Here is a 57,671-nt window from a genome sequence, read left to right on the forward strand (position 1 = left end):
GCGTTCATGATGTTGGCATGCCCAGTCCCGAATAACTTCTAAGCCAGGTATTCCGGATAAAATATGCTCTGTGTATGTTGCATGCCGCTGAATGATAGAAAATTCTTCTTTGGTCAAGCGCCCGTTTTTTTCAAGCAGCGCTGCAGGAACAGCGAGTTTTCCAATATCATGCAAGCGCCCTGCGGTTTGAAAAAGAATTTGCTCAACATCATTAAACCCAAGCCACCTGCCAAGAACGCTCGAAGTAATCGCAACACCTTGAGAATGTGTTGCGGTAAAACGACTACGAAAGTCAATTACCTTCGCGAAAAGACCTGTAAAATCAAGAACGCCTTCTGCATCAAGAATATCGGAATCAAACTGGGTAGAAAGCGTCAGTGACTTTTCCGTGCGGGCAGAGTGCAATCTATGGTAATAGTTGCGTTTTGACTCAGACTCCCGCAAAGCTTCCACGTAGTCAGGATTAAACATTGTGCCGGCATGCTTGCGGCACAACTCAATTAGAATTGGAATTTGGTGTCTCGCGGGGCGGTCTCGACGGGTATGAACATCAATAAAATCAGCAAGATTAATAATATTGCTGATTTGATAAACTTTGTTTCGCCCTTCAAGCTCTTCCCATGGGGTATGGTGATACTCTACAAGCTTTGAAACATCCTGTAATTTTTTAGATGAGCTGATGATAACAGCACCTGCAATCGAGTGCTTGATGGTATCATCCTCAAACAGCAAAGAATCAACTGCAGGATACAGTGAAACTGCGCCAATGTCGTGCAACATGGCAGCAAGAACAACATTGCGCTGTTCAAAGCTGCTTAGTCCGTAACACTCAGCTATACGGGATGCAATAAAGCCGACATTTGTGTGATGTCCCGCAAGAGTATGCGAAACCATATCAAGCGAGCGCGCCAAAGCGCTAACAAGATCGAATAATCGAACGTTAAAGTCACTACCTTCTGTGAATGCTAGCCCCGGCCCCTGACATTCATGCTGAAATACCACAGCTTCTCCTACCTAGTTCCCGCAATCAGCCGGGTCGCCTTGCAGCTTGGCAATAGTATGTCCAAACGCCGGCAAAACCGCCTCTAAATTTTCCGCAACAGCCTTGGTGCTTCCCGGCATATTAACGATAAGAGAAGTACCCAAAGTCCCTGCAATAGCACGTGATATGACAGCATGAGGTGTTTTTTTCAAACTTGCAGCCATCATAGCCTGCTCTATCCCGCGAAGACGTCGGTCTATTACCTTACTTGTGGCTTCAGGAGTCACATCCCGCGGTGCCACACCGGTTCCACCGGTTGTAAGAATCAAATCAAATTTTTGCTGTAAGGCAAGGTTGGCCAGCAGCTGGCGTAATTGCAGTTCTTCATCTGGAATCATATACCCTTGAGCGTAGGCAAGGTCATATTTTTCACGAACGAGAGACTCAATCAACGGCCCGCTTCCATCTTCACGTTGTTTACGTGCACCTTTATCAGAAAGAGTCACCCACGCAAGGCTCAGTGCTTCTTTTACAGGAGTAACAGAGCACCGATCTCCTTCTTCTAAATCACAAAGCATTTTCACCCACATGCCTTCTACTGCGTGCACACCATCAGCTATCGGGGAATACCCGTTGCTTAGAACCTTACAGCAAACACTGTCAGTTTCTTTGCTTGTCACAAAAAAATCTGTTCCTACTGGGAAATATGCAGGAGAAAGTTCTGTATCAATGCTTGCACCCAACTCCGCTCCATCGGTAGGTCTTCCGACAAAGACGACATCATTGAGAGCGAGCTTTCGAAGCGCTGTAAAGGAAAAAATTTTCATATATTCACGGCTGCAATTTCTTGCATTTTTGTTTCATAGACAATTTTGCGATGCTCAATACCCGCCTGTACGAGTACGGTAAGGGAACAATGCAGAAACGCCGGAAACAACTGCATCCGACATTATCCTATTATTACAGACAATAACACTGTTTACCCTTTGTACAAGCAGATAACAATATCCGCCCCGAACCAGCATGCTATCCTAGTGAAAATTTTCAACAAAAACAATACACCTTTTTACGAGTTTCCAAGCAAAATCGTCAAAAAAAATGAATTCCCCTTGTTAATATCAACCTGAAAAAACATACAATTTTGTCAATATACATTCATGTTCATATATATTGAATAACTAACCAATCGCTTTTCACATAGCACCCTTCTGTTACGACAACGCCGCAACAAAAAAAGGAACGGACTCAAAAAGTCCGTTCCTTCCAAACAACAAACTGAGTGTCAAAATTACAAAATTTGACTCAAGAACAGCTTGGTACGATCATGCTCAGGCTTGGTGAAGAAGTGTTCAGGAGTACCCTGCTCAACAAGTTGTCCACCATCCATAAACACAACACGGTCTGCAACTTCACGGGCAAAGCCCATTTCGTGAGTAACAACAACCATGGTCATACCCTCTTTTGCAAGATTCTTCATAACATCAAGAACCTCACCAACCATTTCTGGATCAAGAGCAGAAGTCGGTTCGTCAAACAACAACACCTTAGGGTCCATTGCTAACGCACGCGCAATAGCAATACGCTGCTGCTGACCACCGGAGAGCTGGTCTGGATACACATTATATTTATGTGCAAGACCAACCTTTTCCAGCAGTTCCATACCTTTTTTCTCTGCGTCCTTTTTAGAGCGTTTGCGCACTGTCATCTGTGCCATTGTAATATTATCAAGCACGCTCATATGCGGGAACAGGTTAAAGGACTGGAAAACCATACCTACTTCAGCACGAATCTCGTTAATGTCACAATTAGGATCAAGAACTTCTGTGCCTTCAATGGTAATAGAGCCACTGTTTGCATATTCCAATCGGTTTAAACAACGCAGGAAGGTTGACTTACCGGAACCGGAAGGCCCGATAACAACAAGCACTTCCCCTGCTGCAACTTCCAGAGAAACATCTTTAAGAGCATGAAGCTCTTCTGGAATATAAAAATATTTATTAACGTTCTTCGCGCTAATCATCGTACTGCTCTCCTTTCAAGGTACTGAACCGCCACAGAAAGGGCAAAGGTAAGTACAAGGTACATAATAGTACAGGCAATCCAAAGTTCGTATGACATAAGGGACGAACTAATTACTTCACGAGTAGCTTTGGTCAACTCACGAACAGCAATAACACCGAGCAATGAGGAGTCCTTAATCAAGCTGATAAACTGCCCTGCAAGCGGAGGAAGAATGCGACGGAATGCCTGCGGAAGAATAACCTTACGCATAGCCTGAGGACCACTTAAGCCCAATGCGCGGGCAGCTTCACTCTGGCCACGGTGCACAGACTGAACGCCTGCACGAACGATTTCCGCAACGTAAGCACCAGTAAAAATAGCCAATGCAAATACGCCGTACCAAAGCGCAGGAATAGGGTCGAGTCCAATTTTATCAAGCATAGCGTTGATAAGAGAACCGGCTACAAAGTACCACAAGAAAATTTGAACAAGTAACGGAGAACCACGGATAAGCTCTACATATGTTACTGAAAGCCATCGCAGACACGGGTTCTCTGAAATACGCATCAAGCCGGTAAGAATACCCACAATGATACCGAGAACAATCGCGAGCATGGAGACTTTTAATGTAACATAGGTAGCTTCAAGCAAAATACCCGGCTTACTTACACGGTATTCTGCAATTGTATCACCCATGTAGACATAATCGCCTTCCATGAGAAAAATATTAGCATCTGGCGGTAACTTAACGATCTCTTCATGGCTGCCGTCCTGAATAATAATAGTGTATCCAGCAGCAGTCTTATCAATTTTTGTTAAATCACCTTCAGCTTCAGAACGAACTTCAAGATCTTTATCAAGCCAGAAGTATTGCGGCACCTGTTCCCAGCGCCAGTTGTAGTCTACAAAATCTGCAGCAGCGTAAATAAAGCCGATACCAAGCAGGCAAATTGCCACAAACATGGTTTTCCAAAACAGGAAATAACCCGGCTTCTTAGGACGGTCGAGTCCTGTGTAATTCATCATCTGCGTATCCTTATCTCAACACGTTACAAACAAGTTCTAAAAACAGTAAACCTTCCGGCTCCATATCACGCTGTGAATGCCACAGCGAGCCATGAAACCAGAAGGAAGCTTTGAATGCCTTATTCTGACACTGTCGCCTGAAAACGGGTGAGCGTGACAGTGTAATAAACAGGGTCGGCGAAATGCCGACCCTTTAGTAGACAAAAAAACCTATTTCTTCAACTGGGATTTCCAAGCTTCAGAACGGAACCATTTGTCGTAAAGACGCTGGTAACGACCATCGTTTTTGAACTGGAAGATAAAGTTGTTGAGGAAGTTTGCAAAGTCAGGATCACCCTGTTTGAAACCGATAGCCATTGGCTCAAAAGTAAATGGATCATTTAATACAAAAACTTTGCCTTTACCCTGAACAGAAGCGATGTTTTCAAGAGCAGGAATGTCGAAAACAAAAGCGTCAGCACGGCCGGAAATAACTTCCATACCGCAGTCTACTTCTTTTTCAAAAGATTTGTAGGTTGCTTTAGGAAGGTATTTTTTAACAGCTTCTTCACCGGTAGTACCAAGACGGGAAACAACAACGTACTTAGGATCATTTAACTCTTTGTAACGAGCAATTTTACCCTGAAGTTTGTTGGAAACCATAACGCCCTGACCCATGAGGAAGTAAGCATCGGAGAAACCGATCTGCAGGTTACGCTGCTGGGTAAGAGTCATACCGGAGATGATAACATCAAATTTGTTGGAAAGCAGGGAAGGAATAATGCCGTCAAAGTCAGTATTAACAGGCACAAACTTTACACCCATAGCTTTTGCGAGCTCTTTACCGAGGTCGATATCAAAGCCGATGTAACGACCGTTTTTGTCAGTAATTTCGAAAGGAGCGTAACTTGCGTCAAAACCTACGCGAAGTTCACCACTTTTAAGAATTTTGTTGATAGTAGACTGTTTTGCCAGCTCAATATCAGCAGCAGCAGCTGGTGCAGCGAGCATAAAAGTTAATGCGAGCACCATAAGTACTTTTACGAATTTCATCCCTATTCTCCCATAATAGATAATAAAACTATAACCACAAAGAGTTAGTATTTCCCTTCGGTCAAAACTTCCTTAATGACCATTTCCCGTTTGCACTTGTCGCATTTAGGCATTGGCTCTTCGGGTACAGCAATAATTTGAGTCTTGCGGCAGATAGGACATACAACCTCAACAAACTCTCGCTTATAACGATCTTTAAGTACTCGTTCCATACCTACTAACTCCTTACAAAGAAATGACCCTGAAGCATGGCGCTAAAGGCATCCCCTTCAACATGTTTAACATATATGTAAAACTTGCAGAAAATCAAGTTCTACACACCTGCCTTCTGTTTCAAGTCACTCTTCAATGGTTAACCAAAGATAAACTTGTCGGATTCCCTCCTAGCATACCGTAATTACAGAAAAATTGTAATAAAAATATGAAAGGCCCGACCCCATCGGTAAACGCTGTTTCCCGCAGCTTAATTACCGATTGATATGTGTAGTATATTCACTCCCTAACGTCTACTCTAAAACGCGCCATGCCCCATTATTCTTGCTTTACCGCAAAGCAACCACTGTAACTTTCACAAAAGTTGTCTCGCTGATTGTCTCAGGTAACGCTAAATTGACAGCCTCCCCGCTCAGGCATATTTCCCTCATGACTTTTCTGTACTGCCGAGGGCACGATGCCAGCAGGCACTACTCTTTTCTAACGATCTCTTTGCGGAGGACACATGTCGCAAGTACTTCTGAGCAATGCGCTCATCCTTTCTATGAATGAAAATCGAGAAATGTTCGTCAATGGCGACATACTCATAACAGATGACCGCATTACCGCTATCGGCGCAGTAGATCAAAGCACACTTTCGCCAAATGCAGAAGTAATAGACTGCACAGATTCTATCATTATTCCGGGTCTTGTTAACACACATGTGCATTTATGCCAGCAGCTTGGTCGCGGACTCGGAGATGACGTCAACCTGCTCACATGGCTTCATGACCGCACATGGCCATATGAACTTTCCATGACAGAAGATGATGTAGAGATTTCCGCACTTGCATGTTGTGCAGAACTTATCCGTTCCGGTGTTACATGTTTTGCAGAACCGGGTGGACAACATGTAGACGCAATGGGTCGCGCTGTGACTAAAGCAGGCATCCGCGGCATCCTTGCCCGCTCCACTATGGACTGCGGAGAAGGCATTCCTGAAGATCGTCAGGAAACAACAGACGAAACTCTCAATATTCAGCTCGACCTTATCAAACGTTGGAACGGCGCTGAAAACGACCGTATCCGTTGCTGGTTCGGACTCCGTACTATCTTCAACAACTCTGACGAACTCATCGTGCGCACGAAAAAACTGGCAGATGAATTAAACGTCGGCATCCACATGCACGTTGCGGAAATCAAAGAAGAGGTCGAATTCGTCCGCGAAACACGCGGAGAAACAACGGTCGAACACCTTGCTAAACTTGGTGCACTTGGACCAAACCTTCTTGCTGTGCATACGGTCTGGCTTACAGAAAATGAAGTTGCTCTTTTTGCCAAACACGATGTTAAGGTTTCCCATAACCCGGGTGCAGCCATGCGCGTACTGGGCTTTGCTCCGGTTCCGGAGATGCTCAAACAGGGAATCTGTGTAAGCATCGCCACAGATGGTGCTCCATGCAACAACCGCATGGACATGCTTGATGAGCTGTACCTCACTGCTCTTATCCACAAAGGACGCACTCTCGATCCGACAACAGTTCCTGCGGAAACTATTTTGGAAATGGCGACAGTGAATGGCGCAAAAGCACTCCTCTGGGATGATCAGATCGGCTCACTCAGTGTCGGTAAAAAAGCAGACTTAGCTATCATTAAACCGTCACTTATGCCGGGTTCCGTACCCGTTCATGACCCAGTGTCCAGCCTTGTGTACTCAATGCACTCCACAAATGTGACACACACCATGTGCGACGGACAATGGCTTATGAAAGATAAAGAAATCACCACATTTGATGAAAAAGACATCCTGAAAAAAGCACAAAAACATGCGGATGAGATCAGAGAACGCGCTGGAATTACCCTTGCTCCTCGTTTCCCTGTAGTTCAGGTTCGATAATAAAAAAAGCCCATGTGAATCTTTCACATGGGCTCGGTTGCAGAAAAGGGCTCGAGGAGAGTGTAACAACTAAGGGGGAGCGTTACTGACCCTGTTTCTGCAGGGTGCATGGTTAGGAAACAAATTTTATACTGCTAGAAAGCTCTCGCCGCTTCATACTAGAATCAGGGCGTGCCAAACGGCACGCCCTTCATACATTATGCTGCCTGTTCACGGATCTTGAACAGAATTACGTAAAGCGTCGGTACTACTAACAACGTCAATACGGTTGCGAAGGTCAAACCTGCCATAATCGTCACCGCCATGGACACAAAGAACGCGTCTCCAAGCAGAGGGAGCATGCCGAGTACAGTCGTACTTGCAGCCATCATAACAGGACGAACACGACTTACAGAGGCATCAAGCACAGCTGTAAAAGGCTCTTTACCTTCGCGTATCTGCAGGTTGATTTCATCCAGCAATACAATTGCGTTTTTGATCAACATCCCCATCAGACTCAAGAAGCCGAGCAAAGCCATAAAGCCGAATGGCTGCCCTGCCGCAAGCAGTCCCCAGGCGACACCGATAATTGCCAGAGGTACTGTGAGCCAGATGATTAGCGGTTCACGCAAAGCGTTAAAAAGCGCAATGGTGATAATGATCATAAGCACAATGGTTGTCGGGATGGTTGCAAATAAACCAGCCTGCGCGTCTGTGGAGTCCTCATACTCACCGCCCCACTCCATTGTGTAGCCGGCAGGAAGTTTAATGGACTCAACCTGAGGACGCATCTCTTCAAAAAGCGCTGTCGGTTGCCCGACCTTAGCTTCACACGAAACAGTAATCGTCAACTTACGGTTACGTCTGTGCAAGGCGTTATTTTTAAATTCAGTATGATATTCAGAGACAAGCTGTCCCAATGGAATCATGCTGTTAGAGACTTTACTGAACACCTGCACGGCATCCACAGTTCCAATATCAGAACGTTCTTTCTCTGGCGGACGAAGTACAATCGGCAGCAGTGTATCGCCATCGCGGTAGATACCTACAGACTGTCCTACGTATGCAGACTTTAACGCAGTCGCAATATCCGGACGGTCAAGACCGGCTCGGCGTACTGCCTGTTCATTAAGAACCGGAACAACAACTTTTGCTTTCTGACGCCAGTTGTCACGAATACCGCGTGCATTGCTGTTTGAGGCAAAAACATGTTGTGCTTCAAGAGAAAGCGCACGCAATACTTCCGGATCAGGGCCTGAGAAACGAACCTCAATCGGATCATCACGTCCTGGACCAAGACGTACCTTTTTGAATTTGAAAAATGCTTCAGGGAATGTCTGAGCGGCATAATTTCTGTATTCATCAATCATGGCCGGAACATCGTGGTAATCCTTGATAGTCACAACAATCTGGCCATAGTTCGGGTAATTCTGTTCCGGACTGTATACCAGCATAAAACGGGGAGCACCGGCACCAACAAAAGTCGTGGTAAATGTTACTCGCTCGTCTTCTGCCAATTTCTTTTCAAAGATTTTTAAGTCATCGCTAACAGCACTGATGTCGGAACCTTCAGGTTTCCACACATCAATAAAGAACTGCGGCTGCGTTGATGCCGGGAAGAACATTTGGTCAACGTACTTCATTGCATAGCCTGATGCGAACATAAGGACGAGCAAAGCACCTACAGTTACCCAACGGAAGTTCAAACATGCACGCAAACAACGTCGGTACACACGGAACAACACGCTTCCGTATGGATCAGCATCAGCGTCTCCGTTCCCTTTATGCAGAAACATTTCACAGAACAGCGGTGTAATTGTTAGGGCTGTTACCCAACTGAGCATCAATGAAATCAACAACACCCAGAACAGAGATCCACAATATTCACCGGTGGAGTCAGAAGACAGACCGATAGCGGCGAAGGCTAGAACCGCAACAACGGTCGCACCGAGCAACGGCCACATATTTTGCGCAACTACAGCACGTGCAGCAGCAATCTTATCTTCACCCTGCTGTATTCGTATGAGCATACCTTCCGTGACAACAATGGCGTTATCCACCAGCATACCCAAAGCAATAATCAACGCACCCAGCGAAATTCGTTGCAGCTGAATATCCATCATCTTCATAAAGATGAAAGAACCACAAACCGTAATCAACAAGACAGTGCCGATAAGCAAACCGCTTCGCAGCCCCATGAATATCATCAGGATAACAACAACAATTGCTACAGCTTCCAGCAGACTAACAGCAAAACCGTCAACGGCTTTTGTTACATAGTCAGGTTGGAAGTACACCGGTTTAATCTGGAAACCGACAGGGGTTGATGCATCCAGCTCGGCCAGACGTTTTGTTACACGGTCTCCAAGATCAACAATGTTGCCGCCTGAGGCCAGCGAAATGCCGACAGCAAGAGCACGCGTGCCATCCTGTCGCATAATGTTTGTTGAAGGCTCAATATAACCACGGGTAATTTCAGCAAGGTCACGCAAGTAAACAAGTTTACCTGTACTTGTATCTGTAACGTAGATGTCGCCAAGCGCATCTACAGACGTAATCCCCCCAGACGGGTTGATGCGAATATATTCTGTTCCCACATGCACATTGCCTGCATCGGAAACAAGGTTACGTTGTTGCAGCGCCTCGATAATAGATTGTGTTGAAACACCAAGCTGACGTAGTCTCGCACGGGGGATCTCGACAAACACAGCCTCTTGCTGTTCACCCCAGACTGTAATCTTGGCAACATCAGGAATAAGCAGCAGCTCTTTACGCAAAAAGGTTACGTAATCCTGTAGTTCCTTATATGAGTAACCATCTGCTGTAATAGAATATAAGATTCCGTATACATCACCAAAATCGTCTACTACTACAGAAGGATTAGCCCCCGGTGGCAACTGCCCCTGAGCATCACCAACCTTTCTTCGCAATTCATCCCACACCTGCGGCAAGGTTTCTTTATCGAAGCTGTCTTTAATTTCTACAGTGATGATTGATTTGCCGGGAGTGGATACAGACGTTATCTTATCCAATTGTCCCAGCTGCTGAATAGCACTTTCCAGTCTATCCGTTACTTCTTCGGTTACTTCTTCTGCTGTAGCACCTGGGTACGTGGTGATGACCAAGGCTTCTTTAATGGTAAATTCAGGATCTTCTAAGCGTCCCATGGACTGATATGCGAACAGCCCGCCGACAATAAGTATCACGGTCATCGTAAGCGTTGTTACACGCCTACGGATCGCCCATTCTCCAAGACTCATTACAGCTACTCTCCAATCTCACCCTGCAACACACGCACAGGCTGTCCTTCTTTAAGGTAGTGCACACCTGCGGTAACAACCTGCATTCCGAAATCGAGTCCACTTTTAAGGATATACTGATCCTGAAGCATGTCGCCCAATTCAACTGGAACACGCTTTACGGTGCTGTCGCTCTGAACAATCCAAACAAACGGAACATTCTCTTCATCAACAGCCACTGCATTTACCGGAACACGAACCCCGTCCGATGCTGTTGAAGACTCACCCGGCAAAGAGGCTAACACCTCTGCTGTCATGCCGGAATAAATGCTCACACCTTCAGGCTGCGGTACTTTTACGGTTACAGTGTATGTTCTAGTCTGCTCATTGGCGGTTGTTTCAAACTCTTTCAATGTTCCTTCGTACAGCTTGTCGGGCATGGCTGCAAAACGAACAGAAGGATTTTTCAACATATGGGCATTTGCTTGAAGAATAGCAATTACGAGTTCAGGTACTTCAACCTCAACATCAAGGCTTTTTACGTCGTCAATACGGGCAATGTGCTGTTGTGCCTGTACGTTCTCAAAGTTCTTAACGTATGTTTTTGCCACGACACCATCAAAAGGTGCACGAAGTACTGTGTATGCTAAATTAAGACGAGCCTGCTCACGCTGTTGTTCAAGCTGTTTTACCTGTGCGCGAGCATTTTCAAATGTGCTGTGTGCGCTGTCGTATGTTGCTTTTGATACAATATCATCCTTAAGCAACACAGAGTTACGCTTGTGGTTCAAAGCTGCTTCCTGCAAGGAAGCACGTGCACCAAGAAGCTGTGAATCAAGGGCACGAAGTTGGGTTTGAAAATCGCTGGTATCCAATGTTGCAATAACCTGCCCGCGCTTAACATGTTCGCCTGCCTTTACAAGCAGCTCACTAAGCTGACCGGAAACACGGAAACCAATTTCCGCTTTTTCACCGGCAACAACGGTTCCAGGAAATGCACGGGCAACAAAATCTTGTCTTCCGCTTACAACAATTGCTTTTACAGGTTTAGCAACGACGACCTCTTTTGAAACCCCTTCGCCGTTACAGCCTTGAAGGACAAAAAGAAACAGTCCTGCAAGGACAAAAATCAAACTCTTTACACTAACTTTTTCCATGAAATGCTCCCCAGCAATCCCGAAACATGCTCCTCGAAAGCCATGCTTCGTCATCATGTATTTTATACGGTAAGGGTAAAACAATATGGATCTGGTCATTCCATAGTGATTCAACCCTGATTAATTAAAAACTGCCGAAAGGTCTTTGGTTGGTAGGTCTATCCCGAATTCAAGCGTCGCGCATCCACCAATTTCCATAAAATGCATACAAAAATTTCTGGATACCAATCTAACGCTGAACTGTAGGAAAATTAGCCCAAAACGATAATGTGCTGTTTTAGTTGTTTCGGCAGCTCTGAATAGTTAGCAATCAGCATGCCAAAGATAAAAGTTCCCTATTACAGACTGTTAAGGAAAATTGCATCTCACCACAGATAAAAACTGTTGTATTTGACAGCATAGCTGTTATATTTAACAGAACGATATTAATCTGTCATATACGACAGAGGGGAGCACGTATGCCGCCGCATAACTTTTTTAGAAACGTAACCAAGATTATTTGCTCAACACTTAATATTCAAAATGCAATTACGGATCTCTATAAGTATCTCTTGGAAAATCTCCCTGTTGATACCATCGCCTACTATATTTATGAGGATGAAAAACGCATTTTGCGGAACATCACCCTTTTGCGTGACGGAACACCCTCACCTATTGCAAACCTGACAATTACAGAAGAAATTCATGAACAAATCATGCTGGACTCTGCTGATGAAGATATCCATGTTGCCTACATAAAAGATTCTGATGAAGGTGAAATATCAAGAGAAATAAGCAAACGACTCGGCATAACAAAATTTTCCGGAGTCATCTGCTACTTACGAATAGATGGGGAACTACTGGGTGTTGCAACGTTTGCCCGTACACAGGCCGATGCATTCTCGGAAGAAGAAATTGCAACTCTGGCATCCTTGAATGATCCGCTTACCATTGGGCTGGTCAATGCCTTACGTTTTGATGAACTCAAGGCCGTAAAAGACCAACTCCAAGATGATAACAAATTCCTTCAACGGGAACTTGCAAAAAAAGCAGGTGAAACAATTATCGGTGCGCGTACTGGACTTAAATCAAGTCTTAATATGCTCACACAGGTAGCGAATACTGATGTTCCAGTCATGCTCCTTGGCGAAACAGGTGTCGGTAAGGAAGTTCTGGCAAACGCCCTGCACCGTATGTCACCAAGACGCGACAAACCGTTTATTACGGTAAACTGTGGTGCGATTCCGGAGTCACTTGTAGACAGCGTCCTTTTCGGACATGAAAAAGGAGCATTTACAGGTGCAGTCCAACAACGCAAAGGTCGTTTTGAACGAGCTAATGGCGGCACACTGCTTCTTGATGAAATTGGTGAACTCCCTCTAGACGCACAGGTACGGTTACTCCGAGTGCTCCAGGAGAAAACTATTGAACGAGTGGGCGGCGATACCGAAATTGCCATTGATGCACGAATTGTCGCCGCAACGCATCGTGATCTTAAAAAGCTTGTTGATGAAGGCAAGTTTCGCGAAGACCTATGGTTCCGTCTCAGTGCATTTCCTGTAGTTATCCCTCCATTGCGAGAACGGCAGCAGGATATCCCACTCCTTCTGGCTCACTTCTTAACAACATTCTCAGCAAAGCTTGGAGTTCAACAGCCGGCAGTTACCCCTGAAGGAATAGAGAATTTGACGAACTACCCTTGGCCGGGGAACGTGCGCGAAATGCACAACGTAGTAGAACGACAAATTATTATGAGCCAAGGCACCCCTCTTGATTTTTCTATATTGCGCTCACCGTCAAACTCAATAGAAAATGATTTGCATCAAGGCGATCTGCCACCCGCCGCAACGCCGGTCTTGCTTACAGAACAAAACGCATTTCCTACGCTAGATGAAGTCACTAAAATGTATATTGAAAAGGCACTTCATCATTGTAACGGAAAAATTGAAGGCACCGATGGAGCAGCTCAATTGCTGGGAGTTAATGCTTCAACTCTTCGGCACAGAATGCGAAAGCTGAACATCGCATTTGGTAAAAAACGATAAAAAAAGCCCCTCAAAAACTTGAGGGGCTTTTTACGATGTCATGAATGAAAAACACAGATTGTTACAGCAATCCGTTGTGCGAGAATTGCCGCTTTTTATCTGTCATACCTCATCCCAAAACTATACGGTTTCGAGCTGGCGTAATATTTCTTCCGGTTCCATTCTGACGGTGTAGTCAGTATCGAGGAACGAATACAAGATGGTTCCGTCAGTATTCACAATGTACACAGCAGGAACTGGTAATTCCCATTTATCATTGCCGTTTGCTTTTTCCAAATCAAGATTAAAACTCTTGTAAACGTCGCGAAGAGCTTCATCGAAAGCAAAAACAATCCCAAATTGACGAGCTACATTGTTATCCGGATCAGTCAGGACTTCAAACGGAATTTCCTTCTTTTCCTCATCAGAAAGTGAATTGTCCGGAACTTCAGGCGAAATAGCAATTAACCGTGCTCCACGAGCTTCAATATCTTTTTGAACTTCGCGCAATGCCTTCAACTGAAGGTTGCAGTACGGTCACCATCCACCGCGATAAAAACAAATCACAACTCGATGTTCTTTTCGCAATGCTTCAAAGCTGACAGCCTCTCCCTGCACATTTTTCAACACAAAATCAGGAGCAACATCACCCGCTTTTTTTGCTCCATCAAGAATATCAGAGGCTTTCAGGTTCTCCGCAGATCGACTCATTACATCCTGTGCTGCCTGCGGTGCCATTTTCTTAAACTCATTCCTGCGCGCATCCAGTTTATCAGCTAATCGTTCAACCATGTGTAATCCCTTTTTACTGTGTGTTTATATTGGGAGAATAACATTCCGACATCGCAACACGTCAAAAAGTTCTGTCAGTGTCTCGACCGTAAACGTCGGCTCAACGCCCCACGGATCAAAAATACTTGCTGAGGAACGACGAATCCAAACTGCTTGCAGTCCGGCTACACGCGCTCCTATTACATCAAATGGATTTGAAGAAATAAGCCATACAGTTTCAAGCTCCGGCTGTAGCAACAAACGATCGTCATCAGCATCATCCATTCCTGCTTCTACATAATGTAAACACTTCGATGGAGCAGACTCAAACAAAGCATCATGGGGTACTTCGCCACGTCCATCCGCATCACGATCTTTCGCACGCCAGCGCCCGATCTGCTCAACCATGTACATGTAGGCAATCCGTGACGGTTTAAACACCTTCACGGCGTCAACACTAATGACATCCTGCAAATACGGCCGAACACCTGCATATGTTAATACAGATTCAACATCATCCTTTACGCCGTTGCTAAAGGCAAAACATGCTGCATCGGTTTCAGCGAATTTAGGGAGAGCTTCTGCTGCATCTGCAAAAGCCGGTAAAGAAAGGTAACGAAGAAAAAGCGCCTCTTTTTCATTGTCCGAAAAAGAAACACCAAATTCTTCGCATGTATACTCAAAGGCATAACGAGTACATTGAGAAAACGGCTGATACCAACGCATCAACCCCATACGAAACGAGTACTCCAGCTGTTTATTCCGCCACTGCTTAGAAAACTGCGCAGTGCGTTCACCAAGTTTATGTTCAAGCAGTGTCTCAACGCCTGAAGTATCAACAAGGGTTCCGTATACATCAAAAACAAGTGTATGCATCTTTGCTCCTGCTTCCGCCTAGCTTATTACTCTTACTAAAAAGAGTATCACAGGAAATTCTAACGCGCGATCCCTTTATCTCCTTTCACGAAAGTTACGATGAACGTCGTAGAAGAATCTGGACAGTGCGGGCGAGCTCTTTCAATTCGAAAGGCTTAAGCAAAACGCTTCGTATACCGCCTTCACCTTCGCTTATAGAGTCAATAGCATCAGAATAACCGGAGCAAAGAATTATTGGAACGTCTGGACGCAATACATGGACAGCCGCGGCAAGTTTATCACCGGTAAGTTTAGGCATAGTCTGATCAGTTACCAGTAAGTCATACTGGTGCGGTGCATTTCGAAAAGCGTCCAATGCTTTTGAAGGGTCATCGAACGTCTCTACTTCATACCCTAAATCCCGCAATGCAGAAGAATAGACGGTTACAAGATCCTGCTCATCATCAACAAGCATAATCCGCCCTTCGCCGCGTGTAATCGGCGCAGTGTTAAAGGAAGTTCCTTCTTGTTCACCACTGCTGTAGGGAAGCAAAATAGTAAAGCGTGTGCCCATACCCTCACTGCTCTCCACCGCAATATGACCGCGCATACTCGTAACAATACCATGAACCATGGAAAGCCCCATGCCAGTGCCTTCCCCTTTTGGTTTTGTTGTAAAAAACGGATCAAAAATTCGCCGGACATTCTGTGCAGAAATTCCTTCCCCTGTATCTTCTACGGTAAGCGATATGTACTTGCCAGATGGCAACCCGGTGAGCTTCGCCTTTTCAACATCAAGCTGTGTACTGCGGGTTCGCAAGGTTAACATTCCGCCATTAGTGCGCATAGCATACCCAGCATTAGTACCGAGGTTCATAACAACCTGATGTAATTGGCTTGCATCAGCCATTACCGTACAGCCATCGGAAAGTTCACTTTTTATGGCAATAGTGGAAGGTAACGAAGACCGTAAAAGCTGCAACACCTCTTCTGCCATCGCAGAAACATCAACAAGCACTTTCTCCGGTTTTCTCCGTCGGGAGAACACAAGAATCTGATGCACCATAGCCCGAGCACGTTCCGCAACCTGCTGAATCCGCTCAAGGTTCACTTGAACACGGCTCCCCTTTTCTACAGCAGGGAGTGCAAGTTCTGCATATCCAGAAATTGCCGCAATAATATTATTGAAGTCGTGAGCAATCCCCCCTGCCAACGTGCCTAGTTCCTCCAGCTTCTGACTCTGCTTAAGATGCTCTTCCATCTTACGCTGCTCTGTCACATCACGAATAAGCTCCACTATGTTGATGAGCTTTCCGGTATCATCAAAAACCGGTGTTGCAGTAACTTCCGCCGAAATCTCTTCACCACTTTTCTTTACGTAAACAGTTTCTCCACGCCAAACACCTCCACTACGCAAAACTCTCCACAAATCTTCAAAAAATTCCTGCGGATGTGCCTTCCCCCGCAGCATGGAAATGTGCCTTCCCAACATTTCTTCTTCTGTATATTGGGTAAGATGCAGCAAAGAGGCATTCACATATTCAAGAATACCATCGGTATCTAAAATAAATATTCCATCTTCAGCTTGATCAAGAGCAGCCAGAAAGCGCGTTCTATCCTGCAATTCGCGTTTCAGCTCTCGAGTTCGCTCATTAACACGCTGCCTGAGCGTTCTGTTCCAAAAGATAATTGCGACAAATGCAAGCAGGGTAAAAGAAGCTACACTGACAACAATGTACCAAATGAACCTGCTGGAAAAGAGTGCAGAAAGATAATCCTGCTGCAAATGCACCCAGCGTTTTAGAATCCGTTCACGTTCCACAGGGGTAATGCTGTCCAATGCTTTCTGTAAAATATCTGCAAAGACGGGCATATCTGAGCGAACTCCCATCCTGTAATACAGGCGGTAATCTGTGTAACCGGCAACACGTAAATTCGTAATCCCTTTATCTTCAATAAAATAACTGGCCTGAGGTAAAGAGATAATTGTGGCATCAATTTCATTAAATGAAACATGTAAGAGTGCAGCTAAATAGTTATACGTAGTCTGAACATGGAGGTTGGGATAAAATTTTTCAACATACGAAAGAACGTCGTAGCCCTTGGGTAAAGCGAGATCCATTTCCTTTTCACTCATAACAGAGAGCGTCAGGGGTTCTTTTTCACTCCTGTTTGCTAAAATTGCAGTCGATAACTCAAGGTACGGGTTGGTAAAGAGCATGAAATCTGTATTAGCAGGGTTTCCGGCAAATGCGGCAATAACATCAACCTTTCGCTGTTCGGCCAGTCGGAGCAGCTCCTGCATATTTGCAGGCTCCACCACCTTAAATTCTATATTAAGATCATCAGCAACCCGATGCATATAGTCAGCAACCATGCCGTGGTACTCACCCTGAGCATCCACAAATTCAAGTGGGCGGGTATCCGGCGTTACAGCCAAAACAATTGGGCGATCCAGCTTTGCAAGCCATTCCCTCTCTGAGTCTGACAAAGGATCTGTCAAACGTGTATTCTCATAAAAATACAAATAGACAGGAAGTGTTGCGCACAAAACAAGCAACAAAAACAGTACAAGATACACCGGATTGGACTTCCGCAAAGAAGAAAATAGCTTACTGATCATAACAATATATTTTGTATAAAGGTTGGTAATACTGCATACTAAAGATCTACAGAGTGTTCTGAATCAAAACCTGTTTTTTTATATTCTTCATTTTTGTCCATTTACTACTAATACCGTATTATATTTGAATCGCTTGATTAATAGAGTCGCCTCGTTTACTAAAATCTGCCCTTGCGGGGTACATATGGTATTTGCAAACATACGTAGAGTATCTTCCACTTCCATATGTTTTTGCATCACCAAAGCGATGCACACCACTTGAGAACAGCTGGAGCCGTGATGTTTCGTATTCTGATAATAGATGATGACCCGAACATTTCCACCATCATATCACAACTGGCAGAAGACAACGGGTATATGCCTGCAACCGCCAGTAACCTTACTGATGGTCTTTCCATTTTGGAAACAGCATCCTTCGACCTTGTTTTTCTGGATGTTCGCCTTCCAGATGGCAGCGGCTTAACAGCACTTCCCCGTATCCGTTCTTCAAAAGGACAACCCGACGTCATCATAATAACCGGCGCGGGAGATCCGGACGGTGCAGAACTTGCGATTCAAAACGGCGCTTGGGACTACATTGAAAAAGGCAGCAGCCTCAAACAGATTACATTCTCCATGGAACGCGCCCTTAAGTTTAGAGAACGCAACAAAGAATGGTCTGAACGTATCATAAAACGAGACTCTCTTATCGGAGACAGTCCCGCTCTTCACTCTGTTCTTGAAAACCTTTCTGTAGCAGCAACAGGTGACGCAAGTGTCCTCATCACTGGTGAAACAGGAACAGGAAAAGAGGTTGTTGCCCGCACAGTTCATGAAAACAGCAACCGTGCTGAAGGGCCTTTTGTTGTGCTCGACTGTGCGTCTATTCCGGAAAACCTTGTAGAAGGTGAACTCTTCGGCCACATTAAAGGCTCTTTCACAGGTGCGACCACATCCCAAAAAGGTGTTATCGAACAAGCTGACGGCGGCACTCTTTTCCTCGACGAAGTCGGTGAACTCCCCCTTCCAACTCAATCTGCATTTTTACGTGTTTTGCAAGAAAAACGATACCGCCCGATCGGATCAACCTCTGAAAAAACAAGTAACTTTCGCCTCGTTGCAGCTACAAATAGAAATCTTGAAAAAATGTGTGAAGAAGGCACATTCCGCACCGACCTCTATTATCGACTGAAGTCATGCTCAATGGAAATTCCCCCGTTGCGTAACAGGCTTGAAGATGTTCCTGCATTAGCAGAATTCCATACAGCCCGTCTTTGCACAAAGTACAACACCTCTCCCAAACAACTCTCTAAAGAGCTTCTTGCCCCCCTCATGCATTATGAATGGCCGGGCAATGTTCGTGAGCTTGTACAGACACTTGAACGTACTATTATGCGTGCAAAAGGTGAACCAACACTTTATCCGGAACACCTGCCTGTAGACATTCGTGCCCGTGCAGCAGGCAAGATGCTGCGCCCTTCTGAGCACGCAGCACCTGAACTGAAAAAGGACGACTCAAGCATTCTTGAACCAGTTCCTGCCGATGTTATCAGTTCACTCTTCAGCGGTGAGTTCCCGTCATTCAAAACATTCCGCACAACCTGCATCGCACAAATCGAAAAAGTCTATCTAGAAAATCTTATTCGTCAGGCAAACGGTTCTATCAAAGAAGCCTGCAAACTTTCCGGTCTTTCACGCACCAGATTATATGTATTGATGAAAGAACACGACATATCCAGATAATGTCCTGTTCACTTTTTATGAACTGTTGTTGTTTCAATATGTTCACTTTTACGAAACATATTGTTTGATTACACAGTTCAGACTTATCCTTCAGCCTCTCCATTCCCTAAAAACTTCTTCTGCCTTTTATTGGCAGCACTCTCTGCATCTGTAGAAAAAATTTTGCAGAACAATTCTCTGAGTGCTCATTCCATTTTCTTTTTTCTCATCTCCCTCTCAACGAGAAGCCTTCATCTAAAACGATGACGAATATAAAAAATGTTTTCTGTTTAAAAACAAGCTGTTAACCAAAAAAACTTTGCATACACCATGTTGTGTCCCGTTTTTATGAACATAAAGCGCATTGTATCCCGCTTTTGTGAACACTTTTTTTATCCTTTTGTTCATTTTTTCAGAGCAAAAAACATCAAAGATGCAGCATCATGCTGGAAAAAAACATTTTTTTTCACATGGCACACTCTACGCAATAAGAGAGCCGTGAGCAGCGATGCTCGCAAGGGAGGAGGGCTCTGAAGCTACTCAGAGTCAGATCAACAAATCTTAGGAGTTACTGTAATGAAACGTTTTGCTGCACTTATGCTTTGTTTTGCAGCTGCACTTGGTCTTACCGCATGTACCGGCGGAGACGATCAGGCAGCAACAAAGAAAAATGAAAAAGTTGTTCTCAAACTTGCTACCCAGCATCCAACCGAGCACATGGCTCAAAAGTCTGCTGAACGCATTAAAGCCCGTGTTGAGAAAGAAACCAACGGCCGTATCGAAGTTAAAATTTACCCTGCCAACCAGCTTGGTGATGCAAGCCAGCTTTACGAAGAAGTTATCCGCGGTTCTATTGATATCGCACACATCACCGTACCGGATCAGTTTGATGCACGTCTCGGTGTAGGCTTCCTTCCATTTATTGCACGCGACTACGAACAGGCTCGTAAAGTATACGATAAAGACGCATTCCTGCCGAAAGAAATGGCTAAAATGCATGACGCTCTCGGCGTTAAATTCCTTGGCTACTACGGTGAAGGTTTCATCGGTGTAGGCACAGTTAAACCTCTTCAGAATGCAAACAAAGCCGGCGTGGAAAAAGGTTTCATGATCCGCGTACCAGGTCTTGATGTATTCAAATTCGGTGCAGAAGAACTCGGTTTCCGTACTTCTTCCCTTCCATACACCGATACCTACTCCGCATTGCAGACCGGCGTTGTTGACGGCTGGCTCGGCGGTCCTCCAAACCTTAACTACCTCGGCTTCCGCGATGTAATTAAGCACTACTACCAGTACAACGTAAACTTTGAGTCTACTCAGTACGTAATGAACAAAAAACTCTTCGCAGGCATGTCTGCAGAAGATCAGAAAATTATCGAATCCGCATTTAGTGACGAATCTCAGAACTCTTTCCTCATGGCTGAAAGCGAAGACGAAATGTACCGCAAAAAGCTTGCTGAAGAAGGTATTGAAGTAATTATGTTCACTACTCAGGAACTTGAGCAGATGGCTGACTATGTTCGCGCAAAAGCATGGCCTCGCCTTGAGAAAAACCTCACTCCTGAGCTGCTCGACGGTATTAAAGCCTCTTACAACAACTAAGACATACCGACTAAGTTCTAACCTTACCCGGCGGTGCGGCGTGCCGCACCGCCGACTTTTTTCTGAGTAGTTCAAGGGATAATTACGATGAATACATCTTTGAAAAATGCACTAAGCATTCCATGGAAAGGACTTGGACTTTTCCAAAAAACCATTATGGCATCTACCAGCATCATTATTGTTGGGATGATCTGCTACACCATCGTCGTCCGATATGTTTTCGGCTCTGACTTCTACGGTTCAGAAGAACTTATTTCCATGCTGGCTTTCTGGCTCTACTTTATGGGCGCTGCACAGGGAAGCCGCGAAAAAAGCCAAATTTCTGCCGACCTGCTCTCTTGCTACATAAAAAATGATCGCACTCGTGGCGCAGTTCTGCTGTTCAAAGACGCCATAACCTGCGGCATCTGTCTTCTGTTCACGTTCTGGGCACTGCAGTTTGTTTCATGGGCTCTGGTCATGAATCCAAAGTCTCCGGTTTTCCGTCTGCCAATGCTTATTCCTCAAGCTGCTGTCGGGCTGGGTTTTGTTCTCATGTCTTTGTACCACGTTACATACTTTGTACAGGATCTTATCGCCTACGTTAAAGGTGAACGATTCGGCTGCACGGGGGATTTTTAAATGTCTATCACAATTGCAATTGCAATCGGCATTCTGGTTTTCACCCTTTTCATCGGTGTACCAATTCCGTTTGCGTTCTTCAGTTCTGCTGCATATCTAATTTTTCAAGGCGGCTATGACCCTAGCTTCTTGCTGCCTTACGGTTTCGCTAAAATGAACTCCGTTGTTCTGCTCACTATTCCGCTCTTTATTATGGCGGGCGGAGTTATGGACAAAGGAGGAATCGGTGACAAACTTATCGACGTTGTAGACGTTATTGCCGGTCGCATCCGCGGCGGTCTCGGCGTTGTATGCGTTATCACCTGTGCAATTTTCGGTGCAGTATCCGGTTCTTCATCCGCAACAGTTTCCTGCATCGGCTCCATCATGATGCCTAAGCTTAAACGCGCCGGCTATCCTACCGGACATGCTGCGGCGCTCCTCGCAAGTTCAGGTGTACTCGGTATCCTCATTCCGCCTTCCATGCTGATGATTCTTTACGCATGGATGGGAAACCAGTCCGTCCTTGCCTGCTTCCTCGCAGCATTTGTTCCGGGTGTGATTCTTACTACGCTTCTTAGTCTCGTTAACCTGTACATGTTGCGTAACAACAAAAATATTCAAGTTGCAGACCATGGCGACTTTGTTACCACAAGTAAGCTTTTCGTAAAAAAAGGCGCTAAAGCTTCTCCTGCTCTGATGATGCCTGTAATTATCCTCGGCGGTATTTACGGCGGTATTATGACACCAACTGAAGCGGCTGCGGCTGCGGTTCTTTATGCTATTCCAGTAGCACTTTTCGTATACCGCGGACTGAAAGCACGTGACCTTATGAAGACACTTATTGAATCTGCCACAACCACCGGTGTTATTATGGCAATGACATTTGCGGTTATGATTCTTTCCCGTCTGTACATTATGGAAGACCTGCCGTCTCAGGTAATGGCTGTGTTAACCTCTGTCTCCGAAAACAAGTACGTCATTCTTATGATGATCAACGTCTTCATGCTTATCATGGGTATGCTTATGGACGACGTTTCCGGCGTACTTCTTGGCACACCGTTGTTATTGCCTCTGGTAACTCAGCTGGGTGTTGATCCAATTCACTTTGCAGCCATCATGGGTGTTAACCTCGGGATGGGTAACGTAACCCCGCCGACAGCGCCTCTGCTTTACCTTTCCGGACGTATCTCCGGCGCACGGGTAAACACCATGCTGAAGCCGACCATCATACTTATTCTGTTTGCATGGCTGCCGACCCTGCTCATTACAACATACATTCCTGAAGTTTCCCTCTGGCTTGTAAACCTTGCTATGGGATAAGGAGAACTTCATATGCAGAGTATCAAAGAACTTTACCGTATAGGTCTTGGTCCTTCCTCTTCGCACACAATGGGACCCAAATTTGCCGCAGAGCGTTTTCTTGCTGCACATCCCAATGCTGCAAGCTTCAGAGTCCACCTGTTTGAAAGTATGGGTGCCACTGGCAAAGGGCACCTCACAGACTGGGCTATTCTGCAAGTTCTCGGTGATGAAAAGACAGAGATCGTATGGCGCCCGGAGGACAAGCTTCCTGACCATCCGAACGGAATGCTCTTTGAGGCTCTGGACGCTGATGGAAATGTTATCGCGGATTACACCGTCTACTCAGTCGGTGGCGGTGCATTACGCGAACCCGGTACACAAGGTGAAGCAACAGCACCTGTCTATGGTTTGACAACAATGGCTTCTATTATGAAGCACTGTTCAGACTCAGGGCTCACCTACTGGGAATACGTTGAACATTGTGAAGGCCCCGAGATATGGGATTTCCTTAAAGAAGTGTGGACAGTTATGTCCGCATCTATTGAAAACGGACTCTCAAATCAAGGTGTCCTTCCGGGCTCCATCGGTCTTCGTCGTCAAGCATGGAACTATTTGAAAAAAAGTAAACTTGCCGGAAAAGTTCTTCAACAGACCGGACTGGTAACAGCCTATGCGCTGGCAGTTTCAGAAGAAAATGCAGGTGGTGGAACAATTGTAACGGCACCTACATGTGGATCATGCGGAATTGTTCCGGCCGTACTTCGCTACCTTCAAGAGCAACATGACGCGACAGAAACAGACATCCTTCGTGCCCTTGCAACAGCAGCACTCTTTGGAAACGTCATCAAACACAATGGTTCCATTTCCGGTGCTGAGGTTGGATGTCAGGGGGAAGTGGGTTCTGCCTGCTCCATGGCAGCTGCAGCTGCAACGCAGCTTCTGGGGGGATCAATCAAACAGATTGAGTACGCTGCAGAAATGGGGTTGGAACATCACTTAGGACTCACATGTGACCCTGTTGACGGCCTTGTTCAAATTCCTTGCATTGAACGAAACGCATGCGCAGCAACACGCGCAATCTCTCTTGCGGAAATGACGCTCTTCTCAGACGGCTCCCATCATATTCCGTTTGATGAAGTGGTGGCAGTTATGACCAAAACGGGTCATGACCTCCCGAGTCTCTACCGTGAAACATCAACCGGAGGCCTTGCGGTCGCATATGCAGACAGAAAGTCATGCGGCGGCTGTACAGCCTGCGGATCATAAGGGACCCCTCTTACGCTTACAGAGTCCTGTGAGGCGTGCAGTACGTTTCAATTGTTCATCCCTATTGAAGCAACACCACCCACAAGGTTGCTGCACCAAAGAGACTCTGTCAGCCTAAGACATATAGAGCACGTGAAGGCGCCATCGGAATCATCCGTCCGATGGCGCCTTCACACTTTTAACAAAAATGAATGAGACCGGTGATGGTTCACCGGTCTCCCCCATTGGCTCACTCTACGTTGCGAGAAGAGTTAGCTTTCAGCCCCTTGCATGGGCATGATTTACCATCAGTACAAACATGCACCGATAAAATTTTTGACTGCCTGAATAACTAGGCTGCTCCTCTAAAACGCAATGTTAGAAGAGTTCAACTTTTGATTTGGTACCACCCACAAAAGTTAATAAAATCCAGACAGACAAATTTGTTCAAATAAACAAAATGAAAATTTAATAGAAATCAATTTTTATTCAAAAATGTCATTTCTTCTGTAGATTTTGTTTAGCCTTATCCTTTTAGGTTAGTCAACACCTTCGAATACTAGTTTTTAATGGAAAAACACCTTTCATTTTTCTCAAACAAAAACAAATAGATCTTAATGCTTTGTTTTTAATAAGAAAACAAAGAGCAAAGACCCTCTCTTTGTAAATTAACTTTTTTGTAATTTATTTTCTAACACGCAAAAAAGCCCACAGAATGTGGGCTTTTTCTTTTTGGCAACCTACTGACAGAGCATTTCAGAAAATGAATTGCCTATCATACTTTGTGTTGTATTTATCTACTGTCGAAGCTGAATTACACCCTGTAAAAAAGTCTAACTCAACGCTGGAGAATCCAATAGCTGTGTGAACAAATGAGTTCGTTGATTCTCTACAAACGACACTGGCTATTTTTTGTTATTGTCCAACTCACTCTGAACATTTGCAAAGACCTGAGTAACATTCTTCTCATCAAGCCAATGCACGGAACCAGTATGCAAGTCGTAAACACCGCCGGCAATTTTAACATCACCATTGACGAATTTGTCACGAATAAGTTTGCTTTGCATAAATAAGTCATGCAGTCCCTGCCAAATATTCTGTTCAACAGAAGCCTCAAGAACCGTTTGTCCTTTTAAGTCTTCTTCGCGATTCAAAACATTAACAACAGCAGGCTTAATCTTTGCAATAATAGCATTAATACTTGGAGTGAGCTCGTCTTTGCAACCATACAATTTATCAATAGTTGTTTGTACAGCGCCACAATTCGTATGCCCGAGAATAACTAATAAAGGAGTTTCTACAACCCCTACGCCGTATTCTACAGAACCTGTTTGCTCAACGCCGATGACGTTACCGGCAGCACGGACAACAAACGTGTCCATTATTCCGACATCGAAGATACGTTCAACAGGTACTCGGGAGTCAGAACAGGCAACAACTGTTGCAATCGCATGGTAGTTCTGATCAAGCTCCTTAGCCATAATAGTTTGCTCATAGCTCGAGCGCGGGTGTGCAGATTCGTTAGTAACGAACCGTTTGTTCCCCTCTTGCAAGGCCTTGAGCGCGCTTTCTGGAGTTCTATCGCGCATATTCGCCCTCGCTTCATTTATTGTGAGACACATCAAACAACAAATTGCCAATATATAACACACTGTCTTTTGCATACATCCCTCACGCTTCATTATTGATGATATCAAAAGCTACCCTTCGTGCAAAAGAGAAGCAAAAGATTCAACGTAACCAAGCTGTAGTATGCAAAACTTTGAAGTGATACCCTCATGATTAACAGTACGCAACTGCTAACTACTCATTTGGCTAATTTGTTGTATGCCTATGGACACAAAAAAAGCGTCCTTCAGTTGAAGGACGCTTTGCTAAGTTTCTATACACTTAGAAAGTGAGCCCCGGTAATTCCAGATACACCTTGTAGCTGTCATCAAACGGTGTAAACTTTGCTTTGAAAATCAATCTAAAACATTGATGGTTATAAATCAAAGAATAACTTTGCTCATAAGCTTCTTTTTTCTCAAAATCGTATTCGTAGTATGCTTCAAAATTAATAGGATCAAAGAATTCAACAGTTAAGCGGTTTTTCCAAACATTCAGATCTGTAAGACCTGTCCCTGCGTATTCTTTGTTTTTATCAAGATTACTTCTGAAATCAACACCAGTACTAAACGCACCGTATGTCGGAGCAGTTAACTTCAACGTATGGTCATGACGGTTAATCTGGCTATCATAGTATGAGTAAAACGTACGAGAGGTAAATGTAATATTGGTCCAAGGGTAGAAACGAAGCTCACCTTCAAGATCTTTCCACGGACGACGCTCAAAACGTTCACCTTCAATAAGCTTGTCTTCATCACGTTTGTTTTCTTCGAAGTCATAAGACTGAAGAATTCTAAACCAAAGCAATTCTCCGTAAGTAGTAGCAATTGAAGGATCGATACCCTTTTCTTCATTGCCAGCAATTACTGCTGCACGCTTTCTTGTAAGAAGATTTACAAGAGAAACGGTAAGCTCATCTTCATTGCCCAATCTATCAACATAATCATAGTACGGAGTATCACTTAAGCTACTACCGGAGACATGACGATACTCAAACCGTGGCTGAATAGCATGTTTAATTCCAAGCGTTTCTACTTCACCTACATTTTCTTCTGTAGCTGCAAGTGTCTGCTCGTATGAATAGACTCTTGCCAGTTCAGTATAGCCGGACACACCAAATTTAAAGAGAGTTCGAGAAGTACGGCTGTCATCGCCATTAGCAGAGGTTAACGGCTCTTTTTCAGCAGTATTATACCAAATCTGCTGCATACCCACTTCTGGAGTGATTGTTCCGTAAGAACTCACCAAAGGCAGTCCAAGAACCGGTGTAATATCTGTTCGGTTCCCATCTGTACCTTTGCGACGAGCAAACTGTACAGACTGAAAATCTGCATTCAACGTAAATGGTACCTGTTCAAGTCCCGGAATTCTATTCTTAAAGTAGTACGCGTTAAATTCAGGTAAACGCTGTAAAGTTTCATCTTCAGAGTGCTTTTCATTACCATGACCAAGGGCTGAGTTTTGGTTGTATTCACCAAGCAAAGCAATACCAAGACGGTTCCAGTCACGGGTTACAAGCAAGCGAGAAGTTCTAAGGGGATCACTACGATCATTTAAAGAACGGCCAAACCGTTCTTCCAACGCATCCTGAGAATCATCGAAACCAGCGATAGTAGAGTTAAACTCCCTAAGCATATCCTGATCAGAAACGTAATCAATATCGGCTTTAAATTTCCAACGTGGATCCGGTAGCTCACCGTTAATCATACCACGAGCCCAGTACCGGTTCTCGTTAGTACGGAAAAGGTTGTCATAGCCAAAATCGCTGGCTTGTTGCTCTGTAGTTACAGTCTTCGCATCATGCAACCAGTCTGCACGCATCCAAACCTGATTTTCAGCAGAAGTGCGAGAACGGAATTCCACCCCCGGCATGAAACCACGTTTACTCATATATTGAGCATAGAAGGTCATGTCCCGTTCTTGGTCTATTGCCCAAAAGTAAGGCTGTGCAAACCAGAAGCCAAGACGGGAGGTGCTACCAAAGTCGGGACGAAGGAAACCTGATTCACGGCGAGTTTTAATCGGAAGAACAAAATAAGGTACGCCAAAAACAGGAACATCTTTAATTTGAACATCAGCACCTTTAATGACTGCATACCCTTCAAGCTCAAGGGTAGCCTCTGATGTATCCAAAGACCACGCAGGTCTGTCACCGTCACATACGGTAATTTTTGCATTATTAAATGTGTACGAGTCGCCCCAGTTTTTTTCAATCCGTTCACCCGTAAAGTAAACGTGAGGACCGGCAACAAACACCTTTCCGTTTTTCATCCAACCAATTTTTTTACCAAGATCAAACTCGGCAGTTTCGGCAGATAAATTATCATTATTCATGAACACTTCAACATTACCGGACAAATAGACCCAGTTTGTCGCCGCGTAATACCGGGCAAAATCGGCTTTAAGGTAGTCCTTCCCTTGTTTCAGGACGACATCCCCTTCTGCTTCAATGACTTCTGCGTCATTAAGCGTTGATACTTTCTGTGCGGACAACTGCCATTCAACAGCTTCCTGATCTTCATTTGTCGCTGTAAGCGTTGCACTCTCGGCCGTGACAGCCAACATAGTGAAGACACATACAAAAAAGACTACAACTGCTTTGCGAAGCGATAATAACATACATTTTTCCCAACGATTTCAGATAGAAAACTAGAACTTTTTAACAACGTAAAATGAGACTACGTACAACAGCATTAACGCTATACCACAGCTTAACATGCAGGGAAAGCATATAAAATAAGCGATATACCCACCAAAGTCGCGCGTCCCAACGCAAATACGTCTCTTTAGATTTCTTTATGCAATGCTGTAGTTTGTAAGACTTTTTTAAAAACACGATTTTCAAAAAAGCTAGCAACACAAATTCTCACACACATCGGGTGACAAATATACTCCTGTCTGCTATCTTCCATGCACAGTTTTATATTGACAGAAGCATTCTACTGCTTTATTAACCCTCGTTCTGCCTTGCTCACCCTTTTGTAGATGGGCGGGCCAACAGTCCATAAGGAGATTGGAATGAGAAAATTCGAAACACTTTTGCTTCTCTCCCCAGAGTTAGCAAGTGATGCTCGCGAAGAATTGCTGAGCACTCTTACTGGTGTTATCGAGCGCGTTGAAGGCAACGTACTCGAAGCTGACCACTGGGGCATGCGTGACCTCGCATACCCAGTACAGAAATTTATGCGCGGCTACTACGTTCGTCTTGAGTTTGAAGCTCCTGGCACCGCTGTTGCCGAACTTGAGCGTATCATCCGTATTACAGATGGTATCTTCAAGTACGTAACTGTTAAGCTTGAGGAGGCAAAATAAGATGGCTTTTAAAAGACGTTTTACTCCACGCCGTAAATTCTGCCGCTTCTGTGCAGATAAAGATCTTCCATTGAACTACAAGCGTCCGGACATCCTCCGTGATTTTATCACCGAACGTGGTAAAATTATCGCTCGTCGTATCACTGGCACATGTGCTTTCCACCAGCGTGCTCTCACTCGTGAGATCAAACGCTCCCGTCAGATGGCACTTCTCGTGTTCACTTCCACTCACGCAAGTGAAGTGAAAAAGAAAAGTACTTTATAGGAGATTGGTCATGAAACTTATTCTCCGTGCTGACGTAGAGAACCTTGGCGTTCTTGGCGATATTGTAGAAGTTAAAGCTGGCTACGGTCGTAACTACCTCGTACCTCAGGGTCTTGCTATGGTTGCAACTGCATCTAACATGAAAGTTTTTGAGCTCGAGCGTAAAAAACTTACTGACAAGATGGAAAAAGTTCGTAGCGAAGCTCAGTCTCTGGCAGAAAAACTGGAAGCAGCTGAAGTTATCATCGAAGTTCGTGTTGGTGAAAACGACAAGCTCTACGGTTCTGTTACCGCAAGCAACATCGCTGATGCTCTTGCAGCTCTCGATCTCGAAGTAGATCGTCGTCGCATCCTCCTCGACGCTCCTATCCGCGTTCTTGGCGAATACACTGTACGTGTACGCCTCCACGCTGGTGTTGTAGCTGAAGTTAAGGTTGCAGTTAATGCTGAAGGCCGCATCATCGAAGAAGAAGCTCCTGTAGAAGAAAATGACGCAGAATCCACCGTGGAATCCGCAGAAGAATCCGCAGAATAGCTTTAATGCCGATACCTTCGCCCATCAGGGCGAAGGTTCGGTTTCCGATGCATTTGAAAATGTATCGGACGAATTGCTGCGCAATGTTCCCCCCCACAGCATCGAAGCAGAGCAGGCTGTGCTTGGGGGTATTTTTTTGCGTGCGGATGCGCTCAATACTCTTGTAGACATCGTTACAGAAGACGATTTCTATGCCCCTGCCCATAAAATACTTTTCGGCGCCATGATGGAGCTGCACAGACAAAGTATTGCCGTTGACCCTGTTACCATCGGTCAGTACCTGCGCGATAAAAGCCTTCTGGAACAAGTAGGTGGCGCGGTTTACATCGGCGAACTTGTAAACTCCATCATCAGTGCAGCAAACGCTGAACACTACGCCAAAATTGTTCGAGATAAATCCCTCCAGCGAAGCCTTATTGAGTCCTGTTCAGACATAATCGGCAAATGCTACGATCAGGGAACAGAGGTAGACAAGCTTCTGGATGAATCCGAACAATCTATTTTCGCAATTTCTGAGCGAACCTCCGGTCAAACTTTTATTGATTCAAAAACACTCATTAACCGAGTGTTTGACCAGCTTTCTATCCGTATCGATAGTAAAGATCTCGTAACCGGTGTTACGACTGGTTTTTATAACCTCGACAAAATGACCGCAGGCTTGCAGCCTACCGACCTTATTATTATCGCGGCCCGCCCTTCCATGGGTAAAACGGCGTTTACGCTGAACCTTGCTGTTAACGCAGCACTGGAAGGTAACACCCCTGTTGTATTCTATTCTCTTGAAATGGGTATGGAACAGCTCATGGTGCGTATGCTGGCAACCGTTGCCGGTGTAGACATGAACAAACTGAGAACAGGTCGCGGAATCGATAATGACGACTGGGGTCGACTGCATTACGCAGCTGACGTTCTGGGCAAGGCTCCAATTTACATTGACGATACACCATCGCTCTCTACCTTGGATCTACGAGCTCGTACTCGTCGTCTGAAAGCAGAAAAAAATATCGGAATGGTTGTTGTAGACTACTTGCAGCTCATGCGCTCAAGCCGCAAAACCGATTCCCGTGAACTTGAAATTTCTGATATTTCTCGAAACCTCAAAGCATTGGCGAAAGAGCTTAACATACCTGTTGTTGCACTTTCACAGCTCAACCGTAAGGTTGAAGAGCGTGCCGACAAACGCCCAATGCTTTCTGACCTTCGTGAATCCGGTGCGATTGAGCAGGATGCTGACGTCATCATGTTTATTTACCGTGATGCCGTATACAATAAAAAAGAAGACCGAGCAGAAATACACTCTGCAGAAATCATTATCGGCAAACAGCGTAACGGCTCTGTCGGTACAGCTCAGCTTCAGTACAACGGCCAATTTACACGTTTTGAAAACCCTACAGACTTATATCCTTCTGAGGAAATCCCAGAAGATGCAGGAATGTAGTAATAATTTTCTCCTCCTTTAAAAAACTAAAAGATACAGACCAAACGGTCAGCACAACAATGTGCTGACCGTTTTCTTTTCATTAAATAAGTAAATAGTTATTTTATGTGTTGTTGTCACACGCTATATTCTGAACTATTACAACATATGCACTGTCTATTTTAAAAACCAAGTAGGCTTATCAATAAGAGCCACACACTTAACAAAGCAATTACATCATGTATGCCATAAAAGAACTCTACGCATTATTAACAATATCCACCCTCATATCTTCATGCGTGCTGTTTCATTTTATTTCAACCAAATTCTCTTCTCGAAGCTTACAACTCTGGACAGTCGGAATGTTTGTGCTTTTTACAGGACAAATGCTTATGACACTTCGAGGATATGTTCCCTTTTATATCTCAATAATTGCAGGCAACACGCTTTCTTTATTTGGACTTATGCTTTTCTGGCTCGGAATCCGTCTTTATTCCAATGCTCAAATACATTGGAAAAATTACGCACTTATGCTTGCCTGCATTCTCTGTGCAATCTACTTCCTCTACTGGTTTTCCGCAGTAAAATTCAATGTTGCAGCTAGAATCGTTACTATGAACCTTTTGGTTCTTCCTTTCAGTACGATGATTGGCTACACACTGATTTACTCTAGCGCCCCAAGTCGGCCTGCCCTCGTTTTTGGAATAGTAAATATAGGGACAACTCTCTCCTCAATCATTCGAATCCTGACAGTACTCATCTCCCCGCAACACCAATCTTTCTTCATGTCAGGATGGCAAACAGGGATTCACACCCTCTGGATGATAGGATATATCATTACTGCAGCGATCACTTTTCCACTTTTGGCTCTCCACAAACAAAAAAAGGCTGTACTTACGAAGAGTTACTCGCACACATTATAAATTTATACCGAATATAATTCAAAATTATAGTTCACCTGTGTTCATATAACCAAGCTTGATGATTAGTTATCCCAACCTTACGGATCGTCTATGCTTGGAATACGTGAACTTTATGCATCCCTTTCTGTTATAGCAGCAATATCTACACTTGCGGTCTATTGCCTATACTTCAGCCGATTTAACACCCGCGGCGTACTCTGGTGGGCGGCTGCTATGTCCTCGTACCTATTGTGTTTAATTCTTATGACATTCAGGGGCTACATCCCCCCATTCTTCTCTTCTTTTATAGCTAATATCGCTGCCACGGCTGGATATGTTTTCTTCTGGTTCGGCATACGAATTTTCTTCAAACGTCAGCTCACTTCTTCTGTCTTGTGCTGCGGTCTATTTCTTTTTGCATTGGTTACAATATCGTCAGCTATAACCCTAGATCATCCAACACTTGCTGCGGGTAAGGTCTTAATAATCGGCATTAACTATTCAACAATCAACTTTTTAACCGCATATGAACTGCTTAAAAACGCCCGCCATTCCGATACTGCCAAAGTGCTTGCCGCAATAAATATCATTAACGCAGTCATCATAAATTTCCGTGGAATTAACATTCTACTCACGCAAAGTTATAACATGTACTATACAACAGGGTGGACAACCAGCGCCTATGTTCTTTGGACAAGTGCATCTCTGTTAATCACAACATTAGGCTTGTTAATGCTGATAGTAGAAGAGCTCCATTCAAAGCTTGCCCGTCAGGCAATAGAAGATCCTCTCACCGGAATTTTCAACCGCAGAGCACTGCACACAATCACACCTAACGAGTTTTTAGATCTCAAAAACAGCAACCCGTCATTAGGACTTCTGATGTTGGACATAGACCACTTCAAGGCAGTGAATGACACATACGGGCACACAACAGGTGACGCCTTATTAAAACATTTTGCAGAGCAAGTTTCCGGCTGTCTAAGGTCTACTGACTCTTTTTATCGTATTGGCGGAGAAGAGTTTTTGATCATGGTACTAGATGCAACACCGGAAACTCTACTGAGGCTGGGTGAACGTATACGAAAACATATTGAACAGACTCCCCTTCTGACGAATCTGGCTCCTATTTACCACACAGTGAGCATCGGCTGTTCGCTTTCCAATGGACATGACACCTCTATTGAATCGTTACTGGAACGAGCAGACTTAGCTTTATACAGCGCAAAATCTCATGGAAGAAATTATGTCCAATTACCGGACGTAGCATAACCTTTTTTGACCACACAAAAAAAACGCTCTGAATCTCTTCAGAGCGTTTCTAATTAGCTTCAACTATCTATTTACATAACATAAAAAGATTATTGAGTTGGAGTTTCTTCATCCAACAACAATGCGAGCGGCACAAACGGTCCCACGGGGATCAATTCATAATCAATCAAACCAGCCTGCACCATCGGCATTTTATTAATAAGGCCACGAGCCTCTTCCAAAGAAGGTGCTTCCAGCATCAAGATTGTACCGGAACGATCCTGACGAAAATACATTTCGCGAACCACGTCAGCAAGATACATCTTTACTGTATAATTCACCTCATCCATAAAGGTTTCTTTAACTTTATCCGGTGTGGCATCCGGCATTACTTTATCAATTGCAAGAATTTTCATTTCCTTCTCCTTTCTAGCATGCTGTGCAGCAGGGCAAACGGAGTAATGTGATCATTCTGCCAATGAGCACCTCAACTTACTCCTGCTGTATGCAAAGTCGGACACGATACATCATCTGTCCCCAATTGCGCTACTTTGCAAGTACAACACGCTGTTAGAAGTACGAAATTTTCCATCGTACCTCAATCTATTTATGATGAAGACTTCTTGTCATCAGCCTGCTGCTGTGCAACAGGGCAAAAATATCCCTCATTTTTAATCAAAACCGTAAAACATTTATTGCAGCTTATACACTCTGCCTTTCGCAAATCACCTGCTGCCCAGCGGTAAAGAAGAGCAGGCTCTCGTAATAATGGTCTGCTCATAGAAACAAAATCGATAAGCCCCTCAGCCAGCAATCCTTCACCGACACTAAAGCTCCGAAGCCCGCCAACAAGCATTACAGGAATCTTGGTATGCTCTCGAACTGCTTTTGCAGCCTCACGATACCACGCCTCCTTTGCCGGAGTGTCAAAACGCCCGACACGGACAGAAGACGTTGCCGGACCGCTTGTAAGCAATCCGCCGCTAATTTCAACAGCATCAAGCCCCAGCAAAGAAAGTCCCTTAATAATACTTACACTATCTTCCAGCTGAAGCCCGCCATCGACATAGTCCTCACAGTTAATTTTCATCGTAACAGGATAATGATCACCTACTGCGCGACGAATACCTTCATACACCCTGACAAGCGGACGGATACGGTTTTCAAAAGAGCCACCGTACATATCAGTCCGTTTATTAACGTGAGGAGATAAAAACTGGCTCAAGCCATATCCGTGTGCAGCATGGATTTGAACACCATCAAACCCCGCCGCAACTGCTCTGGAAGCAGCCTGCTCGAAAGCATACACCATCCCATCAATATCTTCTTCCGTCATTTCCTGACAAAGCTCACCATCCCTGCGCACAAAAGGGCTTGGCCCCACTGCCGGCATTCCTGTCATCCCCTGTGCGGCATGTCCACCGGCATGAGCCAACTGTGCAACTATAACCCCGCCTTTTTCGTGAACTCTCTTTACCATGCTGCGCAAACCGTTGATATATTCATCACTGCAAATTGCCAGCTGACGCTCACTTGCTCGCCCCTGCTCTGCAACAAACATGTGGCCTGTGATAATAAGCCCGACACCACCGTCTACAAGGTCGAGCATGGCCTTTTCAAGAGCCGGAGTCACAAAGCCCTCTGCTGAGGCAAGACCTTCCCAAGTTGCAGAACGGACAAGACGGTTCGGAACAGTCATCCCGTTTATGGTCATCTTATCGTAAAACATACTATCCCCAAGTTTCATTCTACTAACCTCCACCTATACACTTCACTCTATAGCCGAACATCTCATTGAGAATCAACTGCCGACTGTTGATATAAAAAAAGCCGCAGCTCCCTTGTACAGGAATTGCGGCCTCTCAAAATCAAACAAATGCGGTAGAGCGTTCTACACTTCTTCAGCATGTAAATACTTTCTGGAACGCTGCAACCAGCCCTCACCGGAATAAAGAGCAAGAGCACTCCAGATAAACATGAAAGAAAATAAGTGTCCCATTGAAAACTGCTCGTTAAACAGGAAAACTCCCTGCAAAAACGCCAAACTCGGTGCTATATACTGTATAAGTCCAAGAGTCGTCAGTCGTAACCGGCAGGCAGCAAATGCAAACCACATAAGCGGAAGTGATGTAATAATCCCCGCTCCCACAAGATACATATCTGTTAAGCGGTCAATATGCAGGAACGAAGCAGTCCCCTGCAACTCAAGACTGCCAAGATAAAACAACACAAACGGAATCAAAAGAACTGTTTCAAACATAAGTCCTGCAATGGACTCTACATTTGCCAATTTGCGTAACAGCCCGTACAGGCCGAAAGATATTGCCAGCACAAGAGAAACCCATGGCAGTTCACCAACCATAATCAGCTGCGTTCCTACTCCGGCTACAGCCAGAAACACTGCACAAAGCTGAATCGGGCGTATTTTATCTTTAAATACGACAACACCAAGCATCATACTTACAAGCGGTGTAATGTAATACCCAAGGCTCGTCTGTAACACCATATCGTGATTAACAGCCCAAATATATAGTCCCCAGTTCCCGCCGACAAGGAGTCCGCTCATCGTAAGGAGTAACATTGTCCTTTTTGAAGAAAAAATAGCTTTAAATGTTGCCCAGCCGGAACGAACACTCAACAATATTCCTACAAAAAACAATGACCATAAAATTCTATGGCATAACACTTCAAACGCAGGCACATGTCCCACCTGCTTCCAGTAAACGGGCGCCATTCCCCAAAAAACAAACGCGCAAACAGCAGCTATCGCCCCTGCTCTGCTCTGGTCATCTTCGTACACAATGTTTTCCTTTCAGACTATGCAGTTACATAGCCATAAAAAAAGCGGGAGCATAAGCTCCCGCAGAATTTTGCATTCTTTTCTCTATCCAAAGGATTTTTCAAAGAGCTCGTTAATTGCCTTTTTACCGTTCTCTTCCAGAAAACGAGTACCGGTAGCAGTAAAATGGCGATGAGAAATAGTCGGCGTCTCCACCTCAATCCACTCATTCTTTTCCCAACGGAACCAAGCATTTTTAGCCTGCCCGAATACATACAGAGGCTTGTTACAAATTTTTGCAAACTCTGCCCCCCAACCGGTACCACCTTTAACGGTGTTGTCATCCTGAATAACACCAACAACGTACACTTCATGTCCACTGGATACCTGCCAGCAAATCGACTGAAGTACTTTACGGAACAACGGCGCTACAGAGTATGAACGGCTCATTAAGCGGGATACATACGTAAGGCTTACATCTTTGAGTTCCAGCTCATCAGCAGTCAAAACACGCAACCCTCTGCTGCGCTCTAATTTATGACCATCAAAGCTATAGTTAACTTCTTGAAGCCCGTACTTTTCTGCAAGTTCACCAAAGTATGCTTCCGTGCCTCGTGCACCACCGCTATACAGAATATGTTCTGAAGGATTCGCCATTGTGAGACCTCTCAGGGTTGGATTAAATAAACTGCGCCCACTGCATAAAAACTACGTGAGACGCTATGCAAAAACAGGTGCTTCGTACCTAGTTACCTATCTAAGAGCGTTGCCTTTTACAAGCAATTTTGCAGAACAGATCATATGATCCAATACTGTTATGAATTTTCTGTAATTGAAAATTGCTTTCGAAGATATCGGCTAAGCCAATGTAAATCACCAGTTGTTAAGGGAGCGAGGGGGGAAGCCACTTTCAACGCTTTAAACACTGCACCTGAAGTCTGAACAAGCTCAACCCGTCCCTTTCCCGGACGAGGAACAGCTATACGTGCTGTCTTTAAGTCACGTCGTTCCAACATAACAGAGGAGTATTCTTTCCCGAAAATTGACGCACCGAACCTAACGGTCTGGTCATCCCACACAATAAAGCCTTTGCCCGCCGCAGCTCTGACAATCCGCCACAATATCATGTAGGCAAAAAAGCCGCAGACAAAAAGTAGTATTCCACCTGCAATAAAATTGCCTTCTCCAGCAGCTGCCTCCCATATTCCATATCCGCCACCATACAAAAGCCCTGCTGTGGCGAACATCATTAACGCAATATATAGCCTGCCCGGAGACAACGACCAGTAAAAGCCTTTTTGTCCATTTTTTGAATATGCCTGCAAAACAGACCCTGTCGGCACTCGTTCATCAACCTCGGCAACCACAGGAGCGTACTCACTTTTTGCTGCTCGTGAAAAGCCTATGTTTGCATGATCTTCGATGGCAAAACCAGTTACTTCGGCAAGTTTTAATGCTGTTGCCGCAAGATCCGGCCCCAGAACTGACCGATCGAGTGTTTCGTATCCGGATGTCCTGAGCACCATATCCAAATGATAAGGATAGCTGCCGCGACTGTTATCGTGAGGTTCAAAGTCCGGAGGAACCAGATCCCCTTGAGCATTCCGCCGAGTCAACCGAAGAGCGGCAATCATACCAAAAGGAATTGCATATACATCTGCTTTTCGCCGTCCTAAAAAGTAAATGCATTTATCGGGTAAACTGACCTCAATAATCCGTTGCTGCCTTCGCAGAATCATACCGACAGTCATAAAAATGAGACAAAGATACAATACTGCGAATCGCACCAGCGTGATGCCGTTCATTAATGCCCCGATAAAACCAAGACAAAGTGCGCACCCTACAAGCGCACCCACAGCAGTCTGTTGCTCTGCTGAAGGAACAAGGCGCAAGGTGGACGAAGATTTTCTTTCTACAGTAATCAGACTCATAGCACCCTAGTAACCTCTTGCAATACATACTTCAATTACATTGTCGTATACGTTCGGTTACGCACAGCAAAGGCGACCCTGCTACTAGCAGAGCCGCCCCGTGTATGTGGTCATACCGCACACGTTGCCCTCAACTGCGTCGGATACTTGCCCGACTCATTCAGCCCCCTGATATGTTGGTATCCGTCTCGTCACGACACCAAAGTATGGAGAGTCCGGAGGCTGTTCCCCTCAAATTTTTTCACCTGCACATTCATAGGAATTTTGTAAACTGCATGTCTCTTTATAGCCCACATAAAAATCAGAACAGTCTGTGTACCATACGTCCAATACGACACACTATATTCTATATTTCTCTTTCTTACGCGCCTCTATTTGTATCGTTTTTCTATACTTAACTGCAAAAACAAAAAAAGATAGTTTGTTTTTCTTATTATCGCACAAATAAACTAGTAAATAAGGAATATATTCATTTATCACACTTTGGAATAATAGAGAAAACAACACTACAAAAGTTAAATACTACATATACACAATGTAATTTCATCACAATGCAGTCTGATTAACGAATATCACATAAAAAAAGCGCTGTTATGATGCTGCATTATTGTGCAACTCATAACAGCGCTGTAAAGCCATTTCTCTCTACCGATTAGAGTATATTTCTCTATAAACACTTCTCAATGCTTTTGCCCATTGAGTTAAGTCGAACCCTTTAGGCCCTCCTATAAAAACAGGAGCACGCCCATACTGGTTCAATTGAGAAGCATAAGCGGGAATTAACCACCGCCCCGCCCTGCTTGATGCAATGACATACACCTGCGCCAAACGCCGATATTGATCCCGAGTATAGGCAGGATCTGGAATTACTCCACCAAACTTCGATTCAGCCCCATTCTCCACAGATCGTATCGGCAACAACAATCCAACATGTAAAAAACGCCCTTTTGCTTTTGCACCGGCTTCCCGTGCTTCAAAATATGACGAACGCAGCGGCTGAAAAAAATCTATGAGTGTTGCGGAACTTCCGTTACGCCCTATCAGGACATGCCAACGTCGTCCAAACTGACGCAAATTATTAATGCGTGGAGACACATTAATGTCCGGAGTAAAGGAGTGGTTGCCGAAGTCAGGCCCATTCGAATCATGCAGTACAAAATAGAGTGCTGTATTCCCGTGTGCTTTTGACACCCGCAAATTCAACGCACCGCCAACCTCATCATCTCTTAATCCATGCCGTGCAGCGTACGACTCAACAGCCTCGCGGGAAAAGTCAAACTCACGCCCGACAAGTTCATCAAACGTGGAAGGTAGTCCACCTTCTACTTTTTCAACAACGCCGCTAGCCCGTATCTTTGGCGTCAAACACAATGCTTGCTGAATCCTGTCACCGCTAAACTGAATCCTTGTGCTATCCCAGTAGCATGATGAATCAGCCACTAACGTGGAGGGAACCAACAATAAAAAGATACTAAACCAAAAACTTGCCGTACAGATTCTCATAACCTCAATGACCCTATAGTAACTCAGCAGAGGTGACACCAGTTCTTATCAAATACAGATTATACCGTAGTACGAATCCACCAGACTGTATTCATCCTTCTCACACAAGAAATTAAATAAATCAATTGAACACGTTATGCGGCTACGACAAAACCGCTTACTGAACAAAGGATTCCATGCTACAAATATGCCGCAGGAGAAACGCATGGATAAATATATTGGATACTTACAAATACTCGCCGCAGCAACATTATGGGGACTACTCGGCCCTATTTCAAAATACGGATTGCAGGAAGGAGTTACACCGCATGAGCTGGCCTTCTGGCGTGCGTCACTTGGGGCTGTATTTTTCATTTTGCACTCGGCAAAACACAAAACTCTTGCAGTAAAAAAAGCTGACATTCCCGTTTTTCTTCTTTTTGGCGTACTCGGCATCTCATTATTCTTCGGTTCATACCAAATTGCGATTAAACATGCAGGAGCTGCCGTTTCAGCTATTCTTCTTTATACTGCCCCTATCTGGGTTGCTGTATTCTCCCGCATCCTTTTTAAAGAAGAACTTTCCACCGGAAAAATTATTGCTCTCTCAATAGCCCTTACCGGCACCGGTCTCGTTTGTTTCAGTGGACAAACAGGAGAAGTATCCCTACCGCTTACCGGCATCCTCTTTGGTCTGCTTTCCGGATTCACCTATTCTCTCCATTATATATTCGGAAAAACTTTTCTTAAAAACTATCAGCCTGCAACACTGTACGCATGGTGTCTCCCGGCAGGAGCACTTGCACTATTGCCTTGGGTAACATTCACCGCGTATTCTCCAATAAAATTGGCTGTTGTTGTCGCTTTGGCATTTCTTTGTACTTACCTGGCCTACTATGCTTACTGCGCCGGCCTCCGACGCTTGGAAGCAACGCGGGCAGCAATTATCGCAAATGTTGAACCAGTTGTTGCAGCCGGCCTTGCTGTACTGTGGTGGAATGAACAACTTACTGCCTCGGCGTATATTGGAGGTGCCATGGTAATCAGTGCCGTAATCATCATCGCCCGCACCCCATCCAAGACACAGCCTGCACCTATACCAACACGCGACTAACCTCTGCTACATATCTGCTACCCATGCAGCAAAAATACCACAAACAACACTGTCAAACAGTCCCGAGAGGCAAAAGATCGACTATGCTACTTTGAACACTGAAAACTTTAAATTCAGTACGTTACAAAAGAGCAACAACAAGACAACACGAAGAATAAGCTTCACAACGTGAAACCTAAATGCTACCAAAGCTGAATACATCAGACTTTGTCTGGTGTTTGGACACCTGTCATACAATCATTGTACTCTCATATCATCATAAATCAGGGTGAACGCTTTTCGGGGTTAACTAAATAATGATTCCCAAGGGGGGCATCATGTCCAATACTGAAGCGCCAAAGAAAAATTCGACTAATCTTAAACGGGCTATCTGGGTCGCGCTTGTTATATTTGCAATAGTTCTCACAGGTCTCTGGACATTTGAACCCGAAATTGTTGAGACAGAACAAGTCGTAGAACCAAGCGGCGATGTAACCACACAGGTTCGTATCCCGCTTCGCACAAATACCGCTAATCAGGACACGACAAACAGTTCTGACACCGTTGCGACAACCGAAAACACAGAAGAACTTAAAGTAGACGAAACAGGCAAAACGGAAAACGTAGCTGTTGCGCCTCTTCATAAGAAAGTAACTGAAGATACAGTTGTCCGTCCTACGTTCATTACCGATCTCTCACACCTGCTGGTTAATGCCTACCATCCTAAAGGTAGCCACCCTGCAGCAACAGGTGAATCAAAACTGCTGTTAGATGCCAAAGTCATAAACGTTCATTACGGAATCGAAATGACCGGCCTTTCATGGAGTGGAGATGATCTGGCGGTGGGTAGACGCTCTGTAATGCAGTATGCATTACGCCCTACTATGATCAATGCCTTATACGCACTCTACAAAGAACGCTTTATTGAAACAATCAATACAGACATCGACGAAGCTACACGCTATTTTGACGGTGCTGAGCGTACCCTTTCTTCTGAAGAACGAGCCACCTTTTACAAACTGACGGCAAAGCAACTTCGAGCCACTGCCGGCGTTATTAAAAGCTGTGCAAAAATAAACTCTGCCATGGCAGACGTTGCAGTCTGGCTTCAGGCTGAACGGGATGTGCTGACAGCAAACCAAAAATTCCAGTCTGCTCTGCATGACTATCAAGTTTCAAAAGATATGAATGCGACTCCATCTGTCACAGATGCAGCTGAAGCAAAGATGAAAGCTCAGGGCGAAGCATACGAAAAAGCTATTCGCGACCGTGAAGCGTACAAAGCTTCCCTTGCAAAAATGATCCGTAAGTACAAATGGACTAAGGATCAGGACGACGAAACAAACCTGTACATTGCATCATGGGTCTTCCGCAGAAGCAAAGACCTCTCAAACCCCAAAGAGGTTATGATGACAATCCAAGACAGGCTGCTCGATCTTGCTAGCACCATGGATGCTCAAGCAAGCCTCTAGAAAATACGAAAAGCCGCACACTCTGCGGCTTTTTTACATGAATAAAATACACGTTGTGCAAAATACACCTGCACACGACTCAACAGGAAAGTCATCATGGCAAAAAGCTACGTTCCCCATATGCACACTGCTGAACATATCCTAAACGGCACCATGGTCAGCATGTTCGGCTGTGAAAGATGCTACTCTGCTCATATCAATACAAAAAAATCAAAATGTGACTATCACTTCGATCGCCCGCTAACTGAGTATGAAGCGATTGCGTTGCAATCCACAGTAAATGAACAGCTACAGCGCAATCTTGAAATTACTGAAGAGATTCTTCCTATTGAGACTGCACAGGAACGCTACAACCTTTCACGCCTTCCATCCGACGATATTACAACGATCCGCATCGTACATGTTGGCGACTATGACAGTTGTCCGTGTATTGGTGAACATGTCCAAAACACATCCGAGATCGGTGAATTCATAATAAACTCTTACGATTTTGAAGACGGAAGATTACGTATCCGTTTCAAATGTAAATCTGCCGAGTAAAGAGGAACGCTATGCTCCGACGTATTGCCCCTCTCTGCGCTCTCTGTGCGCTTGGCTTACTGCTCAGTACTGGCTGTTTTCGAAACTCAGGGTTCTTTACTGAACCGGCAACCATAATTTCTTCCCGATACTTCTCAGCAATCAAGCCTCTTCCGGCCACACTTAAAAAGAAACTCCCCGCAGAGCTTGCGTATTACACTCCTGACCAACCTGCGCGTAACGGTATCCGTCCAGAACAGTTCAGTCACATTATCTACAACAATCTATCGCTGAACTTTTTATGGACAGGAAGCCAACATGACTTACCAGTAGACGGCACTACCTATTCTGCTATGCCTTCTGCAGGACAAACCGCCACTCATAACGGGACAGAGTTACTCATAACCAGCGAATTCAGTCAGGAAAACATCTCTCTGCTTGCGGTGTTGGATTGGGATAATACAGAAAGCAATGACTGGCTTGTTCTCTATTCCTTTAAATCACTGGTACAGCCAGAAACATCCAGCCGTTTGTTGCTTATTCGCGACGTGAAGCCAAACAAAACACTCACAGGCACAGTACTGTCAGCTTCCGAATGCTTCGGTAATAACTGTCAGGAATATTCTGGAAATGCTTTAGTTGAATTTCTTGAATATCAACCGCGGTACTAACTCGCTGCACCATCCTTGCTTATACTATCAAAAAATAAGGCTGCCCTGCATAAGGGCAGCCTTTCATTTATCAAACATATTATTCAAAAAGATTGGCAAGCAACATCAGCGCATAGCACGCATATCAACGCATAAGCACCAACAGCATCGTATGCTTCCACCTTGTTCTGCTACTTTTCAAACTTTTCTTTTTCCTGCTCAGACATACCAAACGCGTGTTCAGGTGCGGGAAAACTTCCATCTTCTACTTCCCGCTTGTAATCACTGATAGCCGCTGCCGCAGTCTCTCTAAGATTTGCATACTGCTTTACAAACTTCGGAACAAACCTGTCGAACAAGCCTAATAAATCATGAAAAACTAACACTTGCCCGTCACAGTCGCTCCCTGCACCGATTCCGATAGTCGGCACGGAAACTTCCTGAGTAATACGCGCTGCAATTGGTGCCGGAATAGCTTCCAGAACAATACAAAAAGCTCCAGCTTCTTCTAACGCCTTGGCCTCTTCAACAAGAACCGTTGCCGCTTCAGCAGTCTTTCCCTGCACTTTAAAACCGCCAAGGCTCGCAACCCGCTGCGGGGTCAAACCAATATGGCCAACAACAGGAATCCCTGCATCCACAAGCGCTTTCACTTGCGGCAGCACAGTATGTCCACCTTCCAATTTTACAGCACGCGCTCCGCCTTCTTGAAACAGTCTGGCGGCACTGCGCATGGCATCTTCCACCCCTGTTTCGTAGGACATGAAAGGCATATCAGCCACCACAAGCGATCGTGTTGCTCCGCGTACAACCGCTTTCGTATGGTGCACCATTTCATCCATTGTTACGCTAATCGTATCATCACGCCCAAGCATGACCATACCTAATGAATCCCCTACGAGAATCATATCGATATCACATTCATCAACAAGCGTTGCAGACGAATAATCATATGCTGTCAGCATAGTAAGTTTTCGAACCCCCTTACTCTGGCGAATGTCTAATGAGGTCACCGGCTTCACACCGGTTCCCGCAGTCTGCTTGCTCATCGTTACTCCTTTAATACTCAATAATGACATGGTAGAAGATACTAATGCCCCCAACCTACCACTTATCTCACGTGACCTGTTTCAAGACTAAAGTTGAAACCACCGAGACTTACGTACCAGTACTAACTATATCTAGGAATAATGTCTTCGTCGAATTGAAATTGTGTAAACAAAAACAAAACGCCATTGTTCTAGAGATTTTCATATGGAAGCCTTGACCTTAGAAAATTCGGATTTATTATCCCGTTGTATTTTTGTTTCAAACTTTTATGAAAACTCATAGGAGCCTTTTCGTATGTCACAATCATATGAATTTAAAACTGAAGTTAGAAAACTTCTGCATATTATTACTCACTCACTGTACACCAACCGCGAAATCTTCCTTCGTGAACTCGTATCTAACGCATCCGACGCTCTCGACAAACTACGCTTCGCAGAGGCTAAAGGTGAAGAGATTGCGGCTGCCGAACTGGAACCTTCTATCAATATTGCTATTGATAAAGACGCAAAAACTATCACCGTTACCGATACTGGTATCGGTATGACCAAAGAAGATCTCGTAGACAACCTTGGCACCATCGCCAGCTCAGGTTCAGAGCGCTTCCTTGCCGAACTTGCTGAAAGCAAGGACGCTGCAAGCAACATTATCGGTCGTTTCGGTGTAGGGTTCTACTCAGTCTTTATGATCTCAGAAGATGTTTCCGTTACAACCCGTAACTACAAACCGGGTTCCGAAGGGTTTACTTGGAAATCTGACGGTCTTGGCTCTTTTGAAATCACTCCTGCCGAAGACGCTCCTGAGCGCGGCACAGTCATTGTTATCAATGTTAAAGATGATGCAGCAGAATTTCTCGAAAAATTCCGTTTAGAAACAGCTCTCAAACAGCATTCAAGCTTCATCCCGTTCCCGATTTATCTCGACGGTGAGCACCAGAACACCACTCCTGCACTTTGGCGCGAGCCTAAAAGCTCAATTTCCAAAGAGCAGTACAAAGAGTTCTACAACTACCTCACCTTTGATGATAAAGATCCTATCGCAACCGTACACAGCGCAGTAGATGCACCTGTACAGTTCACAAGCCTTGCTTTTATCCCGACCTTCGGACGCGATTTAAGCAGCATCGGTCGTGACGATTACGGTCTTGACCTTTATGTACGCCGTGTTCTTATCCAGCGCGAATGCAAAGACCTGCTTCCAGATTACCTTTCTTTCGTAAAAGGTGTTGTCGATACTGAAGATCTTCCGCTTAATATTTCCCGAGAAACACTTCAGGAAAACGTACTCATCCGTAAGATCAATCAGACTGTGACCAAGCAGATTCTCTCCCATCTGGAACGTATGGCGAAAAATGACGCTGATGCATACAGAGAATTCTGGAATGTTCATGGAAAAGTCTTCCGCTTAGGATACAGCGACTACGCAAACCGTGACCGCTTTGCTAAACTTCTTCGCTTCAACACCTCTACACATGAAACAGCAGAAGAGCTTACCTCTTTTGAAGAATATATTGAGCGTGCTAAAGAAGGTCAGAAATCTATTTACTACATTTCTGCAACAAGCCGCGAAGCAGCAAAGCTTAATCCACATCTTGAAATCTTCACCCGCAAGGGCTTAGAAGTACTCTTCCTCTACGAACCTGTTGACGAGTTCGTGATGGACAACCTTGGCAAGTTTGATGAATTTGAACTTGTTGCTGCAGAAACTGTTGATCCTGAAAAATTGAAAGAATTTGATGACGTTGTGAAAAAAGAAAAAGCTGAAGAACTTTCTGAAGAAGAAACAGCAACTCTCAGCGATCTTATTGCACACATCAAAGACCTGCTTGGTGACAAAGTTACTGATGTTCGTTTATCCGAACGTCTCTCAGGCTCTCCAGCAGTTCTCAGCAGCCCTGACGGTGCTACATCATCCATGGAAAAAATCATGCGCATGATGAATCAGGATGAATCTATTCCGAAAAAAGTTCTGGAACTGAATGCAGATCATCCGATCATCCGCAACCTGCTTCGCATCTACAAATCTGACAAAGATGATGCACTGGTAAACGAAACTGTAGAACAGTTATTCGAATCGTCCCTGCTGCTTGAAGGCTACTTAAAAGACCCTCATGCAATGGTTGCACGCATCAATGACCTGCTCGAAAAAGCAGGCAGCTGGTACTCTGAGATTAAAAAAATCTAACATGTACACAACAGCATAACTCTCTGTGAGTTATATACACAAAAGGCGACAGAAACGTTTCTGTCGCCTTTTTTATTTTCAAAATTTGCGTACGGTAGACCAAAAAAAACGGCGTTTCACATACCACTGTGAAGCGCCGATTTTTTTCAACCGATTGCCATATCGGTGTGCAGACGAGTCTGCATGGGTAGGGAGAATAATTCGCCAGAAATCTCTCCCACGACCTGAAGCACTACCAACAGATCTTAACTTTTAAAAAATGATGCCGGTCATTTTTTAAAAGGCGATGTTCCAAGACCCCTAAGACTCAGAAACATCAAAGACAACACAATTTCCTTAAACAAAGGAAGAGACTTGCCGTATAAGTTGCCACAACAAGTAAGCTCAACCTACACAGCCAAAATTTCTCCGTCCATAACTCTGAAAAATATCTGTAGTCTTTTTTTCACACCGGACACAAAAAACATAAAAAAAAACAAAGATAACTCTTTGTTTTCAATATATTACACAGAAAAAACTATTTTATGTTTTTTCTGCACATTGTTTTTCGAGTACAACCATTATGCAAAATTGGTTGTACCAATAGACATACTTCTTCAACAATTTCAAGCCGAAAACCGTTTGAAAAGCAATGAAAAGCCCGCCGCTGCGGGGGCAGCGACGGGCACCAGTCATGCTACAAAGTTACATAGTCGAAGAGAAGATTCTAGCCCAAAGCCTTCTCTGCGATCATCCGAAAGTGCTTAAGTCCTACAGAGTCACTTTTAAATTCACAGCTTGGGCAAACATGACATTCATCACCATAGCGGCGATAAATGGCGGCAACTTTGCCCTTGGAAATGTTCTTTCCACCATTGGTAATAATATTACCTGACTGGGTGAACTTTACACCTAACTCTTCAGCAGTTTCAAAAAAATGATCTGCAAACAGTTCAGGTTTTGCGAATTTCACTGGTCTCATGACAACCTCCGTTGGACTCTACAGGATTCAGCAATCAGCATGATGGCCACCTCTCACGGTGGAGCGTACTCATTGCCTCGACCTACGTGTGATGCGCTTCGACCCACAAAGCTACATCTGTAGAGATAGAGGACTTCTCCAGCGACGCTATAAACACATAAAACCAATACCAGGTCAAGTAATTAAAACTGTTTGACCATTCAGTTTGTACTGATCCGTGCATCTCCATCATGTACCCAATACCACACCAAGACCGATAACGCTGTATCGGAATCGTCCGACCCGGTAGAACAGGCCGGAATACTTCATTAGTATGTCATGCAAGCAGTAACAGGCAGAGGAGAACGGGTCAGCAGACTACAACTCGAACAATGCTGCATCACAAAATCTTACGTACTGACAAGCTGAACAGTCAGCCTGCCAGACAGGAATGCCATTAACTTTCGTAAGAAAACTTACCAGAACTTTTTACGTTAAAACAAAAGTCATGAATAAACGCACACGACTCTTTCTTCCTTTTAAAAAAGCACGTTGCAAATAACATCATGAAATTTCGCATCCTGCCAACGTACGGATTATTTGTAATTCCTACTTAGCGCAGCAAAATCGAAAAGTGCATTATTTTATAATTTAGCACGACTCACGCAACCCTGCATGATCAGGGGCTAATTATCCACCTTCCCTCTTCACAATCTTACTAGGCTGAAAAACAAAAACTTTCAGTCGACTAATTTCCTATCTACCTGAAAAGATACAAATAACTCTTCAACACTTTAGCCAGTCACATTTTTTCCTATTTTTTCGCTTGACTCTTAAATGGTAATGGTTACTATTAACTCAACACAACGAAAAAGCATTCCTTACCTTCACAGGCAGAATATGGCGGGGAGAGTGTGGCAGTTCTTCCCGCCAATTTACACAGGACAGGATAATATAGCGTTTGATTATATTGGAGGAAATATGAGCAACCTTTCACAATTCAGCGATTTACAGATTGATTGGAACATGAGCCCCGAACATGCTGTAACAATGTACCTTGAGTGGGGGAATAACGACTGGCGTGCAGAATATCCTCCAGTTCGCTCAAAATCCGATTACTCAACTTATTTCGTAGTAGACACTTGGGGTGATCAACCTGTTGTTCGACTAGTACGTCGTAACTCCGAAGCAGCAGTTGACCTAATTGAAGTTCCCTTACCACCACGTGTCGCAAATGCCTTCCTCGCCGAATATGGTGACCTGAAAGGCTTATTTGAACCTACACCCGAAATCAAAAAGTGGCTCAAAAAAGAGCTCTACGAACAATAAATCGACCTCCTTACCACTCATTCATTAGATTTGAATACTGGTGGTAATTCCCTGGACCGGTAGCATCATCGGGGCTGCTATCGGTCCTTTTTTATTTTCTCTTTTTTATTTAAAAAAATTTTGATTTTTTATTCACTTTATACTTGTTTTTTTGATTATATTTTCACAAAAAACCATCACTTCCCCTAAAACCACCGCCCTCACTGACTTTACAGGCGCAGCCCTCATATGTACTCTAGAGCAAAATGAAAACGCCTAGAGGAAATATGCGCTATGAATGAATTCCCAAGAATTGACAGATTACCACCGTATGTATTTGCAGTTGTTAATGATTTAAAAATGGAACTGCGACATCAAAACATCGACGTCATCGATATGGGGATGGGAAACCCCGATCTTCCTACTCCAGATCACATCGTCGATAAGCTCACAGAAGCCGCGCAAAAAGGTGTTAACCATCGTTACTCCGCCTCAAAGGGCATTCCGAACTTGCGTAAAGCTATTTGCGACTGGTATCAAAGAAGATATGACGTCTACCTCGACCCGGACACAGAGGCAGTAGCAACCATGGGAGCCAAGGAAGGCCTTGCGCATCTCGCACTTGCCATGCTCTCACCGGGTGATGTAGTTTTCGCTCCGGACCCTACCTACCCTATCCACACATACGCCGCTATTATTGCAGGTGCGGATGTCCGTAGGATACCAATTGGTAAGGGACGAGATTTTTTTGAGGATCTGACAGCCGCCACAAGACAGACGTGGCCGCAGCCTAAAGTGCTCATGCTCAGTTATCCGCACAATCCGACAACTGAGCTGGCAACACCTGAATTTTTTCAAAAAGTCGTAGACTGGGCTAAGAAACATAAGGTGTATGTTATTCATGACATGGCATACGCAGACCTTACATTTGACGGATACGTTCCTCCAAGCTTCCTTCAGGCAGAAGGAGCTAAGGACGTGGGGGTAGAATTTTACTCCATGTCAAAAAGCTATTCTATGGCAGGTTGGAGAGTCGGTTTTTGCGCAGGCAACAAACAACTGGTTCACGCCCTTACCAGAATCAAGTCGTACCTTGATTACGGTATATTCCAACCAATTCAAATTGCTGCGACGGTTGCATTGAACGGCCCTGAAGATTGCGTGCATGAAATAGTCGAAGTATACCAAAAGCGCCGTGACGTATTAATCTCCGGCCTTGAGCGTGCAGGATGGGATGTTCCTTCACCAAAGGCTACCATGTTTGTATGGGCAGAAATCCCTGAACCATTCAAAAAAATGGGATCAGTGGAGTTTGCGAAAAAGCTGCTGCTCGAAGCGAAAGTTGCGGTTTCACCGGGACTCGGTTTTGGACACTTCGGAGACGATTATGTTCGCTTCTCACTTATTGAAAATGAGCATCGCATTAATCAGGCATGTCGTGGAATAAAAAAGTTTTTCCAGAAAGAAGGATGTATTTGTGCCAAGGAATAACCCCCTCGTTTTAGCCATTGCCGGTTTCGGTACTGTTGGCAGTGGTCTTCTGAAAGTTATTAAAGAAAATCGTGATGCTATTGTTGCACGTACCGGCAGAGAAATTGTTGTAAAATCTGTTCTTGTACGCGACCTGTCTAAGCCCCGCGCTGCTGACCTCCCTGAAGGCACTGTTCTTACAGATGACCCGCAGGTTCTCATCAACGATCCTGATGTTGATGTACTGGTTGAGCTTATCGGCGGTATCGGCACAGCTAAAAAGCTTATCATGTCTGCTATTAAAGCCGGCAAACATATTGTTACCGCAAACAAAGCACTTCTTGCTGAAGACGGTCACGATCTGTTTGCTCTTGCAGAAGAGCACAATGTACATCTTACCTACGAAGCAAGCGTCTGCGGCGCTATTCCTATCCTTGATAGTTTAAAGCAGAACCTTGCCGGTAATCAGGTTAAAAGCCTTGTGGGTATCTTAAACGGCACAGCAAACTACATTCTGTCCGAAATGACCACCAAGAAACTTGATTTTGATACAGCACTGAAAGCTGCTCAGGAGCTTGGTTTTGCAGAAGCAGACCCGACTCTTGATATTGAAGGCTTTGATGCGGCGCACAAACTTTGCTTACTTACACGTCTTGCATTCGGTGTTGAATACCCGTTTACCAAGCTTCCTGTTGTAGGTGTTTCTAAAATTCATCCGAAAGATATCGAATTTGCCCGTGAGTTCGGCTACAGAGTCAAACTTCTCGGACAGGTTCGCAATGTTGACGGAAAAATTGAAGCCGGCGTGTTCCCGACACTGGTACACCACACTCTGCTGATTGCCCGTGTGGGCGGAGCGTACAACGCTGTTCGCCTTGAAGGCAACGCATGCGGCCCTATCTTCATGCATGGACAGGGTGCAGGCGACCTTGCAACCGCCAGCGCTGTTATCGGTGACATCCTCACCATTGCCCGCAGCGCTACACCGAACAATACCGGATACGTAAAGCAGGTTCTGCCGCATGCTGATATTCTTGCCCCTGAAGATGCAACCTCACAGTACTACTTCCGAGTAATGGTTCAGGATGTACCGGGTGTGCTGCGTGACCTTGCTGGAACACTTGCCGAGCAGGATATCTCCATTGCTCAGGCAATCCAGAAAGACGGTACAGAAACAACAGCTTCTGTTGTTTTCCTTACCCATGAAGCACGTGCAGAAGCTGTACATAAAGCAGTTGAAGGCATGAAAGAGAAAGGCCTTGTTCTCGAAGAGCCTGTGTTCTACCGGATTCTCTAATGAAAAAACTCATAGTCTGCATCGCCGACGGCGCAGCAGATATTCCGTCCCTGTGCCCCGAAGGCACGCCTTTGGAATGCGCAGAGACACCTGCTCTTGATGCTATGACCCGCCACAGTGTGGCGGGTCTTTGCTATACTATCCCTAAAGGATTCAGTCCGGATTCAGACGTCGGAAATATGTCTCTTCTCGGCTACTCTCCTGCTCAATACCATAATGGTCGTGCCCCCATTGAAGCTGCCGCTCTGGGAGTTTCCGTATCTCCTATGGATACAGTTTGGCGCGTCACATTCAGCCAAGCTGAAAATGACACCATCACCCTGCCCTGTGCTTCTTCACTGACAAAGCAGGAAGGCGAACAGCTTATTGCAACGCTGAATAACTCCTTGCAGGACACACCGTTCACCTTTGTTGCTAACAGCACATACCGTCACCTCCTTATCCATCGCAATGGACAAGAACTCCTAACTGCTTTCAGGCAGAACAGCACACGTCCTTTCATGACGTGCGGCCCGCACATGCTGCAAGACACTCTGATATCCGAGGCACACAGCTTGTACCCGCCTGAGTTGCAAGTACTTATGGAACACGCATCACAAATTCTTGCCGACCATACTCAGAAAGCAAACACCGTATGGCTGTGGGGGGAGGGAAATGCCTACTCTCTGCCAAACTTTCGCGACACATATGGCAGCGATGCATGCATTATTTCCGGAGTCCCACTTCTGCACGGTCTAGGACATATGGCAGGGATGTATATCCCCACACACCCAGAATTTACAGGACTGCCTGACACAAACCTCTCTCAAAAAGCTGCTGCTGCTATTGATTTTTTACAATCACCTCAGAATACGATTGCGTTCATTCATGTTGAGTCTCCCGATCACTTCGGTCACGCTGGAGACGCTCAAGGAAAAAAAGAAGCAATCGAACGAATAGATGCAGAGCTGTTAACTCCGCTTCTCAGCGCCATGCCTGATGCCTACCTCACTGTTACATGCGACCATTTAACCCCTGCATCAACAAAATCTCATGCGCACGGAGCTGTACCGTTTATTCTCTATCATAACTCCCTACCGGAACAACGCACTGTACGGCGATTCACAGAAAATGAATGCAAAAAAGGAGTGCATCTGCCAACAGACACACTCCTTCTCAAAAATATTCTTCGCCAGATGACTCAGGCTACGGCAGCAAACACAGGCTTGAGTCAGAAAAAATAAGTTCAAACTCCGTCCCGTTATCCGTAGTGATAATGAGTTCCGCAGATAATTGCTCTACAAGAGCATGAACAACCTGCATCCCCAACGAATTTGACTCGTTCATGTCAAAGTTTGAAGGGAACCCTACACCATCGTCAACGACTTTGAGAACAATAGAGCCATCACGAAGGAAAGAAGAAAGATACAGCCTTCCCCGTTCTCTACCGATAAACGCATGCTTGTACACATTGGAAATCAACTCATTCAAAATAAGTCCGCACGGCACGGCAGTATCGACAGAGAGATGAATGCGCTCTAAATCGACAACCAGCTCCACAGGAACAACTGCTGAAAAGGCTTGTTCAATTCTTCGCGCAAGCTGTTCGACATAGTAGCTGAAATCGATACAGGATAAATCATCTGTGCGATACAACTCTTCATGTACCAATGTCATAGACTGGATTCGACGCTGTGAATCAAGAAAACGTTCACGGTCTTCAATATTAGAAATACGCTGAGCTTGAAGGCTGAGCAGGCTGGAAACAAGTTGGAGGTTGTTCTTTACGCGATGATGAACCTCTTTAAAAAGCGTGTCTTTCTCTCGTAAGGATGCACACAGAGCATCATGCGCATGTCTTCGTTCTGTAATATCTTCCGCAACACCTACAAGGCGGTAAACGTCTCCGTCCAGATTTCTAACTGGGAAAATGCGGAATCCGATCCACTTTGTTTTTTCTCCCACTACGAAACGATATTCAACACTATCCGGCTCCTGCTTATCATAAATGCTTTGAATCTTAGTTGTTGCCTCTTCCCTGTCATCGGGGTGAAGTAAATCGAGTAATAATCTGGAATTCAAAGCAAGCTGATCCGGAGTCAGTCCAAACATCTCGGTTGCGGCCGGACTCACATAGGTAAATTCCTGCGTCTGCGCGTTGTGCACAAAAAATGCTTCGCGTACGGTCTCCACCAATTGCCTGAAACGCGCCTCACTCTCAGTAAGAGCTGCTGCGTATTCCTTACGCTCTTTTGCTTCCCTCCGCAGCAGAGCATTTGCTCTTTCCAGCTCTTCTGTCCGGCTGCGCACCAACTCTTTTAAATGCTCGCCTTCAAGAGCTGCTTCTTTAAGGAGCTGAGCCCGCGTTAACGAGCGTTCAATGGCATTTACTAATATATCCATATTCTGAAGCGGCTTGCGCAAATAATCCCATGCACCACGCTTCAACGCTTCAATTACTTCACCAAGCTCATCAGTACCGGATACCACAATCACTGGAAGTGTAGGGTTCACACTACCCAATTTTGAAAGTACTTCTCCGCCGGAGATGTCAGGAAGACGCCAATCAAGCAACACTGCGTCAATATTCTTCTCTTGAACCAACGCAAGCCCCTGCAAGCCACTTTCGGCCTGCGTTACGGTATATCCAAGGTCGGTCAGATATGCCGCGATTGTTTCCCTGACTACAGGGTCATCTTCCATTGTCAGCACATTGGTCGAAACAGTCACACTTTACTCCTGCGTCTTTTGGTATCCCACCAGTAAACACTCATCTCGTACTGTACTTTTCTACAATATTCGTCTGCCGTACCATACAAAGGATTTTAACGCGCTGTAAAGATTTCAAATTTCGTTATAAAAAAGTCTCCCCGACTCTTTTATCAGTCGGGGAGACTTATATTTTCTCTATACTGCCTCTACCTGAACAGGTGGGCAACAGCAAAGATGTGACACAAAAGTCCCATGAATAACTTACTGTAAAAACTCGCTTAACCGTTGAGATAGATAAGTGAAACGCTTCTGCATTTTGTTATTTTTAATAGCCATTGTCAGCGCTTTTGATGCACCAACAAGAATAACCAGTTTCTTACCACGGGTAACACCCGTGTAAATAAGATTTCGCTGAAGCAATACATAATGCTGAGTTAGAACAGGAATAACTACAGCCTGATATTCCGATCCCTGTGATTTATGAATCGAAATTGCATAAGCAGAAACAAGTTCATCAAGCTCATTAAAATCGTAGATAACGTTCTTCTCGTCATCAAAACGGACAGTCAACTTCTTATCTTCGGTGTTTACAACACAGATGCGACCAATATCTCCGTTAAAAACATCCTTATCGTAGTTATTTCGAATCTGCATGACCTTGTCATCCAGACGAAACTCTCGATCACCACGTTTCAAACATAACGGCTGAGGGTTCAAGGCATCCTGCAACATATGGTTTAAATTACCGGAGCCTGCTGACCCTTTATGCATAGGGGTAAGCACCTGAATCTGATCTATCGGGTCAAAACGGAAACGACGCGGAATATGGTTTTTAACCAAATCTACAATCATAGCTGCGCAGCGTTCCGGATCATCCTGTCGAATAAAATAAAAGTCTGAAAGTCGCTCTTTGGACGATTCAAGAAACGGCACTTCACCCGCGTTAATTTTATGCGCGTTGGTAATAATGTCCGACTCCTGCGCCTGACGAAAAACTTCATGCAACTCTACAACATCAACAACGCCTGAAGAAATAACATCCTTCAACACGTTTCCCGGCCCGACAGACGGCAACTGATGAACATCACCGACAAAAATAACGGTTGCACCAAGCGGTATGGCTTTCAACAGATGGAACATAAGCATGGTATCCATCATAGAAGCTTCATCAATAACAATCAGGCTACAAGCCAGTGGATTGTTCTCGTTACGTTGAAAACCATCTTCACGCGGTGAATATTCCAACAAACGATGGATTGTTTTTGCTTCCACCCCGATAGTTTCAAACATACGCTTTGCAGCACGCCCTGTCGGCGCACACAACAAAATTTTGGCCTTCAACTTTTTGTAGGCCTGAACAATCGCTTTCGTAATGGTCGTTTTACCTGTACCGGGACCACCCGTAAGTACCATCATCTTAGTACGTACAGCAGTATGCACTGCTTCCAACTGTTCTTCAGCAAGACTGATTCCAAGGCTTTCTACCACCTCTTCCACAACCTCATTAGGAGCCTTTATCTGAACAGTTTTCGGAGACCCGAGAATCTTTTTAATATAGGTAGAAATGCCTGACTCATATGCATGGAAACGACTGCGATAAACAGCAACCTGACCGTTGGAAAGCTCCTCTACAACAACACGTTCTTCGCGCTCCAGCGTATCAACCGCATCCTCAACAAGATCTTCACGAATATTCAAGGTATCTGAAGTCTTCGTTACCAAGGTTTCAAGAGGATAATATACATGCCCTTCATCCGAAGTTTTTGTCAGCATGTAGAGTGTTCCAGCCTCAGCACGGAGAGGAGAATCAACCTCAAATCCAATCTTCTGGGCAATGGTATCGGCTGTAACAAAGCCGATTCCGTTAATGTCCATTGCAAGCCGGTATGGGTTTTCCTGCACAACACTGAGCGCATGCTTCCCATAAAACTTATAGATACGGACTGCGTATGCTGTTGAAACACCATGCGGCTGAAGAAACATAATAAGATCACGAATACCGCGATGCTCTGACCACGCTTCTTGAATTCCTTTCGCTGTCCGTTTACCGATTCCTTTCACTGCTGAAAGTCGTTCCGGCTCATTATCCAGAATCGCAAAGGTATCCTCTCCGAATGCATCTACAATACGTTCAGCCGTCTTCGGCCCCACGCCTTTAATAAGACCGGAAGCAAGATAATGACGGATTCCCACAACACCTGCCGGAAGGCTGGTTTCATAGGTCAACATTTTAAACTGGCGACCGAATTTTGCATTCTCCACCCACTCGCCGGTAAGCTTTAATGAACTTCCAACCTGCGGGTCAGCCATATTCCCCACAACAGTATAGTTATCACCCGCTGTGGTTTTAAACCGGAGCACAGAATAGCCATTCTCTTCATTGTAGAAGACAATACGTTCCAGCGTGCCATCCAAGCTGGCGGCATTCTGGTCATTATTATTGATAGGTAAGGTAGGTTGCATGTAGCTCATGTACTGACAGTTAAATTATTCGTCAAACCCTTGCGCTTCTACAACGCCTGAAACGGGCGAAAAGAACTGTTTGCTCTGCTGAAGCAACAAATCGGCAAGCACTAAAGCAGCCATCGACTTTAACACTGGAACAACGCGAGGTATCGCGCAAATGTCGTGACGCCCTTTTATCTGCATGGTGCAGGGTTCACCATTACGGGTAATGGTATGCTGCTCTTTAGCAATGGAAGGAATAGGCTTAATCGCCGCTCTGGCAATAACAGGCATTCCATTAGAAATACCGCCGAGAATACCGCCGCCATTGTTTGAAGTGAATCCGCCGGCATCCATACCGTCGTTGTTTTCACTGCCTAACATTCGTGCAGCTTCAAACCCCTGCCCTATTTCTACCCCTTTTACTGCACCAACACTCATAAGAGCATGAGCAAGAAGAGCATCCAGCTTATCAAAAACTGGTTCCCCTAGTCCTGCCGGAACTCCGACTGCCTCAATCTGAACAATACCGCCAAGTGTATCACCGTCTTTCTTAACAGCTTTCACCCGCTCATTCCAGACATCAACGATCGCATCGTTCGCCGCAAAATATGGACGCTGCTGCGCACCGGCTGTATCAATTTTACCGGCCGGAATACCCCCAATTTCAACAGTGTACGCGTTCAAACTGATCCCCTGTGTTGCCAGCAGCTGCATTGCGACAGCACCACCTGCCACTCTGCTCACGGTTTCACGACCTGATGATCGTCCACCGCCACGGTAATCACGAAAACCATACTTTTGATCAAATCCAAAATCAGCATGGCCGGGGCGCCATTTCTCTATGATATCTCCATAATCTC

Annotated in this window: 46 protein-coding genes and 1 pseudogene (1 of these 47 running past the window's edge); 22 read left to right on the forward strand and 25 right to left on the reverse strand. The window is 44.9% G+C overall.

What is annotated here, in order from left to right; genetic code table 11:
- The 6 genes from QZY95_RS02310 to QZY95_RS02335 all read right to left on the reverse strand — a co-directional run.
- Positions 1 to 1,002: HD domain-containing protein (locus tag QZY95_RS02310; RefSeq protein ID WP_290918875.1), on the reverse strand; the 1,002-nt coding region annotated here is incomplete at its 3' end.
- 12 nt (positions 1,003 to 1,014) lie between these two features.
- Positions 1,015 to 1,809 (reverse strand): MogA/MoaB family molybdenum cofactor biosynthesis protein, encoded by a 795-nt coding sequence (locus QZY95_RS02315; RefSeq protein WP_290918878.1) that lies wholly within the window; start codon positions 1,807 to 1,809, stop codon positions 1,015 to 1,017.
- Between the two features lie 461 nt (positions 1,810 to 2,270).
- A complete protein-coding gene (locus tag QZY95_RS02320; RefSeq protein ID WP_290918881.1) occupies positions 2,271 to 3,002 on the reverse strand; it encodes an amino acid ABC transporter ATP-binding protein in 732 nt (243 codons plus the stop codon).
- Entirely contained in the window at positions 2,999 to 4,009 is a 1,011-nt protein-coding gene (locus QZY95_RS02325) for an amino acid ABC transporter permease (protein WP_290918884.1), read from the reverse strand. Before QZY95_RS02325 ends, QZY95_RS02320 begins: the two co-directional genes overlap by 4 nt.
- A 210-nt stretch (positions 4,010 to 4,219) precedes the next feature.
- Positions 4,220 to 5,041, reverse strand: coding sequence for a transporter substrate-binding domain-containing protein (locus QZY95_RS02330; RefSeq protein ID WP_290918887.1), 822 nt, complete (start codon positions 5,039 to 5,041; stop codon positions 4,220 to 4,222).
- A gap of 44 nt (positions 5,042 to 5,085) precedes the next feature.
- Entirely contained in the window at positions 5,086 to 5,253 is a 168-nt protein-coding gene (locus tag QZY95_RS02335) for a hypothetical protein (RefSeq protein WP_290918890.1), read from the reverse strand.
- A gap of 506 nt (positions 5,254 to 5,759) precedes the next feature.
- Between QZY95_RS02335 and QZY95_RS02340 the strand changes: the two genes are divergently transcribed.
- The gene (locus QZY95_RS02340) at positions 5,760 to 7,130 is read left to right on the forward strand and encodes an amidohydrolase (protein ID WP_290918894.1); all 1,371 of its coding nucleotides are present in this window, start codon (positions 5,760 to 5,762) and stop codon (positions 7,128 to 7,130) included.
- A 197-nt stretch (positions 7,131 to 7,327) separates the two neighbouring features.
- Here the strand turns inward: QZY95_RS02340 and QZY95_RS02345 are convergent, their stop codons facing one another.
- Positions 7,328 to 10,369, reverse strand: coding sequence for an efflux RND transporter permease subunit (locus QZY95_RS02345; RefSeq protein ID WP_290918897.1), 3,042 nt, complete (start codon positions 10,367 to 10,369; stop codon positions 7,328 to 7,330).
- Positions 10,370 to 10,374: 5 nt separating this feature from the next.
- On the reverse strand, positions 10,375 to 11,505 hold the full coding sequence (locus tag QZY95_RS02350) for an efflux RND transporter periplasmic adaptor subunit (RefSeq protein WP_290918900.1): 1,131 nt from the start codon (positions 11,503 to 11,505) through the stop codon (positions 10,375 to 10,377).
- Between the two features lie 458 nt (positions 11,506 to 11,963).
- Here QZY95_RS02350 and QZY95_RS02355 point away from each other — a divergent pair, with 458 nt between their 5' ends.
- Entirely contained in the window at positions 11,964 to 13,529 is a 1,566-nt protein-coding gene (locus QZY95_RS02355; RefSeq protein WP_290918902.1) for a sigma 54-interacting transcriptional regulator, read from the forward strand.
- Between the two features lie 120 nt (positions 13,530 to 13,649).
- Here QZY95_RS02355 and QZY95_RS02360 read toward each other — a convergent pair.
- The 4 genes and pseudogenes from QZY95_RS02360 to QZY95_RS02370 form a co-directional block, all read right to left on the reverse strand.
- Positions 13,650 to 14,033: pseudogene (locus QZY95_RS02360) on the reverse strand (peroxiredoxin-like family protein); the annotation flags it as partial.
- Positions 14,034 to 14,045: 12 nt separating this feature from the next.
- Positions 14,046 to 14,300 carry a hypothetical protein gene (locus QZY95_RS16610; protein ID WP_365970699.1) on the reverse strand — a complete coding sequence of 85 codons (255 nt, stop codon included), beginning with the start codon at positions 14,298 to 14,300 and terminating at the stop codon, positions 14,046 to 14,048.
- A 24-nt stretch (positions 14,301 to 14,324) separates the two neighbouring features.
- Entirely contained in the window at positions 14,325 to 15,155 is an 831-nt protein-coding gene (locus tag QZY95_RS02365; protein WP_290918905.1) for a haloacid dehalogenase type II, read from the reverse strand.
- Between the two features lie 94 nt (positions 15,156 to 15,249).
- The gene (locus QZY95_RS02370; RefSeq protein WP_290918908.1) at positions 15,250 to 17,637 is read right to left on the reverse strand and encodes a transporter substrate-binding domain-containing protein; all 2,388 of its coding nucleotides are present in this window, start codon (positions 17,635 to 17,637) and stop codon (positions 15,250 to 15,252) included.
- Positions 17,638 to 18,036: 399 nt separating this feature from the next.
- Here QZY95_RS02370 and QZY95_RS02375 point away from each other — a divergent pair, with 399 nt between their 5' ends.
- The 5 genes from QZY95_RS02375 (at position 18,037) to QZY95_RS02395 (ending at position 24,231) form a co-directional block, all read left to right on the forward strand.
- A complete protein-coding gene (locus tag QZY95_RS02375) occupies positions 18,037 to 19,479 on the forward strand; it encodes a sigma-54 dependent transcriptional regulator (protein WP_290918911.1) in 1,443 nt (480 codons plus the stop codon).
- Between the two features lie 555 nt (positions 19,480 to 20,034).
- The gene (gene dctP / locus QZY95_RS02380; RefSeq protein WP_290918913.1) at positions 20,035 to 21,060 is read left to right on the forward strand and encodes a TRAP transporter substrate-binding protein DctP; all 1,026 of its coding nucleotides are present in this window, start codon (positions 20,035 to 20,037) and stop codon (positions 21,058 to 21,060) included.
- 87 nt (positions 21,061 to 21,147) lie between these two features.
- A complete protein-coding gene (locus QZY95_RS02385; protein ID WP_290918916.1) occupies positions 21,148 to 21,681 on the forward strand; it encodes a TRAP transporter small permease in 534 nt (177 codons plus the stop codon).
- Positions 21,682 to 22,983: a TRAP transporter large permease gene (locus QZY95_RS02390; protein WP_290918920.1), complete on the forward strand. Its 1,302-nt coding sequence runs from the start codon at positions 21,682 to 21,684 to the stop codon at positions 22,981 to 22,983.
- A 12-nt stretch (positions 22,984 to 22,995) separates the two neighbouring features.
- Positions 22,996 to 24,231 carry an L-serine ammonia-lyase gene (locus QZY95_RS02395; protein WP_290918923.1) on the forward strand — a complete coding sequence of 412 codons (1,236 nt, stop codon included), beginning with the start codon at positions 22,996 to 22,998 and terminating at the stop codon, positions 24,229 to 24,231.
- An 884-nt stretch (positions 24,232 to 25,115) separates the two neighbouring features.
- Here QZY95_RS02395 and QZY95_RS02400 read toward each other — a convergent pair.
- Positions 25,116 to 25,799: a carbonic anhydrase gene (locus QZY95_RS02400; RefSeq protein WP_290918925.1), complete on the reverse strand. Its 684-nt coding sequence runs from the start codon at positions 25,797 to 25,799 to the stop codon at positions 25,116 to 25,118.
- A gap of 301 nt (positions 25,800 to 26,100) precedes the next feature.
- Positions 26,101 to 28,437, reverse strand: a complete 2,337-nt coding sequence (gene lptD, locus QZY95_RS02405; protein ID WP_290918927.1) for an LPS assembly protein LptD — start codon at positions 28,435 to 28,437, stop codon at positions 26,101 to 26,103.
- A 399-nt stretch (positions 28,438 to 28,836) separates the two neighbouring features.
- Here lptD and rpsF point away from each other — a divergent pair, with 399 nt between their 5' ends.
- The 6 genes from rpsF (at position 28,837) to QZY95_RS02435 (ending at position 33,521) form a co-directional block, all read left to right on the forward strand.
- Entirely contained in the window at positions 28,837 to 29,130 is a 294-nt protein-coding gene (rpsF, locus tag QZY95_RS02410; RefSeq protein ID WP_019999352.1) for a 30S ribosomal protein S6, read from the forward strand.
- Between the two features lies 1 nt (position 29,131).
- On the forward strand, positions 29,132 to 29,395 hold the full coding sequence (gene rpsR, locus QZY95_RS02415) for a 30S ribosomal protein S18 (protein WP_019999353.1): 264 nt from the start codon (positions 29,132 to 29,134) through the stop codon (positions 29,393 to 29,395).
- A gap of 10 nt (positions 29,396 to 29,405) precedes the next feature.
- The gene (gene rplI / locus QZY95_RS02420; RefSeq protein ID WP_290918933.1) at positions 29,406 to 29,930 is read left to right on the forward strand and encodes a 50S ribosomal protein L9; all 525 of its coding nucleotides are present in this window, start codon (positions 29,406 to 29,408) and stop codon (positions 29,928 to 29,930) included.
- Complete coding sequence (gene dnaB / locus QZY95_RS02425) at positions 29,884 to 31,368, forward strand: replicative DNA helicase (protein WP_290918935.1); 1,485 nt, start codon at positions 29,884 to 29,886, stop codon at positions 31,366 to 31,368. Before rplI ends, dnaB begins: the two co-directional genes overlap by 47 nt.
- Before the next feature lie 371 nt (positions 31,369 to 31,739).
- A complete protein-coding gene (locus QZY95_RS02430; protein WP_290918937.1) occupies positions 31,740 to 32,270 on the forward strand; it encodes a hypothetical protein in 531 nt (176 codons plus the stop codon).
- 90 nt (positions 32,271 to 32,360) lie between these two features.
- A complete protein-coding gene (locus QZY95_RS02435) occupies positions 32,361 to 33,521 on the forward strand; it encodes a GGDEF domain-containing protein (RefSeq protein ID WP_290918939.1) in 1,161 nt (386 codons plus the stop codon).
- 89 nt (positions 33,522 to 33,610) lie between these two features.
- On the opposite strand, the gene QZY95_RS02440 is transcribed toward QZY95_RS02435, so the two are convergent.
- The 6 genes from QZY95_RS02440 to QZY95_RS02465 form a co-directional block, all read right to left on the reverse strand.
- On the reverse strand, positions 33,611 to 33,916 hold the full coding sequence (locus QZY95_RS02440) for a hypothetical protein (RefSeq protein ID WP_290918941.1): 306 nt from the start codon (positions 33,914 to 33,916) through the stop codon (positions 33,611 to 33,613).
- 191 nt (positions 33,917 to 34,107) lie between these two features.
- Positions 34,108 to 35,229, reverse strand: a complete 1,122-nt coding sequence (locus QZY95_RS02445) for an NADH:flavin oxidoreductase (RefSeq protein ID WP_290918943.1) — start codon at positions 35,227 to 35,229, stop codon at positions 34,108 to 34,110.
- A 162-nt stretch (positions 35,230 to 35,391) separates the two neighbouring features.
- On the reverse strand, positions 35,392 to 36,300 hold the full coding sequence (gene rarD / locus QZY95_RS02450) for an EamA family transporter RarD (protein WP_290918945.1): 909 nt from the start codon (positions 36,298 to 36,300) through the stop codon (positions 35,392 to 35,394).
- Positions 36,301 to 36,384: 84 nt separating this feature from the next.
- Positions 36,385 to 36,936 carry a hypothetical protein gene (locus tag QZY95_RS02455; RefSeq protein ID WP_290918947.1) on the reverse strand — a complete coding sequence of 184 codons (552 nt, stop codon included), beginning with the start codon at positions 36,934 to 36,936 and terminating at the stop codon, positions 36,385 to 36,387.
- A gap of 158 nt (positions 36,937 to 37,094) precedes the next feature.
- Positions 37,095 to 38,210 (reverse strand): hypothetical protein, encoded by a 1,116-nt coding sequence (locus tag QZY95_RS02460; protein WP_290918948.1) that lies wholly within the window; start codon positions 38,208 to 38,210, stop codon positions 37,095 to 37,097.
- Between the two features lie 645 nt (positions 38,211 to 38,855).
- Positions 38,856 to 39,575, reverse strand: coding sequence for a hypothetical protein (locus QZY95_RS02465; RefSeq protein WP_290918951.1), 720 nt, complete (start codon positions 39,573 to 39,575; stop codon positions 38,856 to 38,858).
- 343 nt (positions 39,576 to 39,918) lie between these two features.
- On the opposite strand from QZY95_RS02465, the gene QZY95_RS02470 reads away from it, so the two are divergent.
- From QZY95_RS02470 to QZY95_RS02485, 4 genes are all read left to right on the forward strand, one after another.
- Positions 39,919 to 40,806 carry an EamA family transporter gene (locus QZY95_RS02470; protein ID WP_290918953.1) on the forward strand — a complete coding sequence of 296 codons (888 nt, stop codon included), beginning with the start codon at positions 39,919 to 39,921 and terminating at the stop codon, positions 40,804 to 40,806.
- A 317-nt stretch (positions 40,807 to 41,123) separates the two neighbouring features.
- Positions 41,124 to 42,257, forward strand: a complete 1,134-nt coding sequence (locus QZY95_RS02475; protein WP_290918955.1) for a hypothetical protein — start codon at positions 41,124 to 41,126, stop codon at positions 42,255 to 42,257.
- A gap of 96 nt (positions 42,258 to 42,353) precedes the next feature.
- On the forward strand, positions 42,354 to 42,797 hold the full coding sequence (locus QZY95_RS02480; protein WP_290918957.1) for a hypothetical protein: 444 nt from the start codon (positions 42,354 to 42,356) through the stop codon (positions 42,795 to 42,797).
- An 11-nt stretch (positions 42,798 to 42,808) separates the two neighbouring features.
- Positions 42,809 to 43,447: a hypothetical protein gene (locus tag QZY95_RS02485; protein WP_290918959.1), complete on the forward strand. Its 639-nt coding sequence runs from the start codon at positions 42,809 to 42,811 to the stop codon at positions 43,445 to 43,447.
- Positions 43,448 to 43,617: 170 nt separating this feature from the next.
- On the opposite strand, the gene panB is transcribed toward QZY95_RS02485, so the two are convergent.
- Positions 43,618 to 44,475 carry a 3-methyl-2-oxobutanoate hydroxymethyltransferase gene (gene panB, locus QZY95_RS02490; protein ID WP_290918961.1) on the reverse strand — a complete coding sequence of 286 codons (858 nt, stop codon included), beginning with the start codon at positions 44,473 to 44,475 and terminating at the stop codon, positions 43,618 to 43,620.
- Between the two features lie 295 nt (positions 44,476 to 44,770).
- Here panB and htpG point away from each other — a divergent pair, with 295 nt between their 5' ends.
- Positions 44,771 to 46,657, forward strand: coding sequence for a molecular chaperone HtpG (htpG, locus tag QZY95_RS02495; RefSeq protein ID WP_290918962.1), 1,887 nt, complete (start codon positions 44,771 to 44,773; stop codon positions 46,655 to 46,657).
- Positions 46,658 to 47,363: 706 nt separating this feature from the next.
- Here htpG and QZY95_RS02500 read toward each other — a convergent pair.
- Complete coding sequence (locus tag QZY95_RS02500) at positions 47,364 to 47,618, reverse strand: hypothetical protein (protein WP_290918964.1); 255 nt, start codon at positions 47,616 to 47,618, stop codon at positions 47,364 to 47,366.
- Positions 47,619 to 48,578: 960 nt separating this feature from the next.
- Between QZY95_RS02500 and QZY95_RS02505 the strand changes: the two genes are divergently transcribed.
- The 4 genes from QZY95_RS02505 to QZY95_RS02520 all read left to right on the forward strand — a co-directional run bounded on the left by QZY95_RS02505 (position 48,579) and on the right by QZY95_RS02520 (position 52,895).
- The gene (locus tag QZY95_RS02505) at positions 48,579 to 48,926 is read left to right on the forward strand and encodes a DVU0772 family protein (protein WP_290918966.1); all 348 of its coding nucleotides are present in this window, start codon (positions 48,579 to 48,581) and stop codon (positions 48,924 to 48,926) included.
- A gap of 273 nt (positions 48,927 to 49,199) precedes the next feature.
- Entirely contained in the window at positions 49,200 to 50,396 is a 1,197-nt protein-coding gene (locus tag QZY95_RS02510; protein WP_290918969.1) for an aminotransferase class I/II-fold pyridoxal phosphate-dependent enzyme, read from the forward strand.
- Entirely contained in the window at positions 50,383 to 51,672 is a 1,290-nt protein-coding gene (locus QZY95_RS02515; protein WP_290918971.1) for a homoserine dehydrogenase, read from the forward strand. The genes QZY95_RS02510 and QZY95_RS02515 overlap by 14 nt, the downstream gene beginning before the upstream one ends.
- Entirely contained in the window at positions 51,672 to 52,895 is a 1,224-nt protein-coding gene (locus QZY95_RS02520; protein WP_290918973.1) for an alkaline phosphatase family protein, read from the forward strand. The genes QZY95_RS02515 and QZY95_RS02520 overlap by 1 nt, the downstream gene beginning before the upstream one ends.
- On the opposite strand, the gene QZY95_RS02525 is transcribed toward QZY95_RS02520, so the two are convergent.
- From QZY95_RS02525 to aroC, 3 genes are all read right to left on the reverse strand, one after another.
- Positions 52,858 to 54,381: a response regulator gene (locus QZY95_RS02525; RefSeq protein WP_290918975.1), complete on the reverse strand. Its 1,524-nt coding sequence runs from the start codon at positions 54,379 to 54,381 to the stop codon at positions 52,858 to 52,860. The two genes, QZY95_RS02520 and QZY95_RS02525, sit on opposite strands and share 38 nt — an antisense overlap.
- Before the next feature lie 243 nt (positions 54,382 to 54,624).
- Positions 54,625 to 56,826, reverse strand: coding sequence for an ATP-dependent RecD-like DNA helicase (locus QZY95_RS02530; RefSeq protein ID WP_290918977.1), 2,202 nt, complete (start codon positions 56,824 to 56,826; stop codon positions 54,625 to 54,627).
- Positions 56,827 to 56,850: 24 nt separating this feature from the next.
- Positions 56,851 to 57,671, reverse strand: partial view of a chorismate synthase gene (aroC, locus tag QZY95_RS02535; RefSeq protein ID WP_290918979.1) — the 3' portion only. 280 nt of this gene lie beyond the right edge of the window; the window shows 821 of its 1,101 coding nt (coding positions 281-1,101); its start codon lies beyond the right edge, outside the window; its stop codon occupies positions 56,851 to 56,853.

Source organism: Halodesulfovibrio sp. (assembly GCF_015482765.1).
In the GTDB taxonomy this organism is placed as follows: Bacteria; Desulfobacterota; Desulfovibrionia; order Desulfovibrionales; family Desulfovibrionaceae; genus Halodesulfovibrio.

Bases quoted from the DNA above. Each gene is read 5' to 3' on its own strand.
- QZY95_RS02315 (WP_290918878.1), bottom strand. From the start codon at position 1,809: ATGAAAATTTTTTCCTTTACAGCGCTTCGAAAGCTCGCTCTCAATGAT.
- QZY95_RS02320 (WP_290918881.1), bottom strand. From the start codon at position 3,002: ATGATTAGCGCGAAGAACGTTAATAAATATTTTTATATTCCAGAAGAG.
- QZY95_RS02325 (WP_290918884.1), bottom strand. From the start codon at position 4,009: ATGATGAATTACACAGGACTCGACCGTCCTAAGAAGCCGGGTTATTTC.
- QZY95_RS02330 (WP_290918887.1), bottom strand. From the start codon at position 5,041: ATGAAATTCGTAAAAGTACTTATGGTGCTCGCATTAACTTTTATGCTC.
- QZY95_RS02335 (WP_290918890.1), bottom strand. From the start codon at position 5,253: ATGGAACGAGTACTTAAAGATCGTTATAAGCGAGAGTTTGTTGAGGTT.
- QZY95_RS02340 (WP_290918894.1), top strand. From the start codon at position 5,760: ATGTCGCAAGTACTTCTGAGCAATGCGCTCATCCTTTCTATGAATGAA.
- QZY95_RS02345 (WP_290918897.1), bottom strand. From the start codon at position 10,369: ATGAGTCTTGGAGAATGGGCGATCCGTAGGCGTGTAACAACGCTTACG.
- QZY95_RS02350 (WP_290918900.1), bottom strand. From the start codon at position 11,505: ATGGAAAAAGTTAGTGTAAAGAGTTTGATTTTTGTCCTTGCAGGACTG.
- QZY95_RS02355 (WP_290918902.1), top strand. From the start codon at position 11,964: ATGCCGCCGCATAACTTTTTTAGAAACGTAACCAAGATTATTTGCTCA.
- QZY95_RS16610 (WP_365970699.1), bottom strand. From the start codon at position 14,300: ATGGTTGAACGATTAGCTGATAAACTGGATGCGCGCAGGAATGAGTTT.
- QZY95_RS02365 (WP_290918905.1), bottom strand. From the start codon at position 15,155: ATGCATACACTTGTTTTTGATGTATACGGAACCCTTGTTGATACTTCA.
- QZY95_RS02375 (WP_290918911.1), top strand. From the start codon at position 18,037: ATGTTTCGTATTCTGATAATAGATGATGACCCGAACATTTCCACCATC.
- dctP (WP_290918913.1), top strand. From the start codon at position 20,035: ATGAAACGTTTTGCTGCACTTATGCTTTGTTTTGCAGCTGCACTTGGT.
- QZY95_RS02385 (WP_290918916.1), top strand. From the start codon at position 21,148: ATGAATACATCTTTGAAAAATGCACTAAGCATTCCATGGAAAGGACTT.
- QZY95_RS02390 (WP_290918920.1), top strand. From the start codon at position 21,682: ATGTCTATCACAATTGCAATTGCAATCGGCATTCTGGTTTTCACCCTT.
- QZY95_RS02395 (WP_290918923.1), top strand. From the start codon at position 22,996: ATGCAGAGTATCAAAGAACTTTACCGTATAGGTCTTGGTCCTTCCTCT.
- QZY95_RS02400 (WP_290918925.1), bottom strand. From the start codon at position 25,799: ATGCGCGATAGAACTCCAGAAAGCGCGCTCAAGGCCTTGCAAGAGGGG.
- lptD (WP_290918927.1), bottom strand. From the start codon at position 28,437: ATGTTATTATCGCTTCGCAAAGCAGTTGTAGTCTTTTTTGTATGTGTC.
- rpsF (WP_019999352.1), top strand. From the start codon at position 28,837: ATGAGAAAATTCGAAACACTTTTGCTTCTCTCCCCAGAGTTAGCAAGT.
- rpsR (WP_019999353.1), top strand. From the start codon at position 29,132: ATGGCTTTTAAAAGACGTTTTACTCCACGCCGTAAATTCTGCCGCTTC.
- rplI (WP_290918933.1), top strand. From the start codon at position 29,406: ATGAAACTTATTCTCCGTGCTGACGTAGAGAACCTTGGCGTTCTTGGC.
- dnaB (WP_290918935.1), top strand. From the start codon at position 29,884: ATGACGCAGAATCCACCGTGGAATCCGCAGAAGAATCCGCAGAATAGC.
- QZY95_RS02430 (WP_290918937.1), top strand. From the start codon at position 31,740: ATGACACTTCGAGGATATGTTCCCTTTTATATCTCAATAATTGCAGGC.
- QZY95_RS02435 (WP_290918939.1), top strand. From the start codon at position 32,361: ATGCTTGGAATACGTGAACTTTATGCATCCCTTTCTGTTATAGCAGCA.
- QZY95_RS02440 (WP_290918941.1), bottom strand. From the start codon at position 33,916: ATGAAAATTCTTGCAATTGATAAAGTAATGCCGGATGCCACACCGGAT.
- QZY95_RS02445 (WP_290918943.1), bottom strand. From the start codon at position 35,229: ATGTTTTACGATAAGATGACCATAAACGGGATGACTGTTCCGAACCGT.
- QZY95_RS02455 (WP_290918947.1), bottom strand. From the start codon at position 36,936: ATGGCGAATCCTTCAGAACATATTCTGTATAGCGGTGGTGCACGAGGC.
- QZY95_RS02460 (WP_290918948.1), bottom strand. From the start codon at position 38,210: ATGAGTCTGATTACTGTAGAAAGAAAATCTTCGTCCACCTTGCGCCTT.
- QZY95_RS02470 (WP_290918953.1), top strand. From the start codon at position 39,919: ATGGATAAATATATTGGATACTTACAAATACTCGCCGCAGCAACATTA.
- QZY95_RS02475 (WP_290918955.1), top strand. From the start codon at position 41,124: ATGTCCAATACTGAAGCGCCAAAGAAAAATTCGACTAATCTTAAACGG.
- QZY95_RS02480 (WP_290918957.1), top strand. From the start codon at position 42,354: ATGGCAAAAAGCTACGTTCCCCATATGCACACTGCTGAACATATCCTA.
- QZY95_RS02485 (WP_290918959.1), top strand. From the start codon at position 42,809: ATGCTCCGACGTATTGCCCCTCTCTGCGCTCTCTGTGCGCTTGGCTTA.
- panB (WP_290918961.1), bottom strand. From the start codon at position 44,475: ATGAGCAAGCAGACTGCGGGAACCGGTGTGAAGCCGGTGACCTCATTA.
- htpG (WP_290918962.1), top strand. From the start codon at position 44,771: ATGTCACAATCATATGAATTTAAAACTGAAGTTAGAAAACTTCTGCAT.
- QZY95_RS02500 (WP_290918964.1), bottom strand. From the start codon at position 47,618: ATGAGACCAGTGAAATTCGCAAAACCTGAACTGTTTGCAGATCATTTT.
- QZY95_RS02505 (WP_290918966.1), top strand. From the start codon at position 48,579: ATGAGCAACCTTTCACAATTCAGCGATTTACAGATTGATTGGAACATG.
- QZY95_RS02510 (WP_290918969.1), top strand. From the start codon at position 49,200: ATGAATGAATTCCCAAGAATTGACAGATTACCACCGTATGTATTTGCA.
- QZY95_RS02520 (WP_290918973.1), top strand. From the start codon at position 51,672: ATGAAAAAACTCATAGTCTGCATCGCCGACGGCGCAGCAGATATTCCG.
- QZY95_RS02530 (WP_290918977.1), bottom strand. From the start codon at position 56,826: ATGCAACCTACCTTACCTATCAATAATAATGACCAGAATGCCGCCAGC.